Genomic DNA, 56,547 nt, shown 5'->3' with positions numbered 1-56,547 from the left:
CTTCTTCTTTAATTCCCTTCGTAATTAAATACACTTTCGTATCGATTAAAAACTTTTCTCCCTCTTTAGAAACTTGCATTAGAATCCCTCCCTTAATTAACCGTTTCTTTTCTATTCGCCTTCATCATAATTTCAAGGAAGATTAAAATAAACAAACTTCCGTATAAACATATAATTTGAAATAACATTGGCACGAGATCTTCCGATGTAAACGTTTTAAAAACTAACATAATAGAAAGCGGAATAATTAAATATAAATTTTTAAACCATCCTTCAAAATATATATTTATAGCTACCGTGAGGATAAAGATCCCTCCAGCTAATATATAACTTTGGACTAGAGTCAACGTAAACATCGTTGTAGGATATATCACATCTAATATCGTAACTGCTCCTAATAAAAACATTGGTGCAATCATGACTAAAAACCACATGGAAAACCACGTTTTTGTAAAACTTGTTACAAATGTCATTTTACGAAGCAGAAAATTAGGACCCATTACAGCTAAAATCAATGTAAAACTATAGCCAATACACTGAATAAGTGAAATCTGTAGAATTCCGTTATTCACTATTAAGATAGAAGCAATAATCCAAAACGATACGATATTCATTACTGTAAAACCAATTTGCTTCCACGTTTCCTGTCTATCTCTTTCCATTACTTTTACAAGTTCATTTGCATACTCTTTCGGTGAGCTTCCGAAAATATCTTCTACACTTTTCCCATCACTCTCACCCTCAATTAAATGGAGTTCCGCATCTTCTATAAAATTTTCAATATCGCTTTCTTTCACACTCTTTGCCGCTAAAAATAATCTCATTTCTAATAAAAAATTTCGCGCTTCATTTGATAACATTATTTTTTTCTCCCCTTCCCTTCAAGTAGACGCTCTACACTACTTTGCATCGCTTCCCAGCGATCCATAAATTCATCCAGTGCTTCCTCGCCTTTTTCTGTTAATGTATAATATTTTCGCTTTGGACCAGATGGAGATTCCTTCATTACACTTGTTATTAATCCTTCCTTTTGCATTCGTATTAATAACGGATAAATACTTCCCTCACTCGCCATTGTGAAACCATACTTCGCTAATCTTTCACTCATTTCATAACCGTATATTTCACCTTCAGAAATAATAGCAAGTAAGCATCCTTCTAAAATCCCTTTCAGCATTTGACTTGTCGACATATTTCAAATCCTCCCACTATCTTGTTTTACAAGATAGATAAGCGTAAGTATCTTGCTTTACAAAATAGTATAGCAAACGCTACTTTGCAAAACAAGATAGCTAGCAATATTTTTCCAAATGTTTGCAGGAATTTTATTATCACCTCTCTAAATAGAGCAATAAGAGAACTTTTATTATGAAGGAGTGTTTTTCATCATGGTTACAAATCGAGTTGTCTTTTTAACAGGTGCTGCGAGCGGTATTGGTTATGAAATGGGAAGTGCTTTTGCCAAAGAGGGTGCTAAAGTTGTGATTAGTGATCGCCTTGAAGATCGTGCAAAAGAAGCTGCTGAACAATTGCAAAAAGAAGGCTATCAAGCCATTGGTTTAAAATGTGACGTTACATCTGAAGAAGAAATTACAGCAGCACTTTCTCAAACAGTTCGTCATTTCGGTTCATTAGATGTATTAATTAACAACGCAGGAATGCAACATGTTTCACCGATTGAAGATTTTCCAACTGATAAATTTGAGCTTCTTATTAAAATTATGCAAATCGCTCCATTTATCGCCATCAAACATGCCTTTCCGATTATGAAAAAGCAAAAATATGGTCGTATTATTAATGTTGCTTCGATTAACGGACTTGTTGGATTCGCTGGAAAAGCTGCCTATAATAGTGCGAAACATGGTGTAATTGGATTAACAAAAGTTGCTGCTTTAGAGGGAGCAACTCATGGAATTACTGTAAATGCTCTTTGTCCCGGATATGTTGATACCCCTCTTGTACGAAATCAACTACAAGACTTAGCAACTACGCGAAATGTACCACTTGAAAATGTTTTAGAAGATGTCATTTATCCTCTTGTACCACAGAAACGTTTGCTACAAGTACAAGAAATTGCTGATTATGCTATGTTTTTAGCGAGTGAAAAAGCAAAAGGTATAACTGGTCAAGCCGTCGTTATCGATGGTGGTTATACTGCTCAATAAAGTGAAACTTTAATCAGTGGGGGTTTTGTTCATCCCCACTAATTATTAGCCTTCACCAATCGGGCTTTTACTGCCCATTAATGCGGGATAAAAAATAAAGTTTGCTCTTCGCGAGCAAACTTTATTTTACTTTCTATCGCGAGGATCTTTCTACTTTAGTAATTGTTTAGGGAGTTTCTCAATTGCAACAATCACTCCGTCTAATTTACTTTCAATCCGATGGAGTAAATATAGCGTTACAACAATTGGAAAGCCCACATTACCTATCATCCCGATCCACTCTTCCATCTTTCTCTCCTCCCTTCATTACATAAATAAGAGGAAACGAAGACTTAAGGCATAAAAAACAAGCTATTTTTTATTAGCTTGTTTTTTAACTACTCAGCCATACATTTCATTTTCAGCATATAGATTGCTACCATGAAGATACAAATGGTCCTACACCTTGCTACCTTTCTTTGTTTTAAAACGTTGCGCGTGGTAGGAACAGGCACTTACCGCTCCTATACATAGCCAGTCCCTCTCGACCATTTAAAAACATGCTTTTCTACCGTTTTTTTATATAGCGACTGAGCAGTTAGCTTATTTTTTCAAATAATGATGTAATTTCTTGCTTATAATCTCCACGTAAAATACCTTTCTCAGTAATAATCCCCGTAATTAATTCATGCGGTGTTACATCAAATGCAGGGTTAAATACAGGCGTTCCAAGTGGCGCCACTTGTTTCCCAAAAATTTTCGTAACTTCTGTTTCATCTCTTTCTTCAATGACAATTTCAGCACCTGTTTGTTTCGTAGTATCAAATGTAGATAACGGTGCTGCAACGTAAAATGGGATACCGAAATACTTTGCTAATATAGCTAAATTTAATGTTCCTATTTTATTGGCAGTATCACCGTTTTCAACGATTCGATCTGCCCCTACGATAATCGCATTAATTTCTTTCGTTCGAATTGCATGTGCTGCAGTATTATCCGTAATAAGCGTTACATCAATGTCTGCTTGTTTCAATTCCCATGTCGTTAAACGACCACCTTGTAAAACCGGCCTCGTTTCACACGCATACGCATGTAAACGCACACCCTTCTCTTTCCCAATATAAAATGGGGCTAATGCTGTTCCATATCTAGCAGTTGCAATACTTCCAGCGTTACAAATTGTTAAAATTTTATCACCGTCTTTAAAACATGTTAAAGCATGTTCTCCAATACTTCGGCACACCATTTCATCCTCTTGCTGAATATGGAGCGCTTCTTCTTCTAATATTTTTTGAGCTTCTTTTATTGTAGTAATCTCTCGAATAGATGCTCTCATACGATCGATTGCCCAAAATAAATTGACTGCTGTCGGGCGTGATGTTCCTAAATAGTTACAATCTCTATTAAACTTCTTCTGAAACTCATAGATATTTATAGCATCATATTTCTTTGCCGCAAGCGCCAAACCAAACGCAGCTACAATTCCAATTGCAGGCGCTCCTCGTACTTCTAACATAATGATACTTTTCCATACCTCTTCAATATTCGTTAATGTTTTGTATTCAGTGACATGCGGCAACTTTGTTTGATTTAATACTGCAATTGCATCGCCTTTCCAACTTACAGATCTCGGAATAGTAATAATTGTACTCATGCTTTTACGCCTCCAACTGTCTGTTGAAATAATGTTCGAAACGGTTGAATATCAGCACACTTGGCTTCATATTTTATTAGTTCTCTACCTAAGGATAACGCTTGTTTTTTAGCTTGAATTCTATTTTCTTTATTTGCTATCCCATCTAAATCCGCTACATGAGCTAAGCCAATTGTTCTACGAATCAGTTCACATCCGGCAAATCCGACGGCATCAGTAAAGATATTTTGCAAAATAATTGGTAACCATTGTTTTTCTTTCGTATATGCTTCTACACCTTCTCCAATCCATAACTTCGTAAAGTTTTCTACAAAATAACTCCATGTCTTTTCTATATGGAAAAATAGTACACTTCTCTTTTCTTCTTCTCTAGATAAAGCATTTAATAATAGATTTGCAATAAATTGACCGATATCAAATCCAAATGGACCGTACGTTGCAAATTCTGGATCGATCACTTTCGTTTCAGAAGGTGATGAAAAAATACTACCAGTATGTAAATCACCATGAATAAGCGCTTCTTTTCTCGTTAAAAACTTATATTTATATTGTGCTACTTTTAGCTTTAAAGTTTTGTCACTCCAAAGTTCATCAATCACTGACTGTAAATCTGACTCATAATCATTCGTATCATAATGTCCAAATGGATCCGTAAAAACTAAATCTTCTGTAATTTTACTAAGGTCTGGATTTACAAATGTACCTTCTAGTACCCTTTTCTCTTCTGACTGTAAACCGAAATCTGAAGTATAAAACAAAACATGTGCTAGAAAACGACCGATATGCTGGGATAAAAGTGGATATCCTTCTCCATCTATTAATCCTTTTCTTGTAATTGTTAGTCTTGATAAGTCTTCTATTACTGTAACTGCTAACTCTTCATCATGACTGTACACTACCGGAACATAATCTGGCACATACTTCGCAAAAATTTGTAATGCTTTACTTTCAATCGTCGCTCTTTTTATAGACAGTGGCCAGCTCTCACCAACTACTTTCGCATATGGCAGTGCTTGTTTTATTATAATAGACTTCTCTCCATCATCTAATTTGAACACGTAATTTAAATTTCCATCTCCAATTTCATGACAAACTACATTTGCTTTCTTTTCAAAATAACCGTGTTCTTTCGCATATTGTATAGCTGTTGTTTCAGTTAATGAATAATATCCCATCGTCTTCTCCTCCTTTTCATTCAGAGGTTTTTCTAAAATAGAAAAACCCCTTTCCACAAAGAAAGAGGTTTGAAGTTTATCTTCTCCCCTCTTATCTGCCAGAAAGTTTACTTTCTGCTGGAATTAGCACCGTGCCTTTTGGCGTCATAAACGCACCATTTCACAATGGTATTACGGTCGGTTGCTGGGCTTCATCGGGCCAAATCCCTCCACCTGCTCTTGATAAGAGTTTTATAATTTTTAGAATTTTTAACTTTATGATGAAGACTATACCAAGAATAAAAATCACTTGTCAACATTTTATTTGTATAATTCTGGACGACGATCTGCAAAAACCGGAATTCCTTTACGTACCTCTTTAATTTTCTCGAATTTAAGTTCTCCAAATAAAATTGATTCCTCTTCATTTGCCTCTACCACAACTTCACCCCAAGGATCCACAATTAGAGAATGACCTGCAAACTCATTATTCGGATCCTTTCCTGCTCTATTGCACGCAACAACATAACACTGATTTTCAACTGCTCTCGCCTGTAAAAGCAAACGCCAATGTGCTAAACGTACTAATGGCCATTCTGCTACAACAAATAAAACTTTTGCACCTTTAGCAGTATGAACGCGCATCCACTCTGGAAAACGAATATCATAACAAATTGTACCAGCACACTCTACATCATCTAACTTAAATTCACCTGTCTCATTACCAGCAACTAAATATTTATGTTCATCCATCAGCTGAAATAAATGTACTTTACTATATTCATTGACTAGATTCCCTTCATTGTTTACAACATACATTGTATTTGTAACCCCTTGCTCTGTTTGCTTTGCTATGGAACCACCAACAATATGTACACCATATTGCTTCGACCATTCTTTCAACTTTTCTTTCGTTTCTAATCCATCCGTATCTGCAATTTCAGAAAGTCTCGTTAAATCATATCCTGTTGTCCATAGTTCTGGTAAGACGATAACATCTGGTCTTTCTTTCATCGCTTCACTTATTTTTTTTTTAGCGTTCTCAATATTTTTTTCTACATCTCCAAAGACAATATCCATTTGAATACATGCGACTTTCATTTTTTCAGCCCCATTCTCATTTTTTTCTTTACAAAATACTGGAAAGATTATATCATTTGTCACTAGAATTGTAACAACTTTCAAAAGAGGTGGAAAGTATGAAATTATTTCAACCTTCTGAGATAGTAACATCATTGCCAACACAATTTTTCGCTTCACTTGTTGCAAAAGTTAACAAAGTCGTTGCAGCTGGTCACGATGTTATTAATCTAGGTCAAGGTAATCCAGATCAACCAACACCGCAGCATATCGTTAAAGCTTTACAAGATGCTGCTGAAAAGACCATTCATCATAAATATCCGCCATTTCGCGGACACGAAAGCTTAAAAGAAGCCGTGGCAACATTCTATCAACGTGAATATGATGTAGTAGTAAATCCAAAAACTGAAGTTGCTATTTTGTTTGGCGGAAAGGCTGGATTAGTAGAATTACCAGTTTGTTTTACAAACCCTGGTGACACTATTCTCGTTCCAGATCCAGGCTATCCAGATTATTTATCAGGAGTTGCTTTAGCAAAAGCACAATTTGAAACAATACCGCTTATTGCAGAAAATAATTTTTTACCGGATTATACAAAAATTGATGACTCTGTTGCGGAGCGAACAAAGTTAATGTTTTTAAACTATCCAAATAACCCTACCGGTGCTACTGCATCAAAAGATTTTTTTGATGAAACCATTCATTTTGCTAATAAACATAATATATTAGTTGTTCACGATTTTGCTTACGGTGCTATCGGATTCGATGGTCAAAAGCCTGTTAGTTTCTTGCAAGCAAACGGCGCTAAAGATACAGGTATTGAGATTTACACTTTATCGAAAACTTTCAATATGGCTGGATGGCGTATTGCTTTTGCAGTAGGAAATGAAAGTGTCATCGAAACTATTAACCTATTGCAAGATCATATGTATGTTAGTATTTTTGGTGCAGTTCAAGATGCTGCCCGCGAAGCACTATTAGGCTCGCAGTCTTGTGTGGTAGATCTTGTTAATAGTTATGAATCTCGGAGAAATGCTCTTATTTCAGCTTGTCACTCAATTGGTTGGAAAGTAAACATTCCAACAGGATCATTCTTTGCATGGCTTCCTGTTCCAAAAGGATATACATCTGAGCAATTTTCTGACATTTTACTAGAAAAAGCACACGTTGCAGTTGCTCCTGGTGTTGGATTTGGTGAGCACGGCGAAGGGTATGTCCGTGTTGGTCTCTTGCATACAGAAGATAGATTACGAGAAGCAATTAATCGAATTGATAAATTAAATTTTTTCAAAAAGTCATTGACAACATAAAAAATATCTGACAAAATTCAGTTATCTTAAAAATTTAAACATTTCTAAATACTTCTTATCAAGAGCAGGTGGAGGGACGAGCCCGACGAAACCCGGCAACCGATCTACAATTGTAGACACGGTGCTAATTCTCGCAGCGTTACGCTGACAGATAAGGAGCTGGTTGTAAAAAAACCTCTCCTTAGCTGAGAGGTTTTTTTATTTAACTAGGAGGGTATAACAATGAGCGGAATTATAGCGACATATTTAATCCACGATGATTCTCACAACTTAGAAAAGAAAGCAGAACAAATTGCAATCGGTTTAACAATTGGTTCATGGACTCATTTACCACACTTATTACAAGAACAATTAAAACAACATAAAGGCAATGTCATTCATATTGAAGCGTTAGACGAACAAGAACATATTAACTCTTACCTTGGCAAAAAAGTATCACGTGGACTCATTAAAATTCATTATCCATCGCTGAACTTTAGCCCTGATTTACCAGCCATTTTGACAACAACATTTGGAAAACTTTCGTTAGATGGGGAAATTAAACTAATTGATTTAACATTCTCAGACGAATTAAAGAAACAGTTCCCTGGACCAAAATTTGGAATTGAAGGCATCCGAAACCTTTTACAAGTTCAAGATCGACCTCTTCTAATGAGTATTTTCAAAGGGATGATAGGACGGAATATTGGATATTTAAAAACTCAACTACGCGATCAGGCAATTGGAGGCGTAGATATTGTAAAAGATGATGAAATTTTATTCGAAAACTCATTAACACCACTTACAAAAAGAATTGAATCTGGTAAAGAAGTTTTACAATCTGTATACGAAACTTACGGGCATAAAACTTTATACGCAGTAAATTTAACAGGTCGAACTTATGATTTAAAAGAAAACGCGAAACGTGCGGTGGTAGCTGGAGCAGACATTCTTTTATTTAATGTATTTTCTTATGGATTAGATGTACTGCAAGCACTTGTAGAAGACGATGAAATTCCAATCCCTATTATGGCACACCCTGCTGTAAGTGGCGCATATTCATCATCGAAACTATACGGTTTCTCTTCTCCATTACTACTTGGAAAATTACTACGTTACGCTGGTGCTGATTTCTCTTTATTCCCATCACCATACGGCAACGTTGCATTAGAAAAAGAGGAAGCTCTTCTCATTACAGAAGCATTAACTGAGGAAGACCACTATTTCAAGAAAAGTTTTTCTGTTCCATCTGCTGGAATTCATCCTGGTTTCGTTCCCTTTATTTTACGAGATTTTGGTAAGGATGTTGTTATTAATGCCGGCGGCGGGATTCATGGGCATCCAAATGGAGCTCAAGGTGGTGGCAAAGCTTTCCGTGCTGCAATTGAAGCTACTTTACAAGGTAAACCACTCCATGAAGTGGATGAAATAAATTTGCATAGTGCACTACAAATATGGGGAAATCCTTCTCATGAGGTGAAATTATGAGTATTCAAGTATTTTGTGATTTCGATGGTACGATTACAAATAACGATAATATCATGTCCATTATGGAAAAGTTCGCACCACCAGAAGCAGAGGAAATAAAGCAAAAAATTTTATCGCAAGAACTTTCTATTCAAGAAGGTGTTTCTCAATTATTTCGATTAATACCTATTAATCTACACGATGATATTATTCAGTTTTTACAAAAAACTGCTGAAATCCGTACAGGTTTTCATGAATTCATACAATTTATTAATGAAAATAACATTTCCTTTTACGTTATATCAGGTGGAATGGATTTCTTCGTCTATCCACTCTTACAAGGAATCATTCCAAAAGAGCAAATTTACTGTAATGCAACTGACTTTTCAGGAAAATTTGTTGAAGTTAAATGGCCGCACCCTTGTGACGAGCAATGTCAGCATAGTTGCGGTCTCTGTAAATCATCATTAATTCGTAAACTAAGCTCTAAAGATGATTTTCATATTGTGATAGGAGATTCCATTACTGATTTACAAGCAGCAAAACAAGCAGATAAAGTATTCGCCCGTGACTTCCTTATTACAAAATGTGAAGAAAATCATATTGCTTATACATCCTTTAACACATTTCACGATATTCAAGTCGAATTACAACATTTGTTGGAGGTGAAATCATGAAACAACTTTTTCGTCAATGGTATGACTTAAGTGAAATAAAAAAAGAATTAACAACTCGGAATTGGTTTCCAGCAACGAGTGGAAATATTTCTATAAAAGTCAGTCATGATCCACTTACTTTTCTTATTACAGCAAGTGGTAAAGATAAAACAAAAACTACTCCAGATGATTTTCTATTAGTAGATCATCTAGGGGTTCCCGTATTAGAGACTGAATTACGCCCTTCAGCAGAAACAATATTGCATACACATATTTATAACAATACGAATGCCGGGTGCGTACTTCATGTTCATACAACTGATAATAATGTCATCACAAATTTATATAGTGATGCAGTCACCCTTCAAAATCAAGAAATTATTAAAGCTCTCGATATTTGGGAAGAAGGTGCAACGATTAACATTCCTATTATCGAAAACCATGCCCATATCCCAACGCTTGGAGAAAACTTCCAAAAGCATATACAAGGAGATTCGGGAGCAGTATTAATCCGTAACCATGGTATTACCGTATGGGGCCGAGATAGCTTTGATGCAAAGAAAAGATTAGAAGCTTATGAGTTTTTATTCCAATTTCATATAAAACTATTATCAATTCAAGGAGGCGTTTCTAATGGCGCAAATTCGTATTCATGAAGTAAATACTCGTATCGAAAATGAAGTGGAAGTATCTAAATTTCTACAAGAGGAAGGCGTTTTATATGAGAAATGGAACATCTCTAAGCTTCCTACTCATTTAAATGAAAATTATTCGTTAGCAGATGAAAACAAGGCTGAAATATTAGCTGTGTTTTCAAAAGAAATTGCTGATGTTTCAGAGCGCAGAGGTTATAAAGCATATGATGTGATTTCACTTTCAAATAGCACACCTAACCTTGACGAGTTATTAATTAATTTTCAAAAAGAACACCATCATACTGACGATGAAGTTCGCTTTATTGTCAGCGGTCATGGCATCTTCGCTATTGAAGGAAAAGATGGTCGATTCTTTGACGTTGAACTCGAGCCTGGTGATCTTATATCTGTGCCTGAAAATGCAAGACACTATTTCACCTTACAAGATGATCGCCAAGTTGTAGCTATTCGTATTTTTGTTACAACAGAAGGTTGGGTTCCAATTTATTAAGGTAGCTAGTTGAATAAAAGAACTTGGAACCCCTTTTCCAACCTTTTATTCACTCTACATATATACATCCTCCTATGGAACAGGCTTATTTCATAACATTGAAGTAAGCCTGATTTTTTATTTACTAAAATGATTTGTCCCTTTCGTTTGTTCAAATCAAATATCTCGAATCACAATTCCACTTTATCAAGTACATTCCGGAATATTTTTTGAACATTTATTGAACTTTTTTTGAATTTTTTCTGAAAATTCTGTTTTATGTATGATATACTACAACTAATAAGAAGGAAATGAATATTGCAAACAGAGGGGGATAATCATGAGTTTACTTATCGCACTTATACTAGGAGTTACATGCGGAGCTATTCCTGTCATTTTAGGAGCTATTATGGAAGAATTAGAAGTTGGTGTTTTAGGTTTTGCTGCATCATGTGTAAGCGCTTTATTTTTTGGTTTATATGGTGCTATTCCTGTTTCTATTCTGTGCGCATTTTATATACTACGCCATGCTCGCGCAAAACAGCTCGGCCCTAATCACATTGCCCAAGTTATTCCATTCCCAATTGAACGATGCCGCCGCGCTTCCAGCCTATAAAGTGAAACTTTAATCAGTGGGAGTTTTACGGCACACAAATAGCGGGATAAATTATCCAACTTAAATATTATGCCTGCCTAAATAAATAAAAAGTCCTCAAATGAGGACTTTTTATTTATTTTCTTCTAGAAATTGAAACAATTCTTGCAAATGAAGTGCATCTTCACTGTAGCTAACGGATACATGACATGTCCCTTCAATCTCAGCATGCATATAAAGGACAATTCCATCCCGATCATATTTCAATGCCAAATAAAACTCCATTTCCTCTAACATCTTTTTCGAGCTTCGGATAACATAATGTCCTTTCTCATCTCTTCCATATTCAAAATCTGGCCCAAAATCGTATTTTTGTTTAAAAGCTTCTTTTTGCTTATCATTAATCTGTACACAAGTTGCTCGCTGCACAGCATCAATCATCTCGTCAAACTTTTGGAGATCCATTCCATTTACCCCCTTATATACTTTTTGTATAATACTTGTGTTCCGCTATTCTCTTTTCCATCTGCGATTAGCTCTTCATACAATTCCTTCGCTAGGGTTAAACCCGGTACTGGTAATTGTAATTTTTCAGCTTCATCTAAAGCAATCTTCATATCTTTCATAAAATGCTTTACATAAAAGCCAGGTTCAAAATCTCCTTTTAACATTCGAGGAGCTAAATTACTTAATGACCAGCTACCTGCTGCTCCTGTCGAAATACTCTCTAATACTTTATCTGCATTAAGTCCAGCCTTTTTCGCATATGCTACCGCTTCACATACTCCTATCATGTTAGAAGCAATTGCTATTTGATTGCACATTTTTGTATGTTGTCCACTCCCAGCAGGGCCTTGCAACTGAATATTTGTTCCTAGTTTTTCAAATAGAGGTAAGCAAATATCATATATTCTGTTCTCTCCACCGACCATAATTGCTAGTCTTGCTTCTTTAGCCCCAATGTCCCCGCCAGATACTGGTGCATCTAATGTATATATATTCTTGCTTTTCGCAACTTCATTAATACGTTTTGCCAATGTTGGTGTAGATGTTGTAAAGTCAATTGCTATCGTACCTTCATTTGCATGTTCTAAAATTCCATCTACCCCAAAGTACACTTCTTCTACATCATGAGGATAACCAACCATCGTCATAACAACATCAACTTGCTTTACTAACGCTTTCGGTGTATCACACCAAGTCGCACCCTCTTGCACTAAAGAATCCGCTTTTTCCTTCGTTCTATTATATACATATACTTTATAACCACTTTGCATTAAATGGTTGACCATACTTTTTCCCATTACACCAATACCAATGAAACCTATTGATAAATTTTTATTTTCCATCTTCTCATCCCCTTTGTTCTAATAAATCATTTACCATCTTTCGGAACTCTTTATTAAAATCACCATCCATACTATTTTTCACATTTGAAAATAAAATAACAAAAGTTCCTTTTTCTTTATTAAAATTATTGAAAGTATTCCAACCAGATAGTACACCATGATTATGGAAATAATCTGGATATATGTAAAAACTAAATGCATATTTTCTTTCTTGTGAAGGTGTAAACATCGCTTGTATACTTTGTTCAGAAAGAAGCTTTCCATTTATAATCGCTTCATCTAATTTTTTCATATCCCCTACTGTCGTATACATCTCACCCGATCCATATAACCAGTCCACCCCTAATTTTTGTGCTAGTACAAGCTCTTGATCTTTCTTCACATACCCCTTCGTGAAGTTTTTATCTCCAGGCACCATATTTCCCATACCTGATTCATGCATCTCGGCCTTTGTAAATATATTTTCTTTTACATAGTCTCCTAAAGGCTTTTTCGTTATATTTTCTATAATATAAGCGAGCACCATATAATTATAATCCGTATACTTCCAACCTGTTCCTGGTGGAAACTCTAATTTTTGACTTCCAATCCAAGTTACTAAATTTATACGTGAAGCTACATTAACCTTCCCTTTTCCACTTTCCGGTAAACCAGATGTATGCGTTAATAAGTGATATAACGTGATGTGTTTATCTGCTGGAAATGAAGGAATATATTTATTTACATTATCTTGGATATTTAACTTCCCTTGTTCTTGTAACTGTAGAATGGATGTAGCAACAACTGTTTTCGTAATAGAACCGATACGATATTTTGTTTGAGGCGTATTTTCTATTTTATTTTGAATATCAGCATATCCATATCCTTTATTCAATATAACATGCTCTTTATCTGTCACCAAAACTGTCCCATTAAATTGCTTTCCTACTAAATACTGATCTAACTTTTGAGATATACTAGCATAATCAATTTTTTGTACTTCTTCTATATTATCCTGTACCTCTGACTCAATAGCAGGAGTTACCTTTGTTGTTAATACTGCTTGTTCCTTTTGATCGGGATAGAGAAAATAGTATACTCCGCCGCAAACTACAGCAGACAGTGAAGCCATAACCATTATTTTTTTTATCATATTGTTCCTCCGTAATTACTTCATGTGAACTACCCACCACTTAGTCTCTCTTGCGAGCTTACTTGAAGTGGGAGCTTCTCGGTTAAAATGGTCCCCCATATTCTATTATCAAGTAAAAAAAAAAAATCGCAACAATTTGTTGCGAAAAATCACATTTTTTCTTTTCTATATATACATACTTGATTTTTCCCATTTTTTTTCGCTTCATATAACGCAATATCCGCTCTTTGCATTAACTCTTCTCTTGTAATCCCTTGCTCATATAACGCAACTCCAAAACTCGCTGTTAATTTCGAAATTCCAGAGAAATGCTTTGTTTCAATGAAAAATCGCAATGATTCCGCAACTTGAAACGCTTCTTTTTCTACCGTATTTGTCACTAATATTATAAATTCCTCTCCTCCCCATCTTGCAAATACATGTTGATTTTCAACTTTAGATTTCATAAGATCTGCAAGTTGTACTAATGCTAAATCGCCAAAATCATGACCATATGTGTCATTTACTGATTTAAAATTATCTATATCAAACAAAATAAGTGCAACTTTTTCATCATTACGTAATACATTCTCCCACTCTGTCTCCAATATTTGTTGGAATTTCAAGCGATTATATATTTCTGTCAATGAATCTATCATAGCCAATCTTTCTTGCTCTTGATAGATTTCATCTAATTCTGTAATCTCTGTGCATTTTACTATAAATCGCGATAAGTCTTCTGGTAATGGTGTCGCACGTAATAGAAAAGTAAATGCTTCTCCTTCATAATTGTACATTTTAATTCTTCTTCCATTTGATAAAGTATCATCCAGCCATGTTATATCGTGAGTCGTCGAATAATATCCGTTCTCTCTAATAAGATGTTCTGCAAACACTAAATGTTGTTCACGATACGTAAATAAATTATCATGTCCGAAGAATTGTAAAAAATTCGTATTACAATCAACAATCTCATCATCTTCTACTATAAATAATAAATCATTTTGAAAATCAAACATCGTTTGAAGCAATTCTTGTTGTAAACCTACTTGCCGCACTAAAGAAAGTTGATATAAACTCTTATTCACTTCCTCTAGTACCACTTGTGGAGTTACTGGTGCTATAACAATATTACGTATTCCTAACAGTAGTAAATCTGCAAACTGATTGTCTATCTGTTGATCCCAAATGATAATGAATGTGCTCTGTGAATTATATATATTCTTTATATATTTTATTTGAGCAAAATCTGTTACATACATAATTACAATATGTGGTCTAGTTCTATGAAACAATATTTCTCCTTCTTCAAAACTATTTGCTATAAACATACATTTTGGATGGACGTTTTCTATCGTTTGTTGATGTGTACATCCATCTTCTATATAAAGGACATTCAACTGAAGATCTTGTAATACATTTTGGAAAACAGTATTCTCTAATAAAAAATGTAGTATGTTCATCACTAGTCTTCACTCACTTCATATATCTTGTTTTACTGAATTCCTCACAATCATTTTATAAAGAATTGTGAGGAACTCATATTAACAAGCTAATTGAGAATGTTATCTTCGCTTATCTGCTCTGGAAATTCCTTTTTTAGTGTATGATTATATGAATTGTATCGTTTGTATGAATGCCCTGCCTTACTATTTAAAACTTGACAATTAAAATAAAGGTATTATATTCTTAAATTCAATAACTTACAAAATGTAAGTAGAGTATATTACATTTATTTTATATTAAGTTGATATGTAGTTTGGAGGATATATAATGACAAACAATGACTTTTTTAACGTTTTATATGAACGCACATCTACACGTGCATTCAACCCTGAAAAAGAAATTTCATCTACAGAGTTACATGAAATTTTAAAAGCAGCTGCGCAAGCACCTTCTGCTTGGAACTTGCAACACTGGAAATTCCTTGTTTTCCAAGGCGAAGATGTACAAAAACGATTACACCCAATTGCTTATAACCAACAACAAATTCTTGATGCTTCTGCCGTAGTCGCTATTTTAGGTGATTTAGAGGCATATAAAAATGTTGAACCTGTTTACGGTCCAATTGTAGAACAAGGATTTATGAAAGCAGACGCAAAAGAGCGCTTAGCTAAAAATATTGAATCTGCATATACTCGTGAGCAATACCCACGAGATGCTGCCTTTTCAAATGCTGCTTTAGCAGCAATGCAACTTATGCTTGCTGCTAAAGCAACTGGCTGGGATACTTGCGCAATTGGTGGTTTCAACCCACAAGCACTAATGGAAGAATTTAATGTTTCATCTCGTTACGTACCAATTATGCTTATTACAATTGGTGAATCAACTTTAAAAGGTCACCCTGCACCGCGCATGAGCGTAGAACAAGTAAGTGAATGGGCGAAATAATAAAAACGAAGGTAATTTCATTACCTTCGTTTTTATTATTTTCTGTCACACATCCGTAATATTACAATGTATTATTCGACATCTACACATAGAGAAATTGTAATTTTTACGCTATCACCATAAACAAATATGGCGTTTTGTGTCGAAATTTGTTAAAGTTTTGAAATATAACCGTGTATTTTTGTTACAATTGTGATACAATGATAACAAATAGATAACAAGAGAGGGATTTTCATTGAGTTCATACGGAAGCTTTATCGCACTTTTGAGTTACATAGTAACTGTACTACTGCTATATTTTATTGGCGATGCTGCAAACATATCAGTGTTACAATTCCCTAAAGAAGAAGCGTTACAATTAGAAGCAGAAAAACATACTGCACGATCCATTGCACCACTACTCTTAGCTCTTCCTGTATATATCATCGTTTTATATAAAAGTAAAAAAGTGTAAAGGCTACCTAATTCATTCATTTCGGTGGTCTTTACATTTTTTTGTGACATTTCCCCTATTTTAAACATCATTCCATACTAAATACCCATCTAGTCATTTAAAATGAGAAAATCCCCTAGAAAAATTTCCATTATCTGTCCAGTCACTAACTACCGAACTTACATAGATTATAAGTGTGAAGGGGGTGATGAGGATTATGTTTGGATCATTTGGATGCTGTGATAACTTTAGAGACTGTCATCATCGTGAAAGAGAGTGTGACCATCGCGAGAAAGAGAAAGAGGTAAAACCACAACAAACAGCTGTATGTAACGTACTTGCTAGCATTTCAGTTGGAACAGAGCTTTCTCTTTTAAGCATTAGAGGTAACGGAACATTCAACAATGTAATTTTTGAAGGTTTCGCTAACGGCGTTGCTCTTTTCTCTGCTTTAGCTCGTAATAACAAAGACGACAAAGATAACAATAAAGACGATAAGAACAATCAAAATCGTAATACTTTTACTGGTATTTTACGTGTATGCCCAACTGATATCGTTGCAATCGCTATCTAATTCTGTTCCTTATCCTCTATAGTAAGAAAACAAGATTTACTTTTCTCATAGAAAAAACCTGAGACCGATTTCAAATCGACTCAGGTTTTTTTACTATTATATGCTTTTAACTAATTCAACAACTTCTTCAGCAGTTGACATTGTTAATGCTTTTTCTGCTAATGTTTCCATTTCTGCTTTTGACAACTTGCTTAGTTGTGTTCTTGCAGGAAGGATAGATGTTGCACTCATACTGAACTCATCTAAGCCTAATCCTAATAATAATGGGATAGCAAGTGAATCTCCCGCCATCTCACCACACATACCAGCCCATTTGCCCTCTTTATGAGCAGCATCGATAACCATTTTTACAAGACGTAAAATAGATGGGTTATATGGTTGGTATAAGTAAGCTACTTGTTCGTTCATACGGTCTGCAGCCATTGTGTATTGGATTAAGTCATTTGTTCCAATAGAGAAGAAATCAACTTCTTTTGCGAACTGATCAGCTAATACTGCTGAAGCTGGAATTTCAACCATCATACCAACTTCAATAGAATCAGAAACAGTTGTACCCGCTTCTACAAGTTTTGCTTTCTCTTCTAATAAGATTGCTTTCGCTTGACGGAACTCATCAAGAGTTGCAATCATTGGGAACATAATTTTTAAGTTACCGTATACGCTAGCACGAAGTAATGCACGAAGTTGTGTACGGAACACATCTTGCTCATCAAGACATAAGCGAATTGCACGGTATCCTAAGAATGGGTTCATTTCTTTTGGTAAATGTAAGTATGGAAGTTCTTTATCTCCACCGATGTCAAGTGTACGAACAACGACTGGTTGATCTTCTTTTACACCTTCAAGAACTGCTTTATACGCTTCGAACTGCTCTTCTTCTGTTGGAAGATTGTCACGGCCCATGTATAAGAATTCTGTACGGTATAAACCAACGCCTTCTCCGCCATTATCGATAATACCTTGTACATCATTTGGTGTTCCGATATTAGCAACAAGCTCAACGTGATGTCCATCACTTGTTACAGTTGCTTGGTCTTTTAATTTTGCCCATACAACTTTTTGCTCTTCAAATTTCGCTTTCTTTTCTTCAAAAGAACGAAGAGTTTCTTCAGATGGGTTTACAATTACTTCTCCATCTAAACCGTCAATGATTACGATATCGCCGTTTTGGATTTTCTCCATAACAACTTTCGCACCAACAACAGCTGGAATTTCCATAGAACGAGCCATAATTGCAGAGTGAGATGTACGTCCACCGATATCAGTTGTGAAACCTTTTGCATACTTACGGTTTAACTGAGCTGTATCAGATGGTGTTAAATCTTCAGCAATGATGATTACTTCTTCAGAAATTGTACCAGGGTTTGAGAAGTTAATTCCTAGTAAATGTGCAAGAACACGTTTTGTTACGTCGCGAATATCCGCAGCACGTTCTTTCATGTATTCGTTATCCATGTTTTCAAACATAGAAATAAACATTGATGCAACTTCATCCATTGCAAATTCAGCATTTACTTTTTCGCCATTTACTTTATCTTTTACTGGATTTACTAATTCCGGATCATTTAATACTAATAAATGTGCTTCAAAGATAGCAGCTTTATCAGCACCTAGCTCAGCAAAAGCATGGTCCTTAATAGCTTCTAGTTCAGATTTTGCTTTCTCAAGCGCAGCGTCTAAGCGTGCAATTTCAGCAGCTTCGTCTGTAATTGATTTCTTTTCAATGTTAAATTCAGGATTCTCAAGTCTGAAAGCCTTTGCAATAGCAATCCCACTTGATGCAGCGATCCCTTGAATGTTAAGAGTCATTATTCTCCTAATCCTTCGTTTTTCATAGTTTCTTCGATAGCTGCTAGTGCTTGAGCTGCATCATCACCATTTGCAGTGACCTTAATTTCCGCGCCTTGTTGAATTCCTAAAGACATAACACCCATGATTGATTTTAAGTTAACGTTTTTTCCGTTATACTCTAAGTTAATGTCAGAACCAAATTTGCTTGCAGTGTTTACAAGTAGAGTTGCTGGACGAGCATGAATTCCTGAGTCGCTAGTTACTTTAAAGATTTTTTCCATGATAATTTATCTCCTTCAAATACAGTATTTTTTTAGTTGTATAGACGTGAGTACTACATCATCTATTGTATATAATAGGCGATGTTCGGTCAACCACATCGCCTATTATAATTATAAACATTTTGCGTCAAATTCCTACTGGATGTCAATAATAGCGTTTTCGCCCTTCTTAACATTTCCATCTTTTTTCAATTCGACTTGTTGTCCTTGTTGTAAATTCGTAAAGACGATTGGTGTAATAATAGATGGTGCATTTTCTTTTACAAATGCAAGATCTACTTTTAATAATGGTTGTCCTTGCTTCACTTTATCACCTTGTGCTACAAGCGCTTCAAAGCCTTCACCATTTAATTTTACAGTATCAATACCGAAGTGGATTAAAATTTCTTTTCCGCCTTCAGACTGAATACCAATCGCATGTTTTGTAGGGAATACATTTACAATCTCACCATTAACCGGAGAAACTACTGTTCCTTCTGTTGGCTCAATCGCAAATCCATCTCCCATCATTTTCCCTGAGAATACTTGGTCAGGTACTTCTGTAATCGGTAAGATTTTCCCTTCAATTGGTGAAACGATTGTTTCATTTTCATCAACCTGTTGAGGAGCTTCTTCCACTTTTACAGGCGCTTCTTTTTCAACATGAGGTGTACGACCTGACATAATATCATGTATTTGTGATTTTAATGTGTCAGATTTCGGTCCGAAAATAGCTTGAATGTTATTTCCAACTTCAAGTACACCGGCTGCTCCAAGCTCTTTTAAGCGGTCTTTATTTACATTTTTTTGTTCGTTAACTTGAACGCGTAAACGAGTAATACAAGCATCTAACGAAGCAATGTTTTCTTTACCACCAAGTGCTACTAATACTTCACGTGGAAGTTCTCCTGCTTCTGTTTTCCCTGCGCCTTCATTAGCATTTGCTACTTCACGACCAGGTGTTTTTAAGTTCCATTTACGGATTGCGAAACGGAATCCGAAGTAGTAAATAACTGCTAGTACAAGACCAACAATGATTACCCACCACCATGCCGTACGACCTGGTAGTACACCGAATAATATGAAGTCAATTAAACCACCAGAGAATGTCATACCAATTTTAACACCTAAAATTTGCATTGTCATAAATGATAGACCTGCGAATACTGCATGAATTCCGAATAATACTGGTGCTACGAATAAGAATGAAAATTCAAGCGGTTCTGTAATACCTGTTAAGAAAGATGTTAATGCAGCAGATCCTAAAATACCAGCTGCTAATTTTTTATTTTCCGGACGTGCTTCATGGTACATTGCTAAAGCTGCTGCTGGAAGACCGAACATCATGAACGGATACTTACCAGTTGTAAATGTACCTGCTGTTAATTCTACGCCGTCTTTTAACTGTGCCATAAAGATTTTTTGGTCACCACGGATTAATTCGCCAGCTGCATTTGTATACTGACCGAATTCGAACCAGAATGGTGAATAGAAAATATGATGTAATCCAAATGGAATTAATGAACGTTCGATTAAACCGAATATAAATGCTGCTATCGTTCTATTTGCATCAATCATTTGATGTGAGAACGTATTTAAGCCACCCTGAATGTATGGCCAAATGAAGCACATGATAATACCTACCACTAAAGAGAATGTTGCAGTTGCGATTGGTACGAAACGCTTACCTGCAAAGAAACCTAAGTATGATGGTAATTCAATGTTGAAGTATTTATTATAACAATATGCCGCTACTATCCCGACGATAATACCACCAAACACTCCTGTTTGCAGCGTTGGAATTCCTAATACATTTGCATATGCTGGATCTGAAAATCCAATTTTTACTGGATCTGTTCCAGTGCTTGTTACTTTCACTAGTTTATCTACTTCTAAGAACACACTCATCGTTTTGTTCATAATTAAGTATCCGACGAACGCTGCTAAACCAGCTACTCCGTCTCCACCAGCTAAACCGATCGCTACCCCAACTGCGAATAATAGCGCAAGGTTAGCGAAAATAATATCGCCAGATTGTTCCATAATTTTTGCAACCATTACGAACCAATCTGCTTTTAAAGCAGGGATAACATTTGTTAGTTGTGGATTTTGAAATGCATTACCAAATCCAAGTAAAATACCTGCTGCCGGTAAAATCGCTACTGGAAGCATAAGCGCTTTTCCGACTTTTTGAAGAACACCAAAGATCTTCTTAAACATGGAAACCCTTCCTCTCTTATCTATATTGATACTTTTCGACAAACGCCAAAAAGGCATGAGGAAAAAAAAGATAGAACGATAGCTATACAAAGGGTAGTATGTCCCTTTCTTTAGCTTACATTCCCAACTTTTCTCCACTCATGCCTGATCGAATCAGTAACACGTGTCAAAAATAGGATTACGTATAAGTTCACTATAATTAAAGCAAACGTTTTCGTTATTTACCTTAATGTGTTTGTCGAATTTTGTATAACTTTGCAATAGTTATTATACATAACTATTGTAAGCGATTCAATCATTTTTTTTAACGTTTTCATTTTAGACAAAAATATATGTCTTTTTACACATGTTCTGCTTTCACTAATCGTTGTAAATGCATCGTTAAATAAATACTCTCCGCTTCATAAACAGGAAGTTGTAATTCGTTCTGCATTACTTTGACTAGCTTCCACGCCAAATTATAACAAACTGGATATTCTAATTTTAATAAATCAGCAAAACTTTGTGCTTCTTCTACTTTTTCTCCTTTTTTCACCCGTTCAATAGCATATTGCAAATGGCGAATAAGGCGTAAATAATGAATGCTTTCTTGGTCTAATGTAATTTGTAGGTTTGTCTCAATTAAAGACACAAGTTGTGCAATAAGACGAGAATTTTGATTAACAGAAGATAAATCAGAGTTTGTAAGCGAGCTATAAATATGGAGTGCGATAAAGCCAACTTCTCCTTCTGGCAATGTAATTTGCAAACGAGAATTTAAAAGTTTCACAACTCCTTCAGCAATTTTATATTCCTCTGGATATAGCATTTTCGTTTCAACTAAAAAAGGATTATCTATTGTAAGTCCTTGTTTCATCCTTTTAATTGCAAAAGAAATATGATCTGTTAAAGCGATATGAATATGTTCATTTAATGGAGACTCCGCTTTTTCTTGAATGTATAACATAATATCATTCATCAATTCAATTAGCTTTTCACTCACATGCGGCACTAAAAGTTTGTATTGTTCTCGATCACGTTCATTTTTTAAAACAAACATTTTCTCAATTTGTTCTTGCTCCAACACATCTTCAGCCTTTTTTCCAAATCCAATTCCTTTACCGATCACTACTACTTCCTCGTGTTCAGGATGGCTAGCAATGATGACATTATTATTTAAAACTTTTTTAATTTCTAGATAATTACTCATATAACACCACCCTCGTACTTAAATAGCCTACTTTTATGTTACAGAACATTCTTCTTTGTCGTCAATGTAAAACATCTACCATTTGATAAAAATTCATTTTTTAGACATGTTTGTATATGATGCGTATAATGTAAGAGCAACTGTACATAGAAAGGAGATAGCAACATGATTAAAATGTTTGTAAGTGATATTGACGGTACAATGATGCAGCATGGAGGTCTGATTGATGAACAGGATGTTGCGGCACTTCGCAGTCTTGCTGAGCAAAATGTTATTCTTTGCTTCGCTTCTGGACGACTTGATAATGAAATCGCAGACTTAATGAAAGCTGTAAATACAAATTTCCATCGTATTAGTGTAAATGGTGTGTTTGTATACACTAATGAAAATAAGCAACTATTATCCGCAAATTTTGATTCCAGCATTCTTCCTGATTTACTAGCTATGACAAATCAAGACCCTTATTTCCGTTATGTAAGTGATGAGCATAATTACTATATTGAAGAAAAGACACCTTTTATTCATGAACTCGAAAAACAAGTAGCAATGACTTCTGTTGAAGAACCAAATTTATTACAGAAAATCGATGATACAATTTTTCCAAATAAAATTTCTATCGGTGGAACAAAAGAAAACTTACAACTCCTTCAAAAAAAGATCGATGAAAAATTCCATGGAAAAGTTAGTACTTTCATTTCAGCTGAACAATGTTTAGATGTAATGCCACCAAATATTAGTAAAGGTTCTGCTATTTCTGTTTTATTACAAGAGTTTCAAATACAACCAGAGGAGGTTGCGTGCATAGGAGATTCTTACAATGATATTCCAATGTTTTCCTTAACTCCCCATAGTTTTGCTATGTCTCAAGCTGATGATGCGGTAAAAGAGCACGCTCACTATGTAGTAGATGCTGTCAAAGATGCCGTTAACCAAGTACTTGTTTATAATGAAGAAGCAAATAAAAATACGACTCGATCCTTATAAGGATGAGTCGTATTTTTATTTCTTTACATGTTGAAAACATCAAAGTTCACTGTACTTCACAAACTGAAATATATTACTTGTTACGTGCGATGTTCGTAATAAACTTGTAACGATCCCCACGATAAATACATTTCACATACTCTAACGGTAACTCACCTTCTGCATATGACCATTGACGCATTACAAGTACAGGCGCCTTTTTAGGAATATGCAGATGTTCAGCTTCATTATCCGTTGCAATTGAAGCTTCAATTGATTGAGTAGCGCGAACAAGCTTAAAGCCCAGTTTTTTCTCTAAATGTTCATATAAAGATTGTTGTAATATTTCTTCGTTAATATCTTTCACAAGAGTTGGCGACAAATATGTCGTCTCAAATGCAATCGGTTCGTCATCAGCTAAGCGCGTACGCCTCACTTCATAAACCGATTCTCCCTCTTGTATTCTCAGCCGGTCTGCTATTTTAGCAGTAGCTGGAACTAGGCGGAAACTTAATAACTGGCTGCTCGGCTTCATACCACGAGAAATCATATCTTCTGTGAATCCCGTCATTCCTTGCAACTTTTGCTCCACTTTCGGAAGTTGGACGAACGTTCCAATCCCACGTTTCCGGTATAAATAACCTTGTTCCACTAAGTTATTAATCGCCTGTCTGATTGTCATACGACTCACTTCGAACTTATCACAAAGTTCATTCTCAGATGGAATTTTATCTCCCGGCTTCCATTCGCCTTCCTCAATTAGCTGTTTCACCCACTCTTGAATCTGATAATAGATCGGAAATGGTGAATACTTGTCGATGTTCATCAGCAATCGCCTCACTGCATAAAGATAGAGCTTCTGGATCTGCGATTACGGTTACATTCGGATGACGTTGTAAAACTGTAGCAGGACACGCCTCACTATATTCACCTTGCAATAATTCTTTAATAGCTTCTGCCTTTTTAGACCCCATAGCAACAAGTAGAATTTGTTTCGCTTTCATAATACTTCCAATTCCCATTGTAATCGCATGAGTCGGCACATCTTCTTCATTTTCAAAGAAGCGAAGATTTGCTTGGCGTGTAGATTCTGTTAATTCTACAATGTTAGTTGGAGAATTAAATGGTGTTCCTGGCTCATTAAATCCGATGTGACCGTTTTCACCGATTCCAAGAATCTGTAAGTCAACTGGGTTAGCTACTAGAATGCCTTCATAACGCTTGCACTCTTCCTCTAAATCACTTGCCATCCCATTCGGTACATAAGTTTGTTTAAATGGAAGATGATCAAACAACTGTTCTTGCATGAAATAGTGATAGCTGTTTTTATCTTCGTGTGGTAAATTTACGTACTCATCTAAGTTTACAGTGGTTGCATGACTTGTATCAAGTTTATTTTTTCGCATTTCTGCATAAATACCTAATGGAGAGCTTCCTGTAGCCATTCCTAAAGTTGGATTTTCTTTTGATTTTACAACCTCTTTAATTAACTTATAACCTGCTTCTGCTAATTCTTCTGGAGTTTTTACAACTAGAATATTCATCTAATTACTTCCCTTCCTTCATATGAATTCCTAAACGAACCGTATCATATACATGTAATTCTTCAGTCATAACAACAAAGTCTGCATCTTTACCTACCGCTAACGCGCCTTTATTATTTAATCCAAATTCTTCTGCTTGGTTAACTGATGTCATTAACACTGCCTCCTCGATTGAACATCCTGTAAATTCAATTACATTTCGGAAAGCTTGATCCATTTTTAAAATACTACCAGCTAACGTTCCATCTTCTAATCGGGCACTGCCATCTTTTACATGTACTGGCTGTCCGCCAAGCTCATATAATCCTTCTTCAAGACCTTTTGCACGCATTGCATCTGTAATGACACTTACTTTTTTCGGTCCTTTTAATTTATATGCTAATTTCACCATATCAGGGTGAATGTGAATACCATCTGTAATTACTTCAACCATTACATCTGGATTTAATAACACATGACCAACAACTCCTGGTTCACGATGATGTAATCCACGCATTTGATTGTATAAATGTGTTGCATGTGTAATTTTTCTATTTTTCAGTTGTGCATCAATTGCATCTGTATGCCCCATTGTGCCAACAACACCTGTTTCAGCAAGATACTGTTCAAACTCTAACGCACCTTCTTCTTCCGGTGCATATGTTACTAATTTAATTAGATTACCACTTGCTTCCTGCCATTGTTTAAATTGCTCGATACTCGCAGGAACAATATGTTCAAGTGGTTGTGCACCCGCACGTTTTTTTGAAACATATGGTCCTTCTAAGTGAATATATTCGAAATGTGCTCCCTTATCTTTCGCTTCCTTCGCAGCACTTAGCGCCGCTTCAATCGCTTCTGGAGCTTGTGTCATTGTTGTTGGGAAGTAAGTTGTAACTCCTTCTTTTAACATTTCTTTACCAAGAGTTACTAATCCATCGCTATTTGCATCCATCGCATCAATATCGTATCCACCATGAATATGAACATCAATCATACCTGGAATCACAATCTTTCCTGCCGCATCTAACACAGTTTCATTTTCTTGTGATACATATTGAGCCATCAAACCAATTTCTTTAATTGTTTCTGTGTAACGAATAAATCCGTTTTCCACTACTTCTTTACCTGTATAAATTTTGGCATTGATGACAACTTGCGTTTTCATTTTCATCGATCCTTTCCCATGAAATACCTACTTGTTATTATTACCTTATTCGCCTAATTCCATCTTAATATACACACGAGTAGTTGTCTATACATTCTAATGAAATTTCCTCTTCATTCAGCAGAAAAAAGGAAATTTATTTCTTTTTCATTATAATATATGTTATTCATTTTTTCCAAAATGGAAAATACCCTCTTATATAATTAATCACTTAAGTAGTGGCATAAGACCACTCGACCCCATAGTAATATGTTCACCGTCTGTTTCTATTTCTACTGTACGCTTGTTTGTTCCGTATATCATTATACCACGCTGTTTTAATCGTCTTACAACACTTTGATGAGGATGTCCATATGGATTTCTACTCCCGTACGAAAGAATAGCGAATTGTGGGTCTACTTTTTTTAAGAATGTTTCACTCGTTGAAGTATACGAGCCATGATGCCCTACTTTTAATACATCTGCATGTACATCAAATTGCTTTAATATTTCATTTTCTGTCCGTATATCAGCATCACCCATTAATAAAAAGTCCGCTTTACCATATCGAATCTTTAATACAATTGAAGACTCGTTATTCTCGTCTTTCGATTTCCCATTGTTCAATACTTGTATAGAAACATGTGGATCTAGCGGTATGTATTGTCCTTCCTTCACTGAAATGAAAGGAATGCCCCTTTTTTTAATGTTATTTCGATACGTATGATAAGTAAATGAACTATATGTTTTCCCGCTATCTAATACGAGGGAAACTGGCATTTGCTCTACAATTGGAATAAGTCCTCCTATATGGTCCATATCAGGATGAGTACTTACAATCACATCTAAATGATTAATTCTTTTTTCAATTAGTTTTTGAATAATGACCTCTCCCGCTTCATAAGGACCACCATCTATTAACATCGTTTGACCATTTGGCAATGTAATAAGTGTCGCATCACCTTGTCCAACTTTTAAAAAACTCACTTTCATTTTACCAAAATGTTGCCGCTGCATATGTATAGAAGACGCAGTATGAATAGACATCATATATCTTTTAGCCGATGCGCTGTTTAACGAAAAACATAATAAAACAGAAACCAACAATAGAATACTCCGTACACCTTTCATAACTCGTCTCCTTTTTTCATTTAGTATGGCACGCTCTGTAATTGATATACAAAAAAAGCTTAGCAAAATGCTAAGCTTTTATTTTGATAATTCCTGTAAAGAACCAAAGAATAAATCCGCTTCATTCATTTGTTCATTTTCTTCCGAAAGAGGTGGTAAATCATCTAATGTTTTCAATCCAAACGTATCTAAAAATTCTTTCGTCGTTCCGTATAAAATAGGGCGCCCTGGTCCTTCCGCTCTTCCCATTTCTTTTATAAGTAAGTGTGAAACTAACGTTTGTAATGCCTTGTCCGTTTTCACACCTCGAATCTCTTCCATTTCTGTTCTTGTAATCGGTTGACGGTACGCAACGATTGCCAACGTTTCAAGAGCTGCTTGAGAAAGTGAAGCCGCGGTTGGAGTATCTATTAATTTTTGATAGTACGAAGCATGTTCTTTCTTTGTTGCAAAACGATACACTTTTGCATATTGTACAATTTGCAAACCGCGATTCGATCCTTCGCATTCTTTTTGCATTTCCTCTATACTGTTTATTACTTCTTCCACTTCAACTTCCAGAACTTTAGCTATCTGTTCCGGATAAATCCCTTCGTCACCTGCAACAAATAAAAGCCCTTCAATAATCGATTTTTGTTCTTTTCTATCCATTTTACGAACTCCTTCCTCCTATTTCCCATAAAAAACACACATAAAAAAACCGAATCACAGTAAATGCGTTCGGTTCAATATTTCTTCTCTCGTTCCAAACGATACATTAAAACCTAACATGAGATAAAATATTTCTATCCCATCTTCACATCAACTCTATACGGATTTATTAGAGCTTGATACGAAAATTTCATCAAAATTATGTTCCTGCTCAATTATGATTTGTTGATTTTTCATTAGCTCAAGAACCGCTAAAAATGTTACAACCATTATTTCACGTTCTTCATCAGCAAACAAATCATAAAAGCTTTGACGACCGCCTCTTACTTCTAACTGTTGTAGAATATCAGTCATTCGCTGTGCAATTGGTATTTCTTGGCGAGTAATTCGCGTTGTTACGGGGGTTTTTGCTTTTTTACGACGCATTAGCTTTTGAAATGCCGCTAACATATCATATAACGTAACATCAAGAGGTAAGCTTGTCTCCTCTTCTTGTTGAAATGATGTAAAATCAATTGGCGGACGTGTATATAGCTGTGCTCTTTCTTGTTCTCTTTCTTTTAACTCAGTAGCAACTTGCTTATATTTCTTATATTCAATTAACCTCTCCATCAATTCTTGACGAGGATCATCTATAAAGTCTTCACCGTTATCAGGTACATCTTCTTCTTGTTTCGGTAACAACATTTTACTTTTAATTTGTAATAACGTTGCAGCCATTACTAAATACTCACTGGCAACATCTAATTGTAATTCTTTCATCGTATGGACATAAGATAGATATTGCTCTGTAATTTTCGCTACAGGAATATTATATATATCAATTTCGTAACGATTTATTAAGTGTAACAATAGATCTAAAGGCCCTTCAAAAGCCTCTACTTTAAAATTATACTGCACAAAGCATCCCACCACATTTTTTCTATAACACCATAAGTATAGAGCATACTCATGTTCTATCCAACCTTTTTAAGAAATTTAATTAAAAATAGACCTATGCCCATGTCATAATGCCCACCGCTTCATATGATAACAATGTAGTAAGAACAATGTAGGAGGTCAAAAAACTATGGGTCACGTTGATTGCGGTTTTAGCGGTGGGTTCGCATTACTTGTTGTACTGTTCATTTTACTAATCATTGTAGGAGCAGCTTGCTTCTGCTAATAGGACGCAATAAAGCGACTAGGGATATTTCCCTAGTCGCTTATTGTTAATATTTCTATGATAAACTGTACATATAACCGTTAGACAGGAGCGAATAAAATGTATCCTACCGAGTACGTACAATTTTTAATTCATTTTCACGGAGACTATGATTATTTTGAATGTCATGAAATATTAGAAGAATATTGGAAATTAAAACCTAGAGGAGAACGTGACAATTACTTAGTCGGCCTCATTCAAATTGCTGTTTCCTCATACCATCATAGACGATCCAATTGGAATGGTGCAGAGAAGATGATAAAAAGCGCAATAACAATTTTAGAAAAGAGCAGCGCGCAATTACATCAATTCGGAATAGATCATAAACAACTTACATTCTTATTAAATGAAAGATTACAATCTATCCACAAAAAGGAAAATTTCGCCCCGTTATTTTTACCATTATTAGACGTATCGTTAGAAAAACAATGCATACAGTTATGTAAGAAACAAAACCTCTCTTGGAAAGATGCGAACGTCATTCCTGGTGAATACATCATAAATAAGCACACATTGCGTGATCGAACAGAAGTCATTTCTGAACGACACGAACAACTACAAAAAAGAAAGCAGAGATAATAAACTACTTATCCCTGCTTTCATGAATGTATATTTTGTTCAAGCTCTTTACACTTTTTGCAAAAACTTGCTGTTTGCTCATTTCCGCAAATTGTAAACTCAAGAAATTTACTCTTAAGCTCTTGAACCATCTTCGTCCCAATCCCCATATGACGGTGAGACGGATTCACGCTCAAATGCTGAATTTCCAATACCTGATCTTCTTTTTTTATAATCCCCATTATCCCAACAAAATCTTCATTTTGTTTCCACAAATACAATTGCCAATCCTCTTTCGCCTCATACTCTTTCATTGTCAATTGTAATGTTTTCACATCTTTTTCAGTTGGCATAAATGAAAGAAGCCCCATTGCAATTTTTTCATAACTTTTTTTAAAACGAATTAACATAACCCTTATCCCTTCTTACAAAAGTTACAAACTATTTATCCCCTCAATCACTCTTTTCATATCACATTCATTCTACAATATTTTTACCAGAGTGAGAAGGGGCTGAAACAACTTGATAATCATACAAAGCGTTAAGAAGAAAGTCAAATATATGTTTCCACGCTATTTCTTTCTATTACACCGCTCAAAAAAGAGACAATACTATATAGGAACTAAAAGAAAAATCCCTTTCTCATCACATTTCACTTATTAACCACTTTTGAACAAAGTAGTTCTACTAAAAGCAATATGTTAAGAGAAATACATTTATTGAAGCATATAATTCGTACTCCATCCTATGTATTTTGTTAAAAGTTTGTTCTCATGAACAATATAATTTAACGTTAGTAGCCGTCCTATTTGTGTCATATACTTTAAAATATATACCAATCCCTGTTTATAGGAAATAAAAAAAGAGAGCAAAATCGCTCTCTTTTTCTCGTAACTTATTCTTCCCAAACTTTAACTTCTTTCATTGCATCGCCTTGACGCATGTTTAATACCGTTTCAATACCGCTTGTTGCTTTACCGAATACAGTATGTACGCCATCTAAATGCGGTTGTGGCTCATGAACAACAAAAAATTGGCTACCACCTGTATTACGACCAGCATGTGCCATAGAAAGTGATCCAACAAGATGTCTATGAGGATTTCCATCAGTTTCACATGGGATAGAGTAACCTGGGCCACCTGCACCTGTGCCTGTTGGGTCTCCACCTTGGCTTACGAAGCCAGGAATAACGCGGTGGAATGTCACACCATCATAAAATCCTTGCTCTGCTAATTTTTTAAAGTTTTCTACTGTTTTTGGTGCCTCTTCTGGGAAAAATTCTAAATCGATTTTTTCGCCATTTTCCATTAATATGTATCCTAAAGTTTTCATATGTATATGTCTCCTTTCAACTATCTCAGCACTATATTACCATATTCATGACGAGAAACAAAAAGAATCCGACAATCTGCATACTTCTTTTTTGAAATGTGGAAGAAGCTAGGTGACAAATAAGAAAAATATACTATAATAACTGTGTTGCCCGAAAATTTAAGAAAGAGAAAGGGAGCGATTTTTCGTGAAAACGAAATTACTAGCTCTGCTATTAGCTGTAGCCGTATTTATTATGCCAACAGCTTCATTTGCAGACATCATTGAGGGAGAATCAATTGTTACACTAGGAGAAAACTTATCTGAACAACAAAAACAAGAGCTGTTAAAAGAAATGAAAGCACCAAAAGATGCTACAATCATCACTGTGTCTAATGCGGAAGAACATAAATTTCTAGAAGGAATTGTTCCAAAAGCGCAAATTGGTACGAGAGCAATTTCCTCTTCTATGATTACATACACAAAACCAGGGTCAGGTCTCATTGTACGCTCAAAAAACATTAATTCGATAACAGATGCAATGTACACAAATGCACTTATTACAGCAGGTGTGAAAGATGCAGAGATTCAAATTACTGCACCATTTAAAGTTTCAGGAACTGCTGCTTTAACAGGTTTAATGAAGGCCTATGAAACAACATCAAACAAAGCCATTCCTGAAGAAGTAAAAAAAGTAGCCAATGAAGAAATGGTACAAACAGCCCAGCTTGGTGATAAAATCGGCGAAGAAAAAGCAGTTCAACTTGTTGCAAAAATTAAAGAAGAAATTGCAAAAGAACAGCCCAAAACCACTGAAGATTTACGTTCATTAATTAAAAAAATTGCTGATCAACTTGGCATTACATTAACAGATGAACAGTTGGATAACTTAGTATCGTTATTTGATAAAATGAAAAATCTTAATATCGATTGGAACCAAGTTGGTAGCCAATTAGAGAAAGCAAAAGACCATGTGTCTGCCTTCTTAGGATCTGATGAAGGGCAAAGTTTCCTAGATAAAGTAAAAGATTTCTTCTCTAGTATCATTGATTTCATTAAATCTTTATTCAAGTAAAAAAGAAGCTCGCCAATGACGAGCTTCTTTTTTATACAAGTAACGGTAATTTCATAATAGCTTCTTCAACCGAACGGACAACATGATTTGCTTTCTCCTTCACATACGGATGAGCATGATGGAGGGTGAAGGAGTGCGGGGTTACTTCAAACATAGAAATATCATTGAAAGAATCTCCAATACATGCAACTTCATTTGCTTCAATTTGTAAATGTTCCATTAATCGCTTCAGAGCGCTTCCTTTACTTACACCCCTTGGCATAATGTCAACATATCGCTTACCCGATATAAAGACTTCCGCTTCGCTATGAAATGTATCTCTCAACTCTTGATCTAATGCTACAATTTTTTCTTCTTCTCCAAAAACAAATAATTTCGCAGGATGTACAGTCTTCCCAAATTCCTCTTCTAACTCTTCGATTTCCGCAATATGCACTCCCATATACTCTTCAAAAGTATGGTGATGTTCATTCTTCCTTTTTGTATATCGCTGCTCATTTGCACAAACAATATCTGCTAGTCCCTTTTTATGTATATATCGATATATTTCCTGGGCAACCCCATCTTCAAAACTCGATTCATGAAATACTTTTCCATCCGGTAGTATCATTGTCGCTCCATTTAAACTAGTTGTGTAATACGGGAACGAAAACCTTTTTACCGCCTCATCAATTCGGTGAGTAAAACGGCCAGAGGCAAAACAAATATTTGTCCCGTTTTCAGCTAGCCAACAAAGCGCTCGTTCATCTTCTTTTTGCATATCATTCATATTGTAAACGAGTGTATCATCTAAATCACTTACAAATAGTTTAATCATGTCCTCTTCCCCTTCCATACACAATATCTACTCTAATTGTACAAAAAAAATGTTTGATTTTTGTTAAAAAAACAATAAATTTTCAATAAAAAATAAGCGGAGCATACTCCCGCTTATTTTTGTCTTCGCACATTTTGAGGTCTTACAATACTTGGACGAACCTTTAAACTAGACATAGTTGGACGAAGTAAAATTTTCGTTAACGCGCCCCAATCAAACGGTAAAAACGGCCATAAATAAGGTGTTTGCAAGCTTTTTATAGATGTTAAAAATAGAATCAATATCGTCATTCCAATGACAAATCCCATTTCATGAAATATGCCTGTTAAAATAATGACAAACAATTTTCCAATCTTATTCCCAAGCCCTAACTCATAACTTGGCGTAGCGTATGCTCCAATCATAGAAACTGCTACGTACAAAATAACTTCTGGTACAAACAAACCTACATCAATTGCAATTTGACCAATTAATATGGCAGAAATTAATCCTGCTGCCGACGACAATGATGTCGGTGTATGAATGGCAGCCATTCTTAAAAATTCGAGTCCGACTTCCGCCATCAAAATTTGTAATAAAATCGGTAAATGCGTCATCTTATTTGGTCCAATGAAAGCAAGACTTTCCGGTAAAAGAGTCGGATCAAAAACAAAAACTAGCCAAAATGGCAGTAAGAATAGCGAAAATATAACACCTAAAAAACGTACCCAACGTAAAAATGTACCTACAGCTGGATTTTGTCTAAACTCTTCTGCATGCTGTAAATGGTGAAAATATGTTGTTGGAGTGATCATAGCACTTGGTGATGTATCAACGAGTACTAACACATGTCCTTCTAACAGATGATTTGCTGCTACATCTGGTCTCTCTGTGTATCGGATAAGCGGGAATGGATTATAACCTTGTTTCACTACAAATTCTTCTACCGTTTTATCCGCCATCGTAATCCCATCTACTTCAATATTATTTAATTCTTGTTTTATAATCTTCACTAAATCCGGATTTGCAACATCTTGTACATATGTAATACAAATATCCGTTTGCGATCTATCCCCTACTCGAATCATTTCATTTCGAAGACGTGGATCGCGTATTCTTCTACGAATTAACGCTGTATTTACAACGATATTTTCAACAAATCCATCCCTTGCACCACGCACTACCTTTTCTGTATCTGGTTCTGTCGGTGTCCGGCCCGGATAACTACGAACATCTATTGCGAACGCTTCAGTTTCACCTTCCACAAATATAACAATGAGTCCTGATAATACTTGGAGCATTACATCATCCATCGTTTTTACTTTACTTACTTGTTGATGAATTAAACGATTCTCTAAAAGCTTTACTGTATCTTCTTCTACATCCCTTATTTCATTTGTATCCACCGCTTCTTCTAAAATAGGGATAATATAATTCGTATCACAAAGTCCATTTACAAATAACACACCAATTTCTTTATTTAAAATTTTAAATTTACGAATACCAACATCGTATGTAACACCAAGTCCAACTGTTTGCTTTAAATAATTTTCATTATCACTTAAAAAAGATGAAATCGGGATATTCACTTTTTTAGGCTTCGTCATAAAAGCCACTCCTTTCCAAAATTAATTGAATCGCTTTTCTAGTAATAGGTGATCCTCTCTCCCATTCATCATTTCCGCACATCTTGCCAATATCACCGACCCCCACTATGACAGGAACATTCAGACCATCTAAACAATAAATCGTATCCCCACTAATCCTGCCAATTTCACCATCTGGGAGTCCAAATTTATCAACGCCATATTCTGTCAAATTCCCATTCCGATCTACACTTACATCTACACGCGCCCATTCCCAATGATGTGTATTAGATGCTACTGCTAAAATACCGAGTACATCAACTTGTTTATGTGTTGCGACATACTTTAACGCCTTTTCACCAGATCCTTCTCCTATAAATCCGCTGTCATCAAACATGACAAATACAGGGTCATATGGCGTTTGCATAATAAGCTCAACAACTTTCTTCCCTGTCAATTTGGTCGGATTACTTTGCGATGCTGAAATACACCTCCCCCCAAATTCCTTTGTTAACAGCTCAATTGTCCGCTTTGCATATTCATCTCCATCTGTGACCAAAACAACCCTTCGTCTCATTTGATTTATCCTTTCGGTTTACATATAAGTGCAACAAAAAATGAAAATAATATCGCTGCTGAAATCCCCGCAGACGTTAAGCTAAACATACCGATTCCAATTCCTAAATATCCATGTTTTTCTGCCGCATGCATTGCCCCGTGCAATAGTGAGTGTCCAAAACTTGTAATAGGGACTGTTGCCCCAGCACCTGCAAATTTTATAAGCTTATCGTACAATCCGAATCCGTCTAAAATAGCTCCGGCGACTACAAAAGTTGCCATTAAATGTGCCGGTGTTAACTTTGCGAAATCTAGCAACACTTGTCCAATTACACAAATAGCTCCTCCTACAAGAAATGCATATATAAAATCCACAATTCACTCTCCTTTAACGCTTTCAAACACAACACCATGCGCAATTGTTGGAATCGTTTCCTTCTGTTGTATCATCATGGGGCTTAATAGAGCTCCAGTTGCAACGACAAAAATTCTTTGTAAATTCCCTTTTTGCATTTCACGCAATAAATGGCCGTATGTTACAACAGCTGAACAAGCACAACCACTCCCCCCTGCAAACACTTCTTCTTGATTTGAATTGTAAATCATTAATCCACAATCATTGTATACATTCCCCAAATCATACCCTTCCTCAAGTAAAAGTTGTTTCGCAATTGGTGTCCCAACAGCCGATAAATCACCAGTAACAATAAGATCATAATCAGCTGCACTTCTTCTCAAATCTTCAAAATGTTGTTGAATTGTATGAGCAGCAGCTGGTGCCATCGCTGATCCCATATCTAAAGGATTAGCAATTCCTAAATCTTGCACTTTACCAATTGTTGCTGCTGTTATTTTAATTGCACTCTCCTCATTGCTAATTAATATTGACCCTGCTCCGGTAACAGTTGAGTTTGCTGTCCCTGGCTTTTGTCCTCCATATTCTGTTGGGGAACGAAATTGTCTTTCAGCCGTCGCATTATGACTACTTACTGTAGCTAAAATACGATTCGCAAATCCACCATCTATAAAAGCTGATCCAATCGCCAAAGTTTCCATTGACGTCGCACAAGCGCTGAACATCCCTAAAAAAGGAATACCATACTCACGAGCAACATAATTTGCTGTCACTGTTTGGTTTAATAAATCTCCCGCTAAAAAGAAATCAATTTGCGATTTTTTTATATTCCCTTTTTGCATCGCTTGTTGAATTGAGTCTGACATTAATCTTCGTTCAGCAAGTTCCCAGTTTTCCTCTCCGCAATGTAAGTCAGAATATGAAATATCAAAATCCTTTCCAAGAGGGCCTTCAGCTTCTTTCGGACCGACAGCAGTACCAGTTGCATTCACGAAGATATCATTTTGAAATACCCACGTTTGTTTTCCTGTCAATCTCATACCCACCCCTCCTTTAAGACATTAAAATTTGAAATGTATATCTTATTAACCCGATAATGTATGCACCGACGACTCCAAATACAATGACACTTCCTGCAAGCTTAAACATGTTAGTAGCGATTCCTAGAACAATCCCTTCACTCCTATGTTCTAGTGCGGCACTCGCCATAGAATTCGCAAATCCAGTAACTGGTACTGCTGATCCTGCTCCAGAAAACTGCCCGATTTTATCATATACACCACACCCTGTTAAAATCGCTGATAGTAAAACAAGAGTTGCAACTGTAGGGTTTCCTGCCTCTTTCTCACTAAAGTGAAAGTAATGTATATAAAATTTCATCAACACTTCTCCAACCGTACAAATGAGTCCACCAACAAGAAATGCCTTCACACAATTTATGAAATAGTTCGGTTTTGGATGGTACTCCTTCACTTTATTTATGTAATCGTCCTTCAATTTTCGCCCTGCCATATATATTGCCTCCTACTTTACGAAATAAATCCAGTGAAACAACGAGCCTATTACTTTCCCAAGTACAAGAGCAACGAGTAAAACAATAATTTTCTCCTCTACCCTTACTCGTTTCGCTAAAATAGGTAAAACGTTTAACACTTCCGTTAACGCCGCAGCGAGCATTCCAATGAATGTGCCACAAAATATCCCTAATATAACAAGCCAATATTGTGACGTTTGAAATGTAATATTTTTCAAACTACACCAAGCCCCTGTTAAAGTACCTGCAATGACCGCCCACTCAAAGTATTGAATATGCTTTCCACTTCTCGTTAATTGAGCTAAACGAGGGATTATACCAAGTACAGCTAAAAACGCGACATATCCGCTACCTACTGCAATCCCTCCAGCTAAGCCAATTAATACAACAAATGCACACTCAATCATCAGCAATCTGTTTCATATTATCCTTGTTTTCGTGAACAATTACATATTGATCAAGCGACTGCTGATATTGAAACATCTCAACTTCTAACGGACTCGGCTCTTCATTAATTCGCTTTTGAAATACATGATTAAAAAATAAGACCATACCTAATCCAAGACCTAATGAATAAGGAATTTGAAATAAGAGTGGTTGCGCCTTAAATTCTCCAGTAATCATGTAATATAACCGTTGGTGTACTTGTTGCATACTTACATCCTCATGGAAATAAATGATCGCAAGGGCCGCTCCAATGAAAAGTAACAACCATACAAGTCCGAAGAAAACCGGATGCACTTTCTTTTTTTCGTATATAATTTCAACAAGAGTTTGTCCAGAACCAAGTAAATTAATTTGTATGTGAGCCGCTTTTTGTTGAATAATCTCAATCACTTTCATAACATCAATTACAACATGTGTTTTATCATGCGCTGTTATTTTGTAGACTATTTCATTTTGTAACAACTCAACTACAAAAGAGTCTCCGGCAAGTTGAGCAACATCGCTCAGCTTTACTTCATACGTAGGAGACACTTTTAAGCGATTGCGCATTTTAATATAAATCGTTTGTTCCAATTTTCATTCACCCCTTCACTCTTCCTCGTAGTTGTAGTATGGTTATTGGAATTTTTTCTAATACAATTTTTTCATAAAAAAAACATCTGTACCATTTCGGTACAGATGTTTTTAGCTTATGCCTTTTTCTTAAATAAATTTGCAATACTTAATGCAAGTCCTCCCCAAATGACTACCATACCTATAACCATCATCATAATCGCTGATCCACTCATCATGAAACACCTCGGTCCTTCCATTCTTTTTCGAGCTGGACAGAGTCTGAATGTATTTGTGCATTCCATTTCTTCAGACTAATGACTAGTGCAACTATAAGAAACGCTGCCGCTATCGACCAACCATACGTTACAACAAAAAAAATCGAATAGATAGCTATTCATCTATTCGATCTTTCATCTGTTTTAATATTTTCTTTTCAAGTCTTGAAACTTGTACTTGCGAAATGCCTATGCGCTCCGCTACTTCTGATTGGGTTTGGTCTTTATAATAGCGCAAATACACAATTAACCTTTCTCGTTCATCCAATTCTCTAATCGCTTCTTTTAAAGCAATTTTATCAAACCATTTCGTTTCCGATTGATCTGCAATTTGATCTAAAATAGTAATTGGATCTCCATCGTTTTCATACACAGTTTCATGTATCGACGAAGGAGCACGACTCGCTTCTTGCGCCAGAACAACTTCTTCCGGCGTTAGTTCAAGAGCCTGTGCTACCTCATTAATCGTTGGAGCCCTTCCAAATTCTTTCGAAAGCTCGTCTCTCATCTTTCGGACTTTGTTTCCTGTTTCTTTTAAAGATCTACTTACTTTCACTGATCCATCGTCACGTAAAAATCGTTGTATTTCACCGATAATCATTGGAACTGCATATGTTGAAAATTTCACGTCGAAAGATAAATCAAATTTATCTACCGATTTTAAGAGCCCAATACATCCAATTTGAAATAAATCGTCTGGTTCGTATCCTCGATTAAGAAATCGCTGTACAACCGACCATACGAGACGCATATTACTTTGAACGATTGTATCTCTCGCTTGTTGATCTCCATCTTGACTTTTTTGAATTAACGCTTTTAGCTCGTGGTCCTTTAACTGAGGTTTCTTCTTCTCATTTCTGACCTCTATGTCCATTGGCTATTCTCCTTAATTGCATAGAGCGTTACTATTTGATAAGTATTTTGTCAAATGGATTGTTGTCCCGAAAGATTCGTTTGAAATAACTTCTACTTCATCCATAAAATTTTCCATGATAGTAAATCCCATTCCGGAACGCTCTAATTCAGGTTTAGTTGTAAAAAGGGGTTGTCTTGCTTCATCTAAGTTAAAGATACCAATCCCTTCATCTCGAATCGTGAGTTTCACCATCGCTTCTTCCAAAATCACTGAAATATAAACAACACCTTCTGCATTTCCTTCATACCCATGAATAATTGCATTTGTAACCGCTTCTGACACAACTGTTTTAATCTCTGTTAGTTCTTCCATCGTCGGGTCTAATTGCGCAATAAAAGCAGCTACCGTAACACGAGCGAATGATTCATTCTGACTTAACGCTGAAAATTGAAGGTTCATTTCATTTCTCATCTACGCCACCCCCAACGTCGCGAGCGCATGCGCTTCACTTTCTTCTAAACGAACAATTTTGAATAGACCTGACATTTCAAATAAACGTTTAACGGGCGGTGAAATTGCACAGACAACCATCTCTCCACCTAATCCCTTTACATGTTTATATCGGCCTAATATAACGCCTAAACCAGAACTATCCATAAATGTTAAGTTCTCTAGGCTCAAAATAATATGATGAACACCATGTGTCTCAATCATATCTGTGACTTTCGTTCGCAACTCTTCAGCAGTATGATGATCTAACTCGCCCTCTAGCCTCACACATAAGACGTCACGTTTTACTTCTAAATGCATGGAAAGACTCACACGATTTCCTCCTTATGCTCAAACTTTACTCATTAACATAAGATTTTCGTGATATAAAATCAGAATCCTTCCTACTGACAAAAGAAGAACTATTTCGTCATAAAGTGAAACCTTTCAGCAATTATTTCAGTAAATACGAACAGAAAAACATCAAAATTTCCGCCGCTATTTTGATGTTGAAAACATCCCAAAACTTCTTTTAAATAACTCCCACCAACTCGCTGCCTCAACATCTTCTTTCGCTACAATTGTTTGTTTTAATAAAACATCTTTATCTCTTTTAATAACAAGTGTACCAAGTGCATCACCTTTTTTAATCGGTGCCTTCACTTTCTTTTCAGCAATCACTTCTTGTTTAACTTTGTCCATATTTTCGCCCTTCTTCATAAGAAGAGACACATTGTCTGACGCAACTAAATCTACTTTTTCTTCCTTACCTTTTCCTACTTGTACAGTCTTAATTTTCTCACCACGTGTATATAATTTCTTTGTCATGTATTGTCCAAATGCATAATCAAGAAGCTTCGTTACTTGATTGTTCCGCTCTTTTGATGTAGGTGCTCCCATTACAACTGAAATAACACGCATACCATTTTTCTCAGCCGATGCCGTTAAACAATATTTCGCTTCTGTCGTAAAGCCTGTTTTCACTCCATCTACTCCAGGATAAAAACGTACTAGCTTATTCGTATTAACAAGCCAAAACTTCTTATCCGTATTTTCACGTAAATAGTCTTCATATTTACCTGTGTATTTTCGAATAAGTGGATACTTCATCAACTCTTTCGCCATAATAGCCATATCATTCGCTGTAGAATAATGATCTTTGGCCGGGAGACCTGTCGGATTTTGAAAATGTGTATTTTTCAATCCTAGATCTTTCGCTTTTTTGTTCATCATATTTACGAAACCTTCTTCTGAACCAGCGATATGCTCAGCTACTGCAACCGATGCATCATTTCCAGATGCAATTGCAATGCCCTTTAACATTTCATTTACAGTCATCTCTTCCCCAGGTTCTAGAAAAATTTGTGATCCGCCCATTGAAGCTGCGTGTTCACTCGCTCTAACTTTATCGTTTAGTTTTAGTTTTCCTTTTTCAACTTGTTCCATAATTAATAGCATTGTCATAATCTTTGTCATACTAGCAGGTGGTAACTTTTCATTCGGATTTTTATCAAACAAAACTTTACCTGTATCTTGCTCAATTACGATCGCTGACGACGCTTGTTCCGCTAACTTCGGCGTGGTTTCTTCTGTTTTTTCCTGCTTCGTTTTCTCAGATTGTGCGAAACTAACTGAAGTACCAGAAAGCAATAACATGAAACAAACAAGTATTCCAAAAACTCGCTTCATGACTAACCCTCCATTCTATATCAAACTTATTTTTTCCAATTTATACATTTTTAATACCATATTTTTCTATTATTTTCAGTTGACAAATAAATTCATTGCCTATATTGTATTAAGTGTATTACACGTAGTAGTACACTTAATACTCATCAGGAAGGAGACATTGCTCTTGCATATTCAACTTGATCCAAGAAGCAACACTCCGATATGGGAACAAATTGTTCAAAATATAAAAGAGCTCGTACTCAAAAATATGTTAGCTCCAAGTGATAAACTTCCTTCTGTACGCGAGCTTGCTTCTTTGCTCGTTATAAATCCAAATACAGTAAGTAAAGCTTATCAAGAATTAGAGCGACAAGGGATTATTGAAACATTACGAGGAAAAGGAACATTTGTAGCCCAATCGATTACCCCAACATTAGACGAAAGGAAAATCGCTATGGTTGAAAAGCAATTTCATCAATTATTACTAGAAGCCTCTTATCTTGGGATTACGAAAGATAAAATTCACGATTGGATAGATTCATACTATAAAGAGATTGGAGGAAATACAGATGTTGAAAGTGACAAACTTGAAGAAAACAATTGATAACCAAACGATTTTAGACGATGTTTCTTTCACATTACAAAAAGGTAGTATCGTCGGATTGCTCGGAAGAAACGGTGCGGGGAAAACAACTTTATTACGAACGATGGTCGGCATTTTAGACCCCGATGAAGGAACTGTTACATATGAGAATACAGATGTTCATATGCATCCTGAAATTAAACAAAAAGTTGTATACGTTCCAGACTCTACTAACATACTGAACGGATATACAGTAAAAGAAATCGTAAAGTTTTATAAAGCGGTTTATACAGCATTTGATGAACAATATTTTTATGAAATATTAGAACGTTTTAATTTACCAAACAAACGTATTCGTAGTTACTCAAAAGGAATGAAAGCACTGCTTGCGATCATTTTAGCTTTCGCTGCAAAAGCAGAATATGTCATTTTAGATGAACCGACAAACGGACTTGATCCTATCGTTAAAAGACAGATTCTACAATTTCTCGTTGAAGAAGTAGCAGAAAAAGAAATTACAATTTTCATCTCAACTCATCATTTAGATGAAGTGGAACAAATTGCAGATACAATCATTATATTAAAAGGCCATACTATCTCTTCTATTACATCACTAGATGATGCAAAATCACAATTTGCTAAAGTCCAAGTTGCTTACGAACGATCACTACCTCAAAAACTAGAAAACTTAAGCAATATTAAAATATTAAATCAAACAGGAAAAGTATATACAATCTTAATTGAGGGAAATGTGGCTACAACACTGGAGAAGTTCTATAAAGAGCAACCAATACTCATTGAAGAATTAGCAATGTCACTTGAAGATGTCTTCGTTACGACACTTGAGGGGGATGGGTATGTTTCATAAGGCGTTGTGGATGTGGAATTGGAAACGCGGGAAGTATGCTGTACTAATAATGTTTTTGGTATCTATGTATGTTTTCCCTTATAAATACTATAAGGCATCCCAAACCCAGATGGATTTTTTCTATAAATATAACCCAACAGGAGAGTTTTATTACGACTATTACTTCTCAGATTACAATTCCATCATTATTCTCTCTATCATTGCACTAGCTTGCTTAATGATTGGATGGGAACGTAGCAATTTGAAGTTGAGTGATTCTTTAATGGTAATGCCTTTTAAACGTAGCACCATCTTTTTTTCAAAATGGTTATTTGGCATTATTCACATTGTTACATGTCTTTTACTATGCTGGGCTCTAATGTACCTTGTATATAGAACGACAATTCACTTTGAATTTCAATCATTCAACTTTTTCCATAGATATTTTTTCTATGCAATAATTACTTATATCGCTCTCTATACTACAGCTTTGTGTATCGGAACTTTTACAGGAAGTATCATTTCTCAAGGTACCTTCTGTGTTTTATATTTAATTAAAGGGTTTGGAATTTTTTCTTTGCTCTTCTCTTTTTATAATGCACATTTAAATATGGATACAGAACATTCTTCAAATAAATATGAAGCAATCTATCATTTAAACCAGCAAACAGAAATTCTTGCTCCCATAAAAAATTTTCATATTCGATATAATTATGATATGAGGAACCAACCAACTAAAAAGGAAGGACCTGTATTCTCTGACTATAGTTCTCCTAAAATATTACTAGTACCCATTCTATATACAATATGTTTCTTATTACTGGGGGTTATTTTATATAAGCATTCACCTAATGAAAATAATAAGAAAGTATTTTCATTTCAAAAGAAACAAAAACTATGGATTGTCGGGACAACTTTCTATTTTGCTTTAATCGGTGGGAGCATGTTACACTATTCTGATTTGATATTTAGCTATTATTTTGGGCTAATTTCATTTGGAACCCTCAGCTATTTTGCACTTTCACGCCTTACAAATTATAAAGTTTTATAAAGGAGAGATCCTATGTTTCAAAAAGCATTATGGTTACAAAACTATAAACAAGGAAAATATTTCATTTGGCTTTTTTGGATTACTAGCTTCTATACACTATCTTATAAATATTATGTAGATGCTGCAAAATCCTTTCATTTTTCACAAACTATCACGGAAAAAGTTAATTATCATTATCAATATTTCCTTAGTCCTGAAGACCATTTATTTATACAGGGAATTGTAATTATTGCGTTAGCATGTGTGCTGATTGGTTGGGAACGCCATAACAAAACCATGGACTCTTTATGGGCGCTGCCTTTTAAGCGAAGATATATATATCTTACAAAATGGTTATTAGGGGTACTTAATATTATTGCTGTCTATGCAATAAATTGGGGACTTTTCGCAATTTTAAAAAAGACGACCTTTCATAATAAATACCAGTTATTCTCACCATTTCATTCTTATTTTCTTTATACAGTCATTGTATTAATTGCTATTTATACTTTGACATTATTTATGGGAACAATAACTGCTAATATACTTTCTCAAAGTATATTCACTGGTATTATGCTTATTTTACCATACGGATTGGCATTACTTTTGGCTGGTTTTATTTCAGTTCACCTGTACGGAACTCACGAGAAAACTTACAAAATTGAAAATCAATACGTATCAGTTTCATCACATATAAATATACTTTCACCTATTGAGGACTTAGAGATTAGATTTGATTACGATCCACAATCAGCTTACACAGATAAAAACGGTAAACGAATAAACGAACCTAATTTTTCAAAAATACCCTCTGCTTGGAACTTATTAAGTCCAATTATGTATATACTTATCTTATTACCTTTAGGTACCTATTTATATACACAATCGCCTAATGAACAAAACGGTAAGTTGCTTTTATTCTCAAAGCTCCACAAGCCTTTTATAGCATGTACTGTATTTTGTTTCGCACTATTTGGAGGTCGCATAATAGGAGGAACACAATCGATTATTAGTTATTATATTGGCTTTAGTGTAATTGGTCTAATTTGCTATATCGTGTTATCACGCTTATTAAAGAAAAGAATTTCTTTGGGAGTAAAATAGTAAAATGTAATTTTCTAATAAATAGCCTCCTTCAAAAGGAGGCTATTTCACATTCTCTCTCCTATCCCCATATACCATCTCTTCCTTCATCCCAAATCCATCACCGTTTTGCACAATTTGTTCTGTCGGTGCGACTACACTTTCAGTAATTTTCCATTCCCCGCGCTCTTTCAGAAACACTTGCAAAAAATAGTTCATACCATTTAATTGATATGCATTTTCTTTTTTCACATTATAGTGCACCGCAATGTAATACACTTGGATATTTTCTTTTCCTGCTTTCGATACGTATTGCGATAATCTAGGAATGTACATAGCTGCTTTTTGAAACGGTAATTGCTTCGCTTTAACGAGCGATGAACTTGTTACATTACGCAAAGTGTCCTGATTACGAACATTATCACTATGATGAAATAATACTGCGTTTTGCATAGAACGAACCCATAATTTCGAATACAAGACGGTATTATCATTCTCAATGTACTTCACTTCTTTTTGCACCACTTGGATAGGGGTATCAGCGTACATGAATGTATGAAAGCAGAAAAAACTTCCAAGTAAAATGGTAAGTGCAGCAATATATTTCATAATCTTTCCTCCGATCTGTTTAATTAAAGTATCGGAGTTTCAAAATATTTTTATTCAAAAGAAAAAGGATAGGAAAGCTCTCGCTTCCTATCCTCATTTATTATAATACGCGGCCAAATAGTTCTAAAACCATTTCTATCTCTTGGTCGCTCCAACCTTTAAATTTCTCTTTATAATATTCTTTACGCACAGCTTCAAGCTTTTCAGTTACTTCTCGTCCGTTTTCAGTAATTTCTAAGTATACGATACGACGGTCCGAATTTGAACGTTTTCTTTCAACAAACCCTTTTCGCACGAGACGATCTGTTACAGCTGTAATATGACTGGAGGTTACGTTTACTTCACTCGCAATTTGCGAAGCCATCTGTGGACTTTTTAAAAATAACGCACGTAATACAGAGAATTCGTTATATGGCATATGCTCTGAAAAACGTGTATTAATATCATTTTGTAATAAACGTATCATCTTTCGAAATGATGCAGATAAATCTAAAATCAGTGTTTCTCTATTTTCGTTCACTAGCCTCGTCCCTTTTTTATCATATTTACACATATTATAATCTATAAATACCTATATTGTATATGCTTTCTTCCCTTAACATTCTCATTTATGTAACTTTTTTCATAAGATTTTCTTTTTTGTTCACACATATACATATAAAAAAGGATGGTGAGCATAAATGCAAAGTGGAATGAATCCGTATTTACATAATATCCGTACGACAAATACTGGTAAAGAAGCTACTATTACTGTACAAGGAGAAGGCATTATAAAGGCAAAACCAAATGTTGTCATATTAACACTGGGCATTCGAACAGATAGTAAAAATGTAAAACAGGCGCAAGAAGAAAATGCAGTGCAATCGAAACAATTGCTTGATGCACTCAAACAGCTAGGTATTGCCGATAAAGATATAGAAACCATTTCTTATACCATCACTCCTCAATACGAATATGTAAATGATAAAGCATTACTACAAGGCTACCGTGTGGAGCATTTGTATGAAATTACCGTTTTAAATGTGCAAAAAGCAGGGGAAGTATATGATATAGCCGTTACAAATGGTGCAAACGTAGCAAAAGGATTACGTTTTCGAATATCTCATCCAAATAAATATTATGAGCAAGCTCTCATTCAAGCTCTGCAACAAGCAGTAGACAAAGCTCGTACAATTGCGAGTACCTACAATTTAAATATTAATCCTGTTCCCCTCTCACTCGTTGAAGAATCTGCCCAATTACCACGGGAGATCGCATCATATGCTACTTTGCATGCGCAAGCAGCTCCGCCCATTCAATCAGGAGAACTAGAAATCATTTCATCTATCCGGGCAATTTTTACGTATTTATAAATAAACTCATTTATAAGTAACCGTTATCATTTTCGTTGTTGTAAAAACATGATGTTCTGATATAATAAAGGACGGTGAGCTCTTACATAAGAGATATCACGGGTGGGAGAGGGATATGAAAAAGAAGGTTTAACATGAAAGGAATACTTGAAAGAACATTTAAATTAGACTTACACCAAACATCACCAAAACAAGAAGTTTTAGCTGGAGTCACGTCATTTTTCACAATTGTTTATATTATGATTGTAAATGCGTCAATCTTATCAGATGCCGGCATTCCTCTTGAGGCAGGAATTTTGGCAACTGTTTTAAGTTCATTTGTCGGATGTCTACTCATGGCATTTTGGGCAAATGCACCTGCTATTCTTGTCCCTGGTATGGGTGTAAATGCATTCTTCACGTACACTGCTGTGCATACGCTCGGTTTAACTTGGCAAGAAGCATTGGCAGCTGTTTTTATCGCCGGTATTATTTTTGCAATTGCTGCTTTTACACCGATTGCTCGCGTGCTTTCGGTATCGATTCCAAAGTCATTAAAGGAAGCGATCACTGTCGGTATCGGGTTGTTTTTAGCTTTCATCGGCTTGCAAAAAGGTGGTTTAGTCGTTTCGCATCCTAATACTGCTGTTGCAATGGGAAAATTAAGTAGTCCTGTCGTTCTTGCCACACTACTTACTCTTATTGTCGCACTTGTACTATTTGCGCGTAACGTACGTGGAAGCTTTTTATGGACGATTGCAATTGGAACTGGTATTGCATGGCTGTTTGGTCTTGTTGATACGAGTCAAATGGGAAATAGTTCGTTTTCATTCGCTAATTATGGCGATGTGTTTGGAGCTATGTCATTTGGGAAACTTTCTTCCTTGCCATTTTGGATTGCAACATTCTCCTTAAGCATGGTGCTTATTTTTGAGAACATGGGACTTTTACATGGTTTATTAGAAGATGATCGTAAATTCCCACGTGCTTACCAAGCAAATGCAATTTCAGCAATGACATGTGGTCTATTTGGCACAAGCCCTACCGTTTCAACAGTAGAGAGTGCCGCAGGTATTACTGCAGGCGGAAAGACAGGTCTGACGTCTATCGTTACAGGGTTGTTATTCTTCGCATCACTGTTTGCGCTTCCGTTTGTCAAAATAATTCCTGACAGTGCCATTGCACCAATCTTAATTATTATTGGCGGGCTGATGATTACAAGCATTCAACAAATTCCTCTGAACGACTTTTCAGAAGGATTTCCAGCGTTTTTAATTATCGTTATGATCCCGCTCACATATAGTATTGCTGATGGCATTGCGTTCGGATTTATTGCTTATCCTATCTTGAAAGTTGCACTTGGAAAGCGTAAAGAAGTCGCACCGTCCATGTATATTATTACATGCTTATTCTTAGCCATGTTCGTATTACACGCTATTGGCTAAGAAAAAAACACCGAGGAAATCCTCGGTGTTTTTTTACTTAAACCAACCTTTTTTATAAAACCAAGCCATCATTCCGCCGCCAATTAATGCCATTAAAATTAAGCAAATAAAATAACTATACTTCCCGCCAAGCTCTGGCATATGTGCAAAGTTCATGCCGTATACCCCTGCAATAAATGTTAACGGCATGAAAATAGTTGAGAAAACAGTTAATGTTTTCATAATATTGTTCATATGGTGGGAATTCAACGAAAAGTAACTATCTCGAATATCTGCTGTTAATTCACGGCTCGCTTCAATCATCTCTGTCAGTTTAAGCAAATGATCATGTATATCTTTAAAATAAATTTCATGATCGCTTATACCGTAAAAACGTGTTGAATTTAATATACGATACAATAAATCACGCATCGGAATAATCGTACGCCTTAGCTTAGATAAATCTGCACGAATATCAAATACTTCTTCTAGCACACTTCCTGCTGTCTCACCCGTTAAATTATCATCAATTGCATTTAAATGGTCTTCAATGTAATAAACAGGTGCGAAATAATCATCTACAATTTGGTCAATAATTGTATGTGCTACATGCAAAGGGCTCTTCTTAATACGTTTCTTTTCACCGAGCGTTTTCCATACTCTTTCAATCGCATTGTTATGAGAGAAATGGAAAGAGACTATATATCGATCACTAATAAATAAATCGATTTCATGCGGTTCTAATCCGTCTTCTCCGAATGCATGAAGAACTAAAAAGTTATATCCATCATAAAAATCTACCTTTGGTCTCTGTACATACTCTACACAATCTTCAATTGCAAGGGGATGGAACTTGAAGTGATCTTGTAAAATATATGTATACTCCTCTTTCGTTGGCTTATATAAATCAAGCCAATACCATATGATGTTCTCTTTTTTCGTTTCTTCTAGCGAAACATCATATAAAACTTCATTTTTTTTCGTTATTGCACAAATTCTAATCATAATTTCACCCATTACTATTATAAACAAAAAATAGTAAAAAAAGCCAAGGAGAAATCTCCTCAGCTTTTTTTATCCCGCTATTTGCGGGCAGTAAGACCCCTACCTCAAAATTCAGCGAAAGCAAAGAAGTTAGGTCTGGGTCGGGCTGCCCGTAAATGCCCGATTGGTGAAGGCTAATAATCAGTGGGGATAAAGCCCCCACTGATTAAAGTTTCACTTTATTACTTCGTTACAATACCGTGTACTAAAGTTGGTGCATCTACGTGATCTTTAGCGATTTTCATGTTCTCATAAATTTTCGCTTTTACGTCTTCAACATTTTCGCGGTTTGCGTAAATTGTAACAAGAGAGTCACCTTTTTTCACGCTATCGCCTACTTTTTTGCGAAGCATTAGACCAACTGCTAAATCAATTTCAGACTCTTTCGTTGCACGCCCTGCTCCTAAAAGCATTGCTGCTGTTCCGATTTCATCTGCAACGATTTCCGATACGTAACCGTCTTCTTTCGCTTCCACTTCAATTTTAAATTGTGCTTGTGGCAATTTAGAAGGATCATCAACAACAGATGCATCGCCGCCTTGTGCTGATAAGAACGTTTTAAATGATTCTAGCGCTTTACCATTGTTCATTACTTCAATTAACTTTTCACGTGCATCTTCTAAAGATGAAGCTTGTCCAGCAAGGTACACCATCTGACTTCCAAGTGTTAAACATAACTCTTCTAAATCTTTCGGTCCCTTACCTTGTAATGTATCAATTGCTTCTTGTACTTCTAATGCATTACCGATTGCTTCACCAAGCGGCTGACTCATATCAGAAATAACCGCCATCGTATTACGACCAACGTTATTACCAATGCGTACCATTGCTTCTGCTAAACGCTTTGCATCTTCATCCGTTTTCATAAACGCGCCTGCTCCAGTTTTTACATCAAGAACAATTGCATCTGCACCAGCAGCAATTTTCTTACTCATAATTGAGCTAGCAATAAGAGGAATTGAATTTACTGTTGCAGTTACATCACGAAGCGCATATAACTTTTTATCAGCAGGTGTTAAGTTTCCACTTTGACCAATAACAGCGATTTTATTTTCATTTACAAGACGCATGAATTCATCATTTTCAATTTCCACATGGAATCCTGGTACTGCTTCTAATTTATCAATTGTACCACCCGTATGTCCTAGACCTCGTCCAGACATTTTCGCAACTGGTACACCTAAAGCAGCTACTAATGGACCTAATACAAGTGTCGTTGTATCACCAACTCCACCCGTTGAATGCTTATCTACTTTTACCCCTTCAATGGCTGATAAGTCAATTGTATCACCGCTATTTACCATTGCCATCGTTAAATCTGCACGTTCTTGATCATTCATATCTTGGAAGAAAATTGCCATTGCAAGTGAACTCATTTGATAATCTGGAATACTACCATTTGTATATCCTTCAACGATAAAGTTAATTTCTTCTGTCGTTAATGCATGTCCATCACGTTTTTTTGCAATTAGGTCCACCATTCTCATTGTGAAGTCACCCCTTCATTTGTTTTACAATTGCTTTTACTAATGCTAAGAAATTAGCTTTAACACGTTCTGTCGTTTCAATTACTTCATCGTGGTGAAGTGGTTGATCTAAAATACCAGCTGCCATATTTGAAATACAAGAAATACCTAGTACTTTCATACCTGCATGACGAGCTACAATTACTTCCGGTACTGTTGACATACCAACTGCATCTCCGCCAAGTGTACGAAGCATACGAATTTCAGCAGGTGTTTCATATACAGGACCTGTCATTCCAACATATACACCTTCTTGTACTTTAATATTTAAATCTGCTGCAACTTGTTTCGCCATTTCGCGAAGTTCTGGCGTATATGATGTAGACATATCAGGGAAACGTACACCCATTTCAGAATCATTTGGTCCGATTAATGGGTTCGTACCCATGAAGTTAATATGGTCTGAAATTAACATAAGATCGCCTGGTTCAAATGATGTATTTACACCACCAGCTGCGTTCGTTACAACAACTGTTTCTACACCTAATTCTTTCATAACACGAACTGGGAATGTTACTTTTTGCATATCGTATCCTTCATAGAAATGGAAACGTCCTTGCATTGCTACTACTGTTACACCTTGAAGTGTACCGAATACAAGTTGACCTGCATGTCCTTCTACAGTTGAAACTGGGAATTCAGGGATTTCACTGTATGGTACTGTTACTGCGTTCTCGATTTCATCTGCTAATACACCTAGTCCAGATCCAAGGATTAGTCCTACTTGTGGTGTCTCTTGAAATTTCTCTTTTAAGTATGAAGCTGATTTTGTAATTAGTTCACGATTCATCTGTTTATCCCCCTATTTCTTTAGCTCGTTTAAGAAGCTTGTTCCATGTTCTGGCATTTTAACATTAAAGTTTTCTGCTACAGTTGCACCAATATCAGCAAATGTTTGACGAAGTGATAACTCTTGTCCGCCTTCTTTCATGCTTGGGCTATATGCTAATAACGGTACATATTCACGTGTATGATCAGTACCAGGATGTACTGGATCATTACCATGGTCTGCTGTAATTAATAATAGATCATCTTCTTTTAGTTTTTCGAATACTTCTGGAAGACGTGCGTCATATTCTTGCAATGCTTCTCCGTACCCTTGTGGGTCACGACGATGACCAAATAAGGCATCAAAGTCAACTAAGTTTAAGAAGCTAATACCTGTAAAGTCCATATTTAATGTATCTACAAGCTTGTCCATTCCATCCATATTTGATTTCGTACGAAGTGATTCAGTTACACCTTCTCCATCATAAATGTCAGCAATTTTACCAATAGCAATTACATCATAATCGCTATCTTTAAGTTCATTCATTACTGTGCGACCAAATGGTTTTAACGCATAGTCATGACGATTTGGTGTACGTGTGAAGTTTCCTGGCTCTCCAACGAACGGACGAGCAATAACACGCCCTACCATGTACTTCTCATCTAATGTTAATTCACGTGCGATTTTACAAATTTTATATAGCTCTTCAAGTGGTACTACTTCTTCATGAGCTGCGATCTGTAATACACTATCAGCAGAAGTGTAAACAATTAAAGAACCTGTTTCCATTTGTTCTTGACCAAGCTCAACAAGTACCTCAGTTCCAGAAGCTGGTTTATTACCGATAATTTTACGACCTGTCTTTTCTTCTAATTCATCAAGTAATTCTTTCGGGAATCCTTCAGGAAACACTTGGAATGGTGTATCAATGTAAAGGCCCATGATTTCCCAGTGACCTGTCATTGTATCTTTACCTGTAGATTTCTCTTGCATTTTTGTATAATATCCAAGCGGTTTCTCTACTTTAGAGATTCCTTTCATTTCACGAATATTACCAAGGCCTAATTTCACCATGTTTGGCATGTGTAATCCATTCATATGTTCAGCGATATGACCAATTGTATCAGAACCTAAATCACCAAACTGCTCAGCATCTGGTGCTTCACCGATTCCCACAGAGTCCATTACGACTAGGAAAATACGTTTATATTTATTCATAACTGCAACCTCCTATATGTTCAGTTCTACTTCTTGTAGTATGTTCAAAACGCTATAAAGTGAAACTGTTATCAATGGGAATTATCTTTCGTCCTCATTATCAAACAGTACTGCTTTAAATCAGTCTCTAACTTTTTCGTTTTACTTTCAAACGAATCAAAAAAATTTCTAGTTTTTTCTAAGTCAGATGTCAGACATCTGATATTGATATCATACCATGTTTACGCTTTCTTTTTAATACATTTTCGTAGAATTTCTCATTTTCTTTACCATTCTATTGTAATCCATTCTGCAAAGAAGTGCTAATCATTTTATAACATATTTCCTAATATAAAAATAAAAAGCAGCTCTAAAGAGCTACTTTTTATTTTACTTCTACTGTTTCTTCTTTATGTTCATGTAGTTCACCTTTTCTTACATGAACTTTCACTTTATAAGCACCATTCTCTTTGAAAGTATGTTTACTTTCATACTCCCCTTTATTCCCTTCTTTCGCCGGAATAAATTCGTGTTTTTCAACGCCGTCTTTCCAAATCTCAAGTTGTACTTCAGCACCAGTTAACGCTTCTTCTTTTTGTTTTAAATGGACTTTCATTGTTGATTCAGCATTTGCTTTTATGTCACCGGCCATAAGATGAATCATTGTGTCACTTTTATGATCACCGTGTCCTGCACTATGATCACCACTTTCTTTTTTCGCATCTTCTACTTTCGCATTCCCTACAGCAACTTTGTGTTCTGGCATAACGTGTATATCACGTGCATTTGTATGAGGAATAATATGATATACTCCATCAGTTTCAAATGTTTTCTCTACTGCATAAACACCTTTTCCTTTATGCTTACCATCTAACATCTCGTGTTTCTCGTCGCCATCTTTCCAAATCTCAAACTTTACGTCATCAGCATCCGTTACTCTTTCTTTTCCTTGTGTAACAAGTGCTTGTACTTCTGTTTTTTCACCAGGTTTAATTTCTTTCGGATTCGTTTGAACCGCTACGTCTATACCTTCAAGTTTCTGTCCTTTTTTCGGTTCTTCTTTGTTTGTATTACAGCCAGCCAATGCTAGCATCGCGATAAATAATGTAATAATAAGTTTTTTCATCTTCATTTCCTCCTTCATACTTTCCTTAGTATAGAGGAAATACATTGTAATATTCTAGTCTTCTGCTGAAAACAATGTACGAAATGTTTGTGAAGTTTCTGTGAAATGGTTCACTCTTCTTAATCTATGAAAAAAGAGCATAGTGACTATGCTCTCGGGTGAAACTGTTTATATACATCTTTTAATCTAGTTTTTGAAACGTGCGTATAAATTTGTGTCGTCGAAATATCTGCATGTCCAAGCATTTCCTGTACAGCACGTAAGTCTGCCCCATTTTCTAATAGATGCGTAGCAAAAGAGTGACGCAACGTATGCGGTGTAAGCTCTTTTGCAATATTCGCTTCTTTCGCTAGCCGTTTTAAAATTTTCCAAAATCCCTGTCTCGATAATCGATTACCATGATGGTTTAAAAAGAGCGCATCTACTGCTTTTTTACCCATCAATTCTCTTCTTCCTTTTTCAATATACTTTTGAATCGCTTCTGTCGCTAAGCTTCCTAGTGGAATAATTCTTTCTTTGTTCCCTTTCCCGATACAGCGAACAAATCCCATCGTTAAGTGCACATCTTCTAAATTTAATGCAATTAATTCTGAAACACGAAGTCCCGTTGCATACAACAACTCTAACATTGCCTTATCACGAATCCCAAAAGCACTTGCCGTTTTCGGTGTTTGAAGCAATGCTTCCACTTCGTCGATTGATAATACTTTTGGTAATTTCCGTTCCCCTTGTGGCGTTTCAATATGTACCGATGGGTCATGCTCCACTGCTCGTTCACGAAGTAAAAATTGATGAAACGAACGAATCGATGCAATATGACGCGCCAATGTTTTTGAAGATTTCCCGTTTTCTTTTAAATGCTGCAAAAAGTTAACAATATGCAAGCGTGTCACTTCATGAAACGTCTTCGTTTGTTCTACATTTTGCAAATACTTCACATAGCTTTTTAAATCGCGTTCATAAGATACAACTGTATTTTTCGCTAAACCTTTTTCAACAATCATATAATGAATAAAATCTTTTAATTGATCTTCCAATCTACACTACTCCCCATTTTCATAGAAAAACATCATTCTATTTACGAAAGCATCCTTTTCCGGCTCCTCATTCCCTGATACTTTTTCTACAGTCTCTTCTTTTGGCTTTTCATAACGATGGTAACTTTCATATTCTTCATTTATCCATAGTATAGCGAAATAAAACAAAATCGTACAACTTGTAAATAATAAAAATACTTTCATCCCATCAAAAGTTAATTTTAAAGCTCGGCGCATTGTAAATTCCTCCAAAATATAAGTTATTACAACATATGCCAAGCTTTCACTAATTTATACCTTATTCAAATAAAAAACCTCTTCCTATTTAAATAGGAAAAGGTTATTTTTCATCCGTTTCATTTTCTTGACAATTTTTACAAATCCCATGGAATGTTAAACGATGATCTTTCACCTTAAAGCTCCAGTCTCGTTCCACTTTATTCTCCACTTCACCAAGTAAATCTTCTTGTATTTCTTGTACAGCACCGCATTGTGTACAGATTAAATGATGATGGAAACGCTGTGCACCTTCTTGGCGTAAGTCATAACGCGAAACACCGTCTCCAAAGTTAATTTTATCGACAACTTTCAACTCAGACAATAACTCTAAAGTTCGATAAACGGTTGCTAATCCGATCTCTGGCGACTTTTCTTTTACAAGGAGGTATACATCTTCTGCGCTTAAATGATCTTCTTCATTTTCTAGCAGCACACGAACTGTTGCTTCACGTTGTGGTGTCAATTTATAGCTCGCTGCATGTAATTGCTTCTTAATTCGTTCAATTCTTTCTTCCATTCGGTACTACTCCCTCCTCGCCACTCTTACACCATTATATCAGAAGAAGGGCTCCTGTCAAAAGAAAAACAATAAAAACAAATTGATAATTATTCTCAAAAAGTATTTATTGTTTGTTAATAGCCTCCACAACTTCTTTCATTAAAACTGGTGATGCATACACTTCGACACTGGAAGCAATAGCTAATACCGCTCCAATCACGAGAAAAAAGCATGTATAGCGAATTAATAACGGTAATAGTGGCTCAGTTATTTTCCGAATAAATTGATGCCTAATCATGCGTAAGGAAAAGCTTGCAGCAATTGTTGTCATTACGAGAAATACAGGAATTATAATTAAATTTTGTGGCAATACAGATACAAATGCTAATAATAGTCCATTCCATCCGTGCTGACTTACTAAAAAACCTACTGTAAATCCAACAACTACCCCTTTTAAAAATAGTAAGATAAAAATGAGCGGCAACCCAATAATTGAAATCCCCAAAATCCAAATAAAGCCGATATATTTTAATTGCGAAAAGTAACTTTCTCGAAACATTTCGCCTGCGACAGCAAATTCTCCTTTAGAAACTTGTCCAAAAAAACGCTGTAAATAAAATGATAAATCTTGCTTTTGGTTTATTTGTAAACTATTCACAAGAATCGCTCCAAATATTACTCCCATCAGTAATAAAACCGCATTAAATATATATAGTGAAGAATTTTCCTGTATGTGAGACATTACACGGTCTTGCCACGTTTTTCGCCACATTTTCCTTCCCTCCGTTCACACTCTTACTAAAAATGTATGAAAGAAAGAAAAAAAGTATGACGAATTAGCATTGAAATTCCGCTCCACTTTGCTAAACTAAAAAGTAGAGAATAGGAGGGATTTCTCTTGAAACCATTATTATTAGATTTTCCAACATTATTTCAAACTGAGCGCTTGCAAGTACGTAAGCCGTTTCCAGGTGATGGCACAGAAGTATATGAAG

General features: G+C 35.7%; 68 protein-coding genes and 2 riboswitches (2 of these 70 running past the window's edge). Of the genes, 21 read left to right on the top strand and 47 right to left on the bottom strand.

Translation table 11 applies throughout. The features are described 5' to 3' along the window. The 3 genes in view from MHH66_RS06670 to MHH66_RS06660 are tightly spaced (at most 13 nt apart) and all read right to left on the bottom strand, a layout consistent with a single transcriptional unit that may run on beyond the window. Positions 1–79 carry the 5' end (the start) of a DUF1129 domain-containing protein gene (locus MHH66_RS06670; protein ID WP_078184380.1) on the bottom strand. 686 nt of this gene lie to the left of the window's left edge, so 79 of the gene's 765 nt are visible here — the first part of the coding sequence; the start codon lies at positions 77–79; its stop codon lies beyond the left edge, outside the window. Positions 80–92: 13 nt separating this feature from the next. Then, entirely contained in the window at positions 93–860 is a 768-nt protein-coding gene (locus tag MHH66_RS06665) for a DUF1129 domain-containing protein (RefSeq protein ID WP_078184381.1), read from the bottom strand. Continuing rightward, positions 860–1,192: a PadR family transcriptional regulator gene (locus MHH66_RS06660; RefSeq protein ID WP_002014879.1), complete on the bottom strand. Its 333-nt coding sequence runs from the start codon at positions 1,190–1,192 to the stop codon at positions 860–862. The genes MHH66_RS06665 and MHH66_RS06660 overlap by 1 nt, the downstream gene beginning before the upstream one ends. Positions 1,193–1,388: 196 nt before the next feature. Here MHH66_RS06660 and MHH66_RS06655 point away from each other — a divergent pair, with 196 nt between their 5' ends. Next, complete coding sequence (locus tag MHH66_RS06655; RefSeq protein WP_002128918.1) at positions 1,389–2,165, top strand: 3-hydroxybutyrate dehydrogenase; 777 nt, start codon at positions 1,389–1,391, stop codon at positions 2,163–2,165. A gap of 150 nt (positions 2,166–2,315) precedes the next feature. Here MHH66_RS06655 and MHH66_RS06650 read toward each other — a convergent pair whose 3' ends face one another. The 4 genes from MHH66_RS06650 to MHH66_RS06635 form a co-directional block, all read right to left on the bottom strand. Beyond that, positions 2,316–2,453: a YvrJ family protein gene (locus tag MHH66_RS06650; RefSeq protein ID WP_002014881.1), complete on the bottom strand. Its 138-nt coding sequence runs from the start codon at positions 2,451–2,453 to the stop codon at positions 2,316–2,318. A 289-nt stretch (positions 2,454–2,742) separates the two neighbouring features. Then, a complete protein-coding gene (mtnA, locus tag MHH66_RS06645; protein WP_078184382.1) occupies positions 2,743–3,798 on the bottom strand; it encodes an S-methyl-5-thioribose-1-phosphate isomerase in 1,056 nt (351 codons plus the stop codon). Next, positions 3,795–4,973: an S-methyl-5-thioribose kinase gene (gene mtnK, locus MHH66_RS06640; RefSeq protein WP_078184478.1), complete on the bottom strand. Its 1,179-nt coding sequence runs from the start codon at positions 4,971–4,973 to the stop codon at positions 3,795–3,797. Before mtnK ends, mtnA begins: the two co-directional genes overlap by 4 nt. 88 nt (positions 4,974–5,061) lie before the next feature. Then, a riboswitch (SAM riboswitch) is annotated at positions 5,062–5,202 on the bottom strand. A gap of 71 nt (positions 5,203–5,273) precedes the next feature. Beyond that, positions 5,274–6,137 (bottom strand): carbon-nitrogen family hydrolase, encoded by an 864-nt coding sequence (locus tag MHH66_RS06635; protein WP_002131202.1) that lies wholly within the window; start codon positions 6,135–6,137, stop codon positions 5,274–5,276. A gap of 14 nt (positions 6,138–6,151) precedes the next feature. Between MHH66_RS06635 and MHH66_RS06630 the strand changes: the two genes are divergently transcribed. The 6 genes from MHH66_RS06630 to MHH66_RS06605 all read left to right on the top strand — a co-directional run bounded on the left by MHH66_RS06630 (position 6,152) and on the right by MHH66_RS06605 (position 11,185). After that, positions 6,152–7,342: a pyridoxal phosphate-dependent aminotransferase gene (locus MHH66_RS06630; protein WP_063218962.1), complete on the top strand. Its 1,191-nt coding sequence runs from the start codon at positions 6,152–6,154 to the stop codon at positions 7,340–7,342. Positions 7,343–7,394: 52 nt separating this feature from the next. After that, positions 7,395–7,500: riboswitch (SAM riboswitch) on the top strand. A 64-nt stretch (positions 7,501–7,564) separates the two neighbouring features. Beyond that, entirely contained in the window at positions 7,565–8,809 is a 1,245-nt protein-coding gene (gene mtnW / locus MHH66_RS06625; RefSeq protein WP_061674459.1) for a 2,3-diketo-5-methylthiopentyl-1-phosphate enolase, read from the top strand. Next, entirely contained in the window at positions 8,806–9,465 is a 660-nt protein-coding gene (locus MHH66_RS06620; RefSeq protein ID WP_078184383.1) for a 2-hydroxy-3-keto-5-methylthiopentenyl-1-phosphate phosphatase, read from the top strand. The genes mtnW and MHH66_RS06620 overlap by 4 nt, the downstream gene beginning before the upstream one ends. Beyond that, positions 9,462–10,100 carry a methylthioribulose 1-phosphate dehydratase gene (locus MHH66_RS06615; RefSeq protein WP_063218960.1) on the top strand — a complete coding sequence of 213 codons (639 nt, stop codon included), beginning with the start codon at positions 9,462–9,464 and terminating at the stop codon, positions 10,098–10,100. The genes MHH66_RS06620 and MHH66_RS06615 overlap by 4 nt, the downstream gene beginning before the upstream one ends. Continuing rightward, entirely contained in the window at positions 10,078–10,590 is a 513-nt protein-coding gene (locus tag MHH66_RS06610; protein ID WP_016100676.1) for a 1,2-dihydroxy-3-keto-5-methylthiopentene dioxygenase, read from the top strand. The genes MHH66_RS06615 and MHH66_RS06610 overlap by 23 nt, the downstream gene beginning before the upstream one ends. Before the next feature lie 319 nt (positions 10,591–10,909). Continuing rightward, the gene (locus tag MHH66_RS06605; protein ID WP_002033923.1) at positions 10,910–11,185 is read left to right on the top strand and encodes a hypothetical protein; all 276 of its coding nucleotides are present in this window, start codon (positions 10,910–10,912) and stop codon (positions 11,183–11,185) included. A gap of 111 nt (positions 11,186–11,296) precedes the next feature. Here MHH66_RS06605 and MHH66_RS06600 read toward each other — a convergent pair whose 3' ends face one another. The 4 genes from MHH66_RS06600 to MHH66_RS06585 all read right to left on the bottom strand — a co-directional run bounded on the left by MHH66_RS06600 (position 11,297) and on the right by MHH66_RS06585 (position 15,087). Further along, positions 11,297–11,629: a DUF3909 family protein gene (locus MHH66_RS06600; RefSeq protein WP_002014892.1), complete on the bottom strand. Its 333-nt coding sequence runs from the start codon at positions 11,627–11,629 to the stop codon at positions 11,297–11,299. A gap of 5 nt (positions 11,630–11,634) precedes the next feature. Then, complete coding sequence (locus MHH66_RS06595) at positions 11,635–12,513, bottom strand: NAD(P)-dependent oxidoreductase (RefSeq protein ID WP_078184384.1); 879 nt, start codon at positions 12,511–12,513, stop codon at positions 11,635–11,637. Positions 12,514–12,517: 4 nt separating this feature from the next. Next, positions 12,518–13,645 carry a serine hydrolase domain-containing protein gene (locus MHH66_RS06590; protein ID WP_078184385.1) on the bottom strand — a complete coding sequence of 376 codons (1,128 nt, stop codon included), beginning with the start codon at positions 13,643–13,645 and terminating at the stop codon, positions 12,518–12,520. A 149-nt stretch (positions 13,646–13,794) separates the two neighbouring features. Next, on the bottom strand, positions 13,795–15,087 hold the full coding sequence (locus MHH66_RS06585) for a GGDEF domain-containing protein (protein WP_078184386.1): 1,293 nt from the start codon (positions 15,085–15,087) through the stop codon (positions 13,795–13,797). A 310-nt stretch (positions 15,088–15,397) separates the two neighbouring features. Between MHH66_RS06585 and MHH66_RS06580 the strand changes: the two genes are divergently transcribed. The 3 genes from MHH66_RS06580 (at position 15,398) to MHH66_RS06570 (ending at position 17,022) form a co-directional block, all read left to right on the top strand. Next, a complete protein-coding gene (locus tag MHH66_RS06580) occupies positions 15,398–16,015 on the top strand; it encodes a nitroreductase family protein (RefSeq protein ID WP_002033918.1) in 618 nt (205 codons plus the stop codon). A gap of 235 nt (positions 16,016–16,250) precedes the next feature. Next, a complete protein-coding gene (locus MHH66_RS06575; protein WP_002088422.1) occupies positions 16,251–16,469 on the top strand; it encodes a hypothetical protein in 219 nt (72 codons plus the stop codon). 196 nt (positions 16,470–16,665) lie between these two features. Continuing rightward, on the top strand, positions 16,666–17,022 hold the full coding sequence (locus MHH66_RS06570) for a DUF3915 domain-containing protein (protein WP_078184387.1): 357 nt from the start codon (positions 16,666–16,668) through the stop codon (positions 17,020–17,022). A gap of 96 nt (positions 17,023–17,118) precedes the next feature. On the opposite strand, the gene ptsP is transcribed toward MHH66_RS06570, so the two are convergent. From ptsP to glcT, 4 genes are all read right to left on the bottom strand, one after another. Continuing rightward, positions 17,119–18,831 carry a phosphoenolpyruvate--protein phosphotransferase gene (gene ptsP, locus MHH66_RS06565; protein ID WP_078184388.1) on the bottom strand — a complete coding sequence of 571 codons (1,713 nt, stop codon included), beginning with the start codon at positions 18,829–18,831 and terminating at the stop codon, positions 17,119–17,121. Next, on the bottom strand, positions 18,831–19,094 hold the full coding sequence (gene ptsH / locus MHH66_RS06560; protein WP_002033915.1) for a phosphocarrier protein HPr: 264 nt from the start codon (positions 19,092–19,094) through the stop codon (positions 18,831–18,833). The genes ptsP and ptsH overlap by 1 nt, the downstream gene beginning before the upstream one ends. 135 nt (positions 19,095–19,229) lie before the next feature. Then, complete coding sequence (gene ptsG / locus MHH66_RS06555) at positions 19,230–21,293, bottom strand: PTS glucose transporter subunit IIABC (RefSeq protein ID WP_002014901.1); 2,064 nt, start codon at positions 21,291–21,293, stop codon at positions 19,230–19,232. Positions 21,294–21,633: 340 nt separating this feature from the next. Next, on the bottom strand, positions 21,634–22,482 hold the full coding sequence (gene glcT, locus MHH66_RS06550) for a glucose PTS transporter transcription antiterminator GlcT (protein ID WP_063218955.1): 849 nt from the start codon (positions 22,480–22,482) through the stop codon (positions 21,634–21,636). A 165-nt stretch (positions 22,483–22,647) separates the two neighbouring features. Here glcT and MHH66_RS06545 point away from each other — a divergent pair, with 165 nt between their 5' ends. After that, a complete protein-coding gene (locus MHH66_RS06545; protein WP_002014903.1) occupies positions 22,648–23,466 on the top strand; it encodes a Cof-type HAD-IIB family hydrolase in 819 nt (272 codons plus the stop codon). A gap of 73 nt (positions 23,467–23,539) precedes the next feature. Here MHH66_RS06545 and phnF read toward each other — a convergent pair whose 3' ends face one another. From phnF to MHH66_RS06515, 6 genes are all read right to left on the bottom strand, one after another. Continuing rightward, entirely contained in the window at positions 23,540–24,271 is a 732-nt protein-coding gene (gene phnF, locus MHH66_RS06540; protein ID WP_012261644.1) for a phosphonate metabolism transcriptional regulator PhnF, read from the bottom strand. After that, positions 24,201–24,989: a glucosamine-6-phosphate deaminase gene (gene nagB, locus MHH66_RS06535; RefSeq protein WP_002033913.1), complete on the bottom strand. Its 789-nt coding sequence runs from the start codon at positions 24,987–24,989 to the stop codon at positions 24,201–24,203. Before nagB ends, phnF begins: the two co-directional genes overlap by 71 nt. Before the next feature lie 4 nt (positions 24,990–24,993). Next, entirely contained in the window at positions 24,994–26,136 is a 1,143-nt protein-coding gene (nagA, locus tag MHH66_RS06530) for an N-acetylglucosamine-6-phosphate deacetylase (RefSeq protein WP_002165119.1), read from the bottom strand. A gap of 207 nt (positions 26,137–26,343) precedes the next feature. Next, the gene (locus MHH66_RS06525; RefSeq protein ID WP_002190566.1) at positions 26,344–27,246 is read right to left on the bottom strand and encodes a ComEC/Rec2 family competence protein; all 903 of its coding nucleotides are present in this window, start codon (positions 27,244–27,246) and stop codon (positions 26,344–26,346) included. A 78-nt stretch (positions 27,247–27,324) separates the two neighbouring features. Continuing rightward, on the bottom strand, positions 27,325–27,897 hold the full coding sequence (gene scpB, locus MHH66_RS06520; RefSeq protein ID WP_063218953.1) for an SMC-Scp complex subunit ScpB: 573 nt from the start codon (positions 27,895–27,897) through the stop codon (positions 27,325–27,327). Between the two features lie 156 nt (positions 27,898–28,053). After that, positions 28,054–28,797, bottom strand: coding sequence for a segregation/condensation protein A (locus tag MHH66_RS06515; RefSeq protein WP_002143025.1), 744 nt, complete (start codon positions 28,795–28,797; stop codon positions 28,054–28,056). 169 nt (positions 28,798–28,966) lie between these two features. On the opposite strand from MHH66_RS06515, the gene MHH66_RS06510 reads away from it, so the two are divergent. Both MHH66_RS06510 and MHH66_RS06505 read left to right on the top strand, forming a co-directional pair. After that, on the top strand, positions 28,967–29,062 hold the full coding sequence (locus MHH66_RS06510) for a YjcZ family sporulation protein (RefSeq protein ID WP_000510194.1): 96 nt from the start codon (positions 28,967–28,969) through the stop codon (positions 29,060–29,062). Between the two features lie 99 nt (positions 29,063–29,161). Beyond that, on the top strand, positions 29,162–29,680 hold the full coding sequence (locus MHH66_RS06505) for a DUF309 domain-containing protein (protein WP_063218952.1): 519 nt from the start codon (positions 29,162–29,164) through the stop codon (positions 29,678–29,680). Between the two features lie 20 nt (positions 29,681–29,700). Here MHH66_RS06505 and ribT read toward each other — a convergent pair whose 3' ends face one another. Both ribT and MHH66_RS06495 read right to left on the bottom strand, forming a co-directional pair. Then, positions 29,701–30,069, bottom strand: a complete 369-nt coding sequence (gene ribT, locus MHH66_RS06500; RefSeq protein ID WP_000908403.1) for a GNAT family N-acetyltransferase RibT — start codon at positions 30,067–30,069, stop codon at positions 29,701–29,703. 485 nt (positions 30,070–30,554) lie between these two features. Further along, entirely contained in the window at positions 30,555–30,992 is a 438-nt protein-coding gene (locus MHH66_RS06495; protein WP_002190570.1) for a peptidylprolyl isomerase, read from the bottom strand. A 187-nt stretch (positions 30,993–31,179) separates the two neighbouring features. Here MHH66_RS06495 and MHH66_RS06490 point away from each other — a divergent pair, with 187 nt between their 5' ends. Then, positions 31,180–32,046: a DUF1002 domain-containing protein gene (locus tag MHH66_RS06490; protein WP_078184389.1), complete on the top strand. Its 867-nt coding sequence runs from the start codon at positions 31,180–31,182 to the stop codon at positions 32,044–32,046. 31 nt (positions 32,047–32,077) lie between these two features. On the opposite strand, the gene MHH66_RS06485 is transcribed toward MHH66_RS06490, so the two are convergent. The 13 genes from MHH66_RS06485 to dacF form a co-directional block, all read right to left on the bottom strand. Beyond that, positions 32,078–32,881 (bottom strand): Cof-type HAD-IIB family hydrolase, encoded by an 804-nt coding sequence (locus MHH66_RS06485; protein ID WP_002067045.1) that lies wholly within the window; start codon positions 32,879–32,881, stop codon positions 32,078–32,080. Positions 32,882–32,976: 95 nt separating this feature from the next. Beyond that, complete coding sequence (spoVAF, locus tag MHH66_RS06480) at positions 32,977–34,449, bottom strand: spore germination protein SpoVAF (protein ID WP_002143032.1); 1,473 nt, start codon at positions 34,447–34,449, stop codon at positions 32,977–32,979. Continuing rightward, on the bottom strand, positions 34,436–35,005 hold the full coding sequence (locus MHH66_RS06475; RefSeq protein ID WP_002088445.1) for a stage V sporulation protein AE: 570 nt from the start codon (positions 35,003–35,005) through the stop codon (positions 34,436–34,438). The genes spoVAF and MHH66_RS06475 overlap by 14 nt, the downstream gene beginning before the upstream one ends. 5 nt (positions 35,006–35,010) lie before the next feature. Further along, positions 35,011–35,361 carry a stage V sporulation protein AE gene (gene spoVAE / locus MHH66_RS06470; RefSeq protein ID WP_002014916.1) on the bottom strand — a complete coding sequence of 117 codons (351 nt, stop codon included), beginning with the start codon at positions 35,359–35,361 and terminating at the stop codon, positions 35,011–35,013. Between the two features lie 3 nt (positions 35,362–35,364). Further along, positions 35,365–36,381: a stage V sporulation protein AD gene (spoVAD, locus tag MHH66_RS06465; RefSeq protein WP_002165116.1), complete on the bottom strand. Its 1,017-nt coding sequence runs from the start codon at positions 36,379–36,381 to the stop codon at positions 35,365–35,367. Positions 36,382–36,394: 13 nt separating this feature from the next. Next, complete coding sequence (spoVAC, locus tag MHH66_RS06460) at positions 36,395–36,853, bottom strand: stage V sporulation protein AC (RefSeq protein WP_002128953.1); 459 nt, start codon at positions 36,851–36,853, stop codon at positions 36,395–36,397. 12 nt (positions 36,854–36,865) lie between these two features. Beyond that, positions 36,866–37,282 (bottom strand): stage V sporulation protein SpoVAB, encoded by a 417-nt coding sequence (gene spoVAB / locus MHH66_RS06455; RefSeq protein ID WP_016092269.1) that lies wholly within the window; start codon positions 37,280–37,282, stop codon positions 36,866–36,868. Next, positions 37,275–37,895: a stage V sporulation protein AA gene (locus MHH66_RS06450; RefSeq protein ID WP_002067040.1), complete on the bottom strand. Its 621-nt coding sequence runs from the start codon at positions 37,893–37,895 to the stop codon at positions 37,275–37,277. The genes spoVAB and MHH66_RS06450 overlap by 8 nt, the downstream gene beginning before the upstream one ends. A gap of 116 nt (positions 37,896–38,011) precedes the next feature. After that, positions 38,012–38,110: a methionine/alanine import family NSS transporter small subunit gene (locus tag MHH66_RS06445; RefSeq protein ID WP_000016829.1), complete on the bottom strand. Its 99-nt coding sequence runs from the start codon at positions 38,108–38,110 to the stop codon at positions 38,012–38,014. Between the two features lie 157 nt (positions 38,111–38,267). Continuing rightward, positions 38,268–39,026, bottom strand: a complete 759-nt coding sequence (gene sigF, locus MHH66_RS06440) for an RNA polymerase sporulation sigma factor SigF (RefSeq protein WP_002014922.1) — start codon at positions 39,024–39,026, stop codon at positions 38,268–38,270. 12 nt (positions 39,027–39,038) lie between these two features. Then, complete coding sequence (spoIIAB, locus tag MHH66_RS06435; RefSeq protein WP_001243400.1) at positions 39,039–39,479, bottom strand: anti-sigma F factor; 441 nt, start codon at positions 39,477–39,479, stop codon at positions 39,039–39,041. Then, on the bottom strand, positions 39,480–39,830 hold the full coding sequence (spoIIAA, locus tag MHH66_RS06430) for an anti-sigma F factor antagonist (RefSeq protein ID WP_002128957.1): 351 nt from the start codon (positions 39,828–39,830) through the stop codon (positions 39,480–39,482). A 165-nt stretch (positions 39,831–39,995) separates the two neighbouring features. Further along, positions 39,996–41,186 (bottom strand): serine-type D-Ala-D-Ala carboxypeptidase DacF, encoded by a 1,191-nt coding sequence (gene dacF, locus MHH66_RS06425; protein WP_002088461.1) that lies wholly within the window; start codon positions 41,184–41,186, stop codon positions 39,996–39,998. A gap of 166 nt (positions 41,187–41,352) precedes the next feature. On the opposite strand from dacF, the gene MHH66_RS06420 reads away from it, so the two are divergent. From MHH66_RS06420 to MHH66_RS06405, 4 genes are read left to right on the top strand one after another with little or no spacing between them, the layout of a single operon-like run. Continuing rightward, positions 41,353–41,772 carry a GntR family transcriptional regulator gene (locus tag MHH66_RS06420; protein WP_002033900.1) on the top strand — a complete coding sequence of 140 codons (420 nt, stop codon included), beginning with the start codon at positions 41,353–41,355 and terminating at the stop codon, positions 41,770–41,772. Next, positions 41,738–42,619, top strand: coding sequence for an ABC transporter ATP-binding protein (locus MHH66_RS06415; protein WP_078184390.1), 882 nt, complete (start codon positions 41,738–41,740; stop codon positions 42,617–42,619). Before MHH66_RS06420 ends, MHH66_RS06415 begins: the two co-directional genes overlap by 35 nt. After that, positions 42,609–43,649, top strand: a complete 1,041-nt coding sequence (locus tag MHH66_RS06410) for an acetoin ABC transporter permease (RefSeq protein WP_078184391.1) — start codon at positions 42,609–42,611, stop codon at positions 43,647–43,649. Before MHH66_RS06415 ends, MHH66_RS06410 begins: the two co-directional genes overlap by 11 nt. 12 nt (positions 43,650–43,661) lie before the next feature. Next, the gene (locus MHH66_RS06405) at positions 43,662–44,732 is read left to right on the top strand and encodes an ABC transporter permease subunit (RefSeq protein WP_078184392.1); all 1,071 of its coding nucleotides are present in this window, start codon (positions 43,662–43,664) and stop codon (positions 44,730–44,732) included. A 42-nt stretch (positions 44,733–44,774) separates the two neighbouring features. On the opposite strand, the gene MHH66_RS06400 is transcribed toward MHH66_RS06405, so the two are convergent. Both MHH66_RS06400 and MHH66_RS06395 read right to left on the bottom strand, forming a co-directional pair. After that, positions 44,775–45,320, bottom strand: coding sequence for a hypothetical protein (locus tag MHH66_RS06400; RefSeq protein WP_078184393.1), 546 nt, complete (start codon positions 45,318–45,320; stop codon positions 44,775–44,777). 100 nt (positions 45,321–45,420) lie between these two features. Then, positions 45,421–45,840 (bottom strand): MarR family winged helix-turn-helix transcriptional regulator, encoded by a 420-nt coding sequence (locus MHH66_RS06395; RefSeq protein ID WP_002088468.1) that lies wholly within the window; start codon positions 45,838–45,840, stop codon positions 45,421–45,423. Positions 45,841–46,000: 160 nt separating this feature from the next. On the opposite strand from MHH66_RS06395, the gene MHH66_RS06390 reads away from it, so the two are divergent. Both MHH66_RS06390 and MHH66_RS06385 read left to right on the top strand, forming a co-directional pair. Continuing rightward, positions 46,001–46,672 carry an SIMPL domain-containing protein gene (locus tag MHH66_RS06390; protein WP_002138209.1) on the top strand — a complete coding sequence of 224 codons (672 nt, stop codon included), beginning with the start codon at positions 46,001–46,003 and terminating at the stop codon, positions 46,670–46,672. A 134-nt stretch (positions 46,673–46,806) separates the two neighbouring features. Continuing rightward, complete coding sequence (locus MHH66_RS06385) at positions 46,807–48,096, top strand: NCS2 family permease (RefSeq protein WP_063218949.1); 1,290 nt, start codon at positions 46,807–46,809, stop codon at positions 48,094–48,096. A 33-nt stretch (positions 48,097–48,129) separates the two neighbouring features. Here the strand turns inward: MHH66_RS06385 and corA are convergent, their stop codons facing one another. From corA to spoIIM, 9 genes are all read right to left on the bottom strand, one after another. Beyond that, entirely contained in the window at positions 48,130–49,092 is a 963-nt protein-coding gene (gene corA, locus MHH66_RS06380) for a magnesium/cobalt transporter CorA (protein WP_002067031.1), read from the bottom strand. A 209-nt stretch (positions 49,093–49,301) separates the two neighbouring features. Then, positions 49,302–50,606 carry a pyrimidine-nucleoside phosphorylase gene (locus MHH66_RS06375; protein ID WP_002067030.1) on the bottom strand — a complete coding sequence of 435 codons (1,305 nt, stop codon included), beginning with the start codon at positions 50,604–50,606 and terminating at the stop codon, positions 49,302–49,304. 7 nt (positions 50,607–50,613) lie between these two features. Beyond that, complete coding sequence (locus tag MHH66_RS06370; RefSeq protein ID WP_001078443.1) at positions 50,614–51,435, bottom strand: purine-nucleoside phosphorylase; 822 nt, start codon at positions 51,433–51,435, stop codon at positions 50,614–50,616. Positions 51,436–51,447: 12 nt separating this feature from the next. Continuing rightward, positions 51,448–52,632 (bottom strand): phosphopentomutase, encoded by a 1,185-nt coding sequence (deoB, locus tag MHH66_RS06365; protein ID WP_002014935.1) that lies wholly within the window; start codon positions 52,630–52,632, stop codon positions 51,448–51,450. Between the two features lie 364 nt (positions 52,633–52,996). Continuing rightward, positions 52,997–53,737: a FixH family protein gene (locus MHH66_RS06360; RefSeq protein ID WP_002138213.1), complete on the bottom strand. Its 741-nt coding sequence runs from the start codon at positions 53,735–53,737 to the stop codon at positions 52,997–52,999. A 146-nt stretch (positions 53,738–53,883) separates the two neighbouring features. After that, positions 53,884–54,774, bottom strand: a complete 891-nt coding sequence (gene xerD / locus MHH66_RS06355; protein ID WP_002067028.1) for a site-specific tyrosine recombinase XerD — start codon at positions 54,772–54,774, stop codon at positions 53,884–53,886. Between the two features lie 6 nt (positions 54,775–54,780). Next, positions 54,781–55,011 (bottom strand): YqzK family protein, encoded by a 231-nt coding sequence (locus MHH66_RS06350; RefSeq protein ID WP_002088473.1) that lies wholly within the window; start codon positions 55,009–55,011, stop codon positions 54,781–54,783. Between the two features lie 103 nt (positions 55,012–55,114). Beyond that, positions 55,115–55,570, bottom strand: coding sequence for a ferric iron uptake transcriptional regulator (gene fur, locus MHH66_RS06345; protein ID WP_000392654.1), 456 nt, complete (start codon positions 55,568–55,570; stop codon positions 55,115–55,117). Positions 55,571–55,676: 106 nt separating this feature from the next. After that, the gene (gene spoIIM, locus MHH66_RS06340; RefSeq protein ID WP_002014939.1) at positions 55,677–56,324 is read right to left on the bottom strand and encodes a stage II sporulation protein M; all 648 of its coding nucleotides are present in this window, start codon (positions 56,322–56,324) and stop codon (positions 55,677–55,679) included. 126 nt (positions 56,325–56,450) lie between these two features. Here spoIIM and MHH66_RS06335 point away from each other — a divergent pair, with 126 nt between their 5' ends. Continuing rightward, on the top strand, positions 56,451–56,547 hold the 5' end (the start) of the coding sequence (locus MHH66_RS06335; protein WP_002033881.1) for a GNAT family N-acetyltransferase. Its footprint extends 455 nt past the window's final position; only the first 97 of its 552 coding nucleotides appear in the window; the start codon lies at positions 56,451–56,453; its stop codon lies off the right edge, out of view.

Source organism: Bacillus sp. FSL H8-0492 (genome assembly GCF_038006145.1).
GTDB classification, from domain to species: Bacteria; Bacillota; Bacilli; order Bacillales; family Bacillaceae_G; genus Bacillus_A; species Bacillus_A mycoides.
This window is presented reverse-complemented; position numbering and strand designations above follow the sequence as displayed.

Bases quoted from the DNA above. Each gene is read 5' to 3' on its own strand.
- MHH66_RS06665 (WP_078184381.1), bottom strand. From the start codon at position 860: ATGTTATCAAATGAAGCGCGAAATTTTTTATTAGAAATGAGATTATTT.
- MHH66_RS06660 (WP_002014879.1), bottom strand. From the start codon at position 1,192: ATGTCGACAAGTCAAATGCTGAAAGGGATTTTAGAAGGATGCTTACTT.
- MHH66_RS06655 (WP_002128918.1), top strand. From the start codon at position 1,389: ATGGTTACAAATCGAGTTGTCTTTTTAACAGGTGCTGCGAGCGGTATT.
- MHH66_RS06650 (WP_002014881.1), bottom strand. From the start codon at position 2,453: ATGGAAGAGTGGATCGGGATGATAGGTAATGTGGGCTTTCCAATTGTT.
- mtnA (WP_078184382.1), bottom strand. From the start codon at position 3,798: ATGAGTACAATTATTACTATTCCGAGATCTGTAAGTTGGAAAGGCGAT.
- mtnK (WP_078184478.1), bottom strand. From the start codon at position 4,973: ATGGGATATTATTCATTAACTGAAACAACAGCTATACAATATGCGAAA.
- MHH66_RS06630 (WP_063218962.1), top strand. From the start codon at position 6,152: ATGAAATTATTTCAACCTTCTGAGATAGTAACATCATTGCCAACACAA.
- mtnW (WP_061674459.1), top strand. From the start codon at position 7,565: ATGAGCGGAATTATAGCGACATATTTAATCCACGATGATTCTCACAAC.
- MHH66_RS06620 (WP_078184383.1), top strand. From the start codon at position 8,806: ATGAGTATTCAAGTATTTTGTGATTTCGATGGTACGATTACAAATAAC.
- MHH66_RS06615 (WP_063218960.1), top strand. From the start codon at position 9,462: ATGAAACAACTTTTTCGTCAATGGTATGACTTAAGTGAAATAAAAAAA.
- MHH66_RS06610 (WP_016100676.1), top strand. From the start codon at position 10,078: ATGGCGCAAATTCGTATTCATGAAGTAAATACTCGTATCGAAAATGAA.
- MHH66_RS06605 (WP_002033923.1), top strand. From the start codon at position 10,910: ATGAGTTTACTTATCGCACTTATACTAGGAGTTACATGCGGAGCTATT.
- MHH66_RS06600 (WP_002014892.1), bottom strand. From the start codon at position 11,629: ATGGATCTCCAAAAGTTTGACGAGATGATTGATGCTGTGCAGCGAGCA.
- MHH66_RS06595 (WP_078184384.1), bottom strand. From the start codon at position 12,513: ATGGAAAATAAAAATTTATCAATAGGTTTCATTGGTATTGGTGTAATG.
- MHH66_RS06590 (WP_078184385.1), bottom strand. From the start codon at position 13,645: ATGATAAAAAAAATAATGGTTATGGCTTCACTGTCTGCTGTAGTTTGC.
- MHH66_RS06585 (WP_078184386.1), bottom strand. From the start codon at position 15,087: ATGAACATACTACATTTTTTATTAGAGAATACTGTTTTCCAAAATGTA.
- MHH66_RS06580 (WP_002033918.1), top strand. From the start codon at position 15,398: ATGACAAACAATGACTTTTTTAACGTTTTATATGAACGCACATCTACA.
- MHH66_RS06570 (WP_078184387.1), top strand. From the start codon at position 16,666: ATGTTTGGATCATTTGGATGCTGTGATAACTTTAGAGACTGTCATCAT.
- ptsP (WP_078184388.1), bottom strand. From the start codon at position 18,831: ATGACTCTTAACATTCAAGGGATCGCTGCATCAAGTGGGATTGCTATT.
- ptsH (WP_002033915.1), bottom strand. From the start codon at position 19,094: ATGGAAAAAATCTTTAAAGTAACTAGCGACTCAGGAATTCATGCTCGT.
- ptsG (WP_002014901.1), bottom strand. From the start codon at position 21,293: ATGTTTAAGAAGATCTTTGGTGTTCTTCAAAAAGTCGGAAAAGCGCTT.
- glcT (WP_063218955.1), bottom strand. From the start codon at position 22,482: ATGAGTAATTATCTAGAAATTAAAAAAGTTTTAAATAATAATGTCATC.
- MHH66_RS06545 (WP_002014903.1), top strand. From the start codon at position 22,648: ATGATTAAAATGTTTGTAAGTGATATTGACGGTACAATGATGCAGCAT.
- phnF (WP_012261644.1), bottom strand. From the start codon at position 24,271: ATGAACATCGACAAGTATTCACCATTTCCGATCTATTATCAGATTCAA.
- nagB (WP_002033913.1), bottom strand. From the start codon at position 24,989: ATGAATATTCTAGTTGTAAAAACTCCAGAAGAATTAGCAGAAGCAGGT.
- nagA (WP_002165119.1), bottom strand. From the start codon at position 26,136: ATGAAAACGCAAGTTGTCATCAATGCCAAAATTTATACAGGTAAAGAA.
- MHH66_RS06525 (WP_002190566.1), bottom strand. From the start codon at position 27,246: ATGAAAGGTGTACGGAGTATTCTATTGTTGGTTTCTGTTTTATTATGT.
- scpB (WP_063218953.1), bottom strand. From the start codon at position 27,897: ATGGATAGAAAAGAACAAAAATCGATTATTGAAGGGCTTTTATTTGTT.
- MHH66_RS06510 (WP_000510194.1), top strand. From the start codon at position 28,967: ATGGGTCACGTTGATTGCGGTTTTAGCGGTGGGTTCGCATTACTTGTT.
- MHH66_RS06505 (WP_063218952.1), top strand. From the start codon at position 29,162: ATGTATCCTACCGAGTACGTACAATTTTTAATTCATTTTCACGGAGAC.
- ribT (WP_000908403.1), bottom strand. From the start codon at position 30,069: ATGTTAATTCGTTTTAAAAAAAGTTATGAAAAAATTGCAATGGGGCTT.
- MHH66_RS06495 (WP_002190570.1), bottom strand. From the start codon at position 30,992: ATGAAAACTTTAGGATACATATTAATGGAAAATGGCGAAAAAATCGAT.
- MHH66_RS06485 (WP_002067045.1), bottom strand. From the start codon at position 32,881: ATGGAAGGGGAAGAGGACATGATTAAACTATTTGTAAGTGATTTAGAT.
- spoVAF (WP_002143032.1), bottom strand. From the start codon at position 34,449: ATGACGAAGCCTAAAAAAGTGAATATCCCGATTTCATCTTTTTTAAGT.
- MHH66_RS06475 (WP_002088445.1), bottom strand. From the start codon at position 35,005: ATGAGACGAAGGGTTGTTTTGGTCACAGATGGAGATGAATATGCAAAG.
- spoVAD (WP_002165116.1), bottom strand. From the start codon at position 36,381: ATGAGATTGACAGGAAAACAAACGTGGGTATTTCAAAATGATATCTTC.
- spoVAC (WP_002128953.1), bottom strand. From the start codon at position 36,853: ATGGCAGGGCGAAAATTGAAGGACGATTACATAAATAAAGTGAAGGAG.
- spoVAB (WP_016092269.1), bottom strand. From the start codon at position 37,282: ATGATTGAGTGTGCATTTGTTGTATTAATTGGCTTAGCTGGAGGGATT.
- MHH66_RS06445 (WP_000016829.1), bottom strand. From the start codon at position 38,110: ATGAGTGGATCAGCGATTATGATGATGGTTATAGGTATGGTAGTCATT.
- sigF (WP_002014922.1), bottom strand. From the start codon at position 39,026: ATGGACATAGAGGTCAGAAATGAGAAGAAGAAACCTCAGTTAAAGGAC.
- spoIIAB (WP_001243400.1), bottom strand. From the start codon at position 39,479: ATGAGAAATGAAATGAACCTTCAATTTTCAGCGTTAAGTCAGAATGAA.
- dacF (WP_002088461.1), bottom strand. From the start codon at position 41,186: ATGAAGCGAGTTTTTGGAATACTTGTTTGTTTCATGTTATTGCTTTCT.
- MHH66_RS06415 (WP_078184390.1), top strand. From the start codon at position 41,738: ATGTTGAAAGTGACAAACTTGAAGAAAACAATTGATAACCAAACGATT.
- MHH66_RS06410 (WP_078184391.1), top strand. From the start codon at position 42,609: ATGTTTCATAAGGCGTTGTGGATGTGGAATTGGAAACGCGGGAAGTAT.
- MHH66_RS06405 (WP_078184392.1), top strand. From the start codon at position 43,662: ATGTTTCAAAAAGCATTATGGTTACAAAACTATAAACAAGGAAAATAT.
- MHH66_RS06400 (WP_078184393.1), bottom strand. From the start codon at position 45,320: ATGAAATATATTGCTGCACTTACCATTTTACTTGGAAGTTTTTTCTGC.
- MHH66_RS06390 (WP_002138209.1), top strand. From the start codon at position 46,001: ATGCAAAGTGGAATGAATCCGTATTTACATAATATCCGTACGACAAAT.
- MHH66_RS06385 (WP_063218949.1), top strand. From the start codon at position 46,807: ATGAAAGGAATACTTGAAAGAACATTTAAATTAGACTTACACCAAACA.
- corA (WP_002067031.1), bottom strand. From the start codon at position 49,092: ATGGGTGAAATTATGATTAGAATTTGTGCAATAACGAAAAAAAATGAA.
- MHH66_RS06375 (WP_002067030.1), bottom strand. From the start codon at position 50,606: ATGAGAATGGTGGACCTAATTGCAAAAAAACGTGATGGACATGCATTA.
- MHH66_RS06370 (WP_001078443.1), bottom strand. From the start codon at position 51,435: ATGAATCGTGAACTAATTACAAAATCAGCTTCATACTTAAAAGAGAAA.
- deoB (WP_002014935.1), bottom strand. From the start codon at position 52,632: ATGAATAAATATAAACGTATTTTCCTAGTCGTAATGGACTCTGTGGGA.
- MHH66_RS06360 (WP_002138213.1), bottom strand. From the start codon at position 53,737: ATGAAAAAACTTATTATTACATTATTTATCGCGATGCTAGCATTGGCT.
- MHH66_RS06350 (WP_002088473.1), bottom strand. From the start codon at position 55,011: ATGCGCCGAGCTTTAAAATTAACTTTTGATGGGATGAAAGTATTTTTA.
- fur (WP_000392654.1), bottom strand. From the start codon at position 55,570: ATGGAAGAAAGAATTGAACGAATTAAGAAGCAATTACATGCAGCGAGC.
- spoIIM (WP_002014939.1), bottom strand. From the start codon at position 56,324: ATGTGGCGAAAAACGTGGCAAGACCGTGTAATGTCTCACATACAGGAA.